Below are 57671 nucleotides of genomic sequence, written 5' to 3'. Positions count from 1 at the left end.
CCAGTACCATCATCATGTGCGCCTTCACCCAGATCCCAGGAGTCCAGGTGCCCCCCTACGACGATAATGTCTTCTGGTCTCTCTGTGCCTTTGATCTCTCCGATCACGTTATAGGAAAGCACGTCTGGTAAGGTCTCGCTCGTCATGCGCATGTAAAACTTCAGGTTCGGGTCATCCTTCAGTAAGCTGCTTAACTTCTCCGCCGCATTCGTACTGATCGCCGCCGCCGGTATCTTGGTTACACCTTCCTCGTAGCGGGTACTGCCAGTATGCGGTACATCCTGGTAATCGTTTGTCATGGAGCGCACCAGCACGCCAACAGCGCCTAACTTAGCAGCCGCTACCGGGCCGCCACCACGCTGGTCAACGGCGCCACTGTAGGCCGACATGGTTTGCACGTGCGTATTATCAAAAGGACGGTTGAAGAAAACGATCTTTCCTTTCACGTTTTTCTTGCCCAGTTTTTCCAGCTCTTCAAAGCTTTTCACCTCTACTACTTCGGCACTCAACCCTTTGTCACCCGTACCCACAGAGCCACCCAAAGCGGCAATAGGAGCATCTATCGCACCTACTAGTTTAGAGTTGATGATACGGCCTACCTCTTTATCGCCCCGCACCCAATGTGGCACCATTACTTCCTGTAGGTATACCGTATCCAGGTCCAGCTCTTCCATCACCTGGCGTCCCCACTCGACAGCTGCAGCCGCCTGAGGCGACCCACTCAGACGGGCACCGATCTGCTTGGTCAGGTAACGCAGGTTTTCATAGCTATCGAAGCTCGTGAGGGCGTTGTTATAGATGTTTTTAATAGTCGTAGAATCGGCTTTGTAGTTCTGCTGTGCCATAGCCGGCATAGCCACTACTGCCGCTGCCGCAACGAGGGCGGTACGCAAGTACTTTTTGCTTAGCATTAGTTTTAGTGAATAGTGTAGTTTGGTTTAGGGCCTTTAAGTTAAGAAAATTTGAGATAGCACATGTAGTGAGGATGGATACGTCCTAAGCATACATTTAGCACCCGCTAGAAATACACAGAAAACAACCTCACTACAAACTGAAAACTGATGCTCCTTGCTAGCTTTTCGACTAGCCGGATGGGCCTAAATATCTACCGGATAAGAGTCCCCCCCACCTTCGGCACCCCTCCTTGAAAAAAGGAGGAGAGCACAAAGAATCAAGCTCTCCAACAACTAAACGCTATAGCTTATTCTTTCCTAATCGAAGATATAAACTTACCTAGTTTTTCTGTGATGCGCCGGGATTGGGGTCCTCTATTCGTGGCTATTGCGGTGCCCCTAAGGGCAGCCCGCAGCGGAGCTTATAAGGGATCCTGCCCAGATGTGGAGCACTAAGTTATACACTACGAAAAAGGGCTTTCGTAATTCTTATAGGATAAGCAGTCACTACGCCAGTTTAAGCAAAACATGAATCCCTAACAACTTTCTGAACTAACTAAAGGACATCACTTAATGAAGTAAAAACGCAAAATAAAAAGGTAGAAGACTTAACTTCTACCTTTTCCTTCATCCAGTAGGATACTTACTTCAAGCGCATCAGCTTTTCCATGTTCTGCTTGCTTACATCCAGCAAACCAACTTCGGGGAGGCGGCTGGTTAGTTCGCGCCAGTTTTCGTCTTTTTTGTACACCTCCCGGAGCAGTTTGGCTGCTTCATCCACCTGCCCACTGTTAGCCAGGCCGATGGCATGCCAGTACTTCATCTCCAGGTTGTTCGGAAACATGGCCTCGGCTTTGCCATACTCCTGCATGGCTTGCTGCATCTGTCCTTTCTCTACAGCCAGGTCGCCTTTGTTCATGTGCTCGTAGGCGCGGTATACTTTTAACAAGCGCTCCAGTTCTTCCAGCGGTTGCTCATTGTCATCTACCCGTAAGTCAATGGTCTTAGCCTCCCAGGGCGCAGCTGTCTGCCCGGGCACGACCACTAGCGCTGCCGACTGCCTGCCCCGGATATCACCACCTGCCTGTTCTCCGGCCTGCAAAGCGAGTAATACCCGCTCCGCCAGTGGCTGCCCCTCGCTCTTTTCGAAGGCTCGCGCCATGGCAGGCCATACCTTGTCTGTCAGCATCATGTTTGCCTGCACCGAGAAGTTCTTGCCTGTAATGTCGCCGGCATAGCGGATACACTGCTTCCCCGTATGAGCCGCCACTCTGCCCTGCGCATCAATGATAGCCACCTGGCGTACCTCGCGCCCCTCGTCGTCGGCTAAAAGTATTGCCAGGGCCTCTTCCGGCGTCTTGCCTTCCTTCAGCAATGCGAGCCCTCGAGGGCCAAATGATTTGTTAGTAAAAGACTGAGTAGCTACAGCGCCAACCCCAGCTTCGGCCCATGGCACGGCAGTACCTACCGAAAACCAGTGGCTTTGCACGCCTACGGCCATCTCTCCAGTCTTTGGATCACGGGCCACGATGGAATAGGTATGCGCTAAAGGCTCCTCGGCTTTAAACGCCTGTGCTTTTGCCCCAACCGAGGCTAATAATGATACTCCCATAGCTAGTAGAGTAGTTTTTAATTTCTTCATCTTCATTCGTTGTATTTACCGTTTCTGTTTCCCCCTCACCAACAGCACTGCCCAGACGCGCACCTTTTCAAAGCCTTTTAAAGGGGCTTAAACAAATATAAGCGTTTATCCTATGCCCCAGGAATTCCTTCTGCTACAACCTATAGTAAAAATAGCAGTATAACTATGTAATCTTAGCAGTACCTTTAGAAGATGCCGTTTGGCATCCTGCAAGTACCCCTTATACATGAAAAACACAACAGGAGATAAAAAGCTGAGCCGCATGGCCATGCTAATCGACGGAGACAACGCCCAGCCTAGTTTAATAGTAAAGCTATTAGCCGAGGCAGGCAAATACGGAGCTCCCACCATCCGGCGTATTTATGGCGACTGGACGACCCCCCAAATGAACGGCTGGAAGGAGTGCCTGAACAACCACGCGATACAGCCCATACAACAGTTCCGTTACACAGTGGGCAAAAACGCCACAGACAGCGCCCTCATCATTGACGCGATGGACCTACTTCACTCCGAGCTAGTGGATGGCTTCTGCATCGTCTCCTCTGACAGCGACTATACGCGCCTGGCGACCCGCATCCGGGAAGAAGGCATATTTGTGATGGGCATCGGGCAGCGCAAAACTCCCAAGCCTTTCGTGAACGCCTGTAACATATTCATTTTCACAGAGAACCTTGTCGACAACATAGACGAGCGGAAGATAGAGCAGACAGAGAAAGGGACTGAAAGCGGTAATACAAACCAGCGCCCGAACCCAGTGCCGCTGTTGAAAGAGGCGTTCACTATGTCGGCGGATGAAGACGGCTGGGCGCACCTGGGTATGATGGGAAGCAATCTCCGCCAACTGGATCCTAGCTTCGACCCGCGTACCTTTGGTTATGGGCAGCTGCTACAGCTGATCAAGGCGCATAAAGATCTTTTTACCATCAGGAAGGAAGAAGACAAAGGACGCTCAGCGGTATATATAAAGCGCAAAGACAAACGGCGCACCAGTAGCAGAACCCGCAAAAAACCACAAGCCGAGCCTCAAAAGAATGCGTAGTCTGTTCAATTAAACGTGCAGTATCATATACCAAAAGCCCACACTGAGTAGCCTTTGCGGAGGAGGCCCATGAAACGGATGTAAAATTTACCATAGAGCGCCTTTAGAAGGTCGCTACCAAAAATGCCTGGCCTACAAAGAGGCCAGGCATTTTATTTGAGTATGCTTAATCAAAGTAACAGCATTTTTATCTCCTAAACCTTTTCCACCACCAGCACCGCTTTTTTTACTTCTCCCTCCTGCTCCATGCCCGGGAACGGCCTCACCTCTTTTAAGGTAAAAGTATACTTGGTTTGGCCAACGGCAGCCGTAACACTATACGTGCTGCGGATTGGCTCTGTTCCACATGCCCCAATGCAAAGTTCTATGTGCTCACTCTTTCCCTGACTGTTAGAAGCCGAAAGCACCACTGTCGCATTCCCGTACTGCATACACATAGCGTTAGCTGGACACCGGGAATCGTTCAAGTACTTCACATAGAGGTTTAACCGACGAGGCACCTGGTTTCCGTACACGGTTGTCTCCTCATAGTAAGCCAGTGAGAACTCCTGCCCAAACTTTACACCGTCGGTTACAACAACCTGCTCTTCTCTGCTTTGGAAAACCCGGGGATTGCCTTCCTGCTGGCACTGCGCAAACAGCAATAACAGGAACACAGTATAGGCGTACTTCTTCATAGTTTTTTTAAAGTTAATGGGTATCATACCAGGAAGAGCCTTTTACAGGGCAAAGGGTTGCATGCGGCCTGTCTGGAGTCCCTTGTAGATTTACTGGCACTTTCCTTACAGCAAGGCAGGCCGGTCCCCAAACCTGATAAACAAAAAGAGGCAGGCAAGCTCTTCGCTTACCCGCCTCTTTCTAAATAACAAGCGCTTATCCTCCTACAAGAGCCTGCTTTTTATTTGGTTGAAACAGTAGAGATAGCCTCTCCTTTTTCCCCTAATACATACTTCACGCCTCCCAAAAGATGCTGCACGAAGAGAGGCTCTGTATAGCTCTCTGAAGTATGACCTCCGGCAGTGTAAAAAGCCCTGCCCCCATCAAACTCATGGAACCAGATGATCGGGTGGTTGTCACCGTTCTTGCCGCCTTTGTAAGTAGTCTCGTCCAGCTTGGCCAGTACGTTCACTTCCGGATTGATGTCCTTGAAGTTATACCATTCATCAAAACGCTCCCACGCCTCAGGCAGGTGGCTTGTGGAAGGATGGCTTTTATCCTGTACCCGCACAATGGCTTTCTGCTGCTCCGGGTGACTTTCAAAATAGGCGCCTACCAAGCGGTTATACCAGGGCCACTCATACTCGGTATCGGTAGCGGCATGAATCCCCATAAATCCACCGCCATTTTTTATGTACTGCTCAAAGCCTACCTGCTGGGCTGAATCCAACACATCTCCGGTGGTACTCAAGAACACCACTGCATCATATTGTTTCAGCGAATCTTGCACAAAGACAGTAGCATTCTTGGTTGTGTCAACTGTAAAGCCATTCTCTTGCCCCAGTTTCTGGAAAGCGGCAATGCCATCCGGAATAGACTCATGGTAAAAGCCGCTGGTCTTGGAGAAAACAAGTACTTTCGGATTCTCCATGGGTTCGGTTACAACACTAGCCTCTGTCCCTACATTGGCATCTGAGGATGAACAGGAAGCCATCGAGCCTGTCAGCAACAGCAGGGCAGCCTTATACAGCAAATTGTTTTTCATGTTTCTTGTTATGAGTTTGATTAAGGTACGAAACCAAAAAATACTGATTTCGCTCCATTAATCCTAGTGATTATAGGCCTATGGCTTTGAACCCACTTCAGAAGAAGGTGGACCACCTATAGAGGATGGGGTAATCGATTAGCTCAAGAGGAAACTAGAGCAAATAGCCTGCACTTCATGAGTTCTCATCAAATCTAAAGGTTAAGAAAAGCTCCTTTACTTGTCTGTTAACATCTAACAGCGCAATCTATAGATATAAGACAAAACAAAATGAGGCACAAACCAGACTTTCTATATCACACCTTTACCAGCAACATCCCGCCAGAATTAGACCTAACCCTTAACAGCAAGAACTGATAAAGCTTTGCTTTCTTATCCTCCCACTTGTAGGCATCCTTCGATTAATAGGCATTCTCATTTCCCTTTATCGCTTGCCATACTGTTAAAAATATAATCTTCATATCCAAAAACAAGCTCCAGTTCTCTAAGTACCAAAGGTCAGCTTCTACCCGCTTAGACATGGCTATTGTTTCCTTGGTTTCTCCCCTATATCCATTTACCTGAGCCCAACCGGTTATGCCAGGTGTAAGAAAGTGACGCACCATGAAGTTGTGAATAAGTATAGAGTAATCTTCGGTATGCTTTAGCATGTGAGGTCGTGGCCCTACAACAGACATATCCCCCAGCCAAACGTTGATGAATTGCGGCAATTCATCAAGGCTAGTTTTTCGGAGAATCGCCCCAACCCGGGTAATGCGACTGTCCCCTTTACAAGCCTGCTTACTGTCAGACTCTGCGTTAACACTCATGCTCCGAAATTTAAGACAGTAAAAAGGTTTATTTCCTTTACCTGAACGAAGCTGCCTGAAAAGCACCGGCCCTTTTGAGTCTAGCTTTATAATAACGGCCAGTAAAGGGAAGAGCCAGCTTAGTAAAAGAATAATTACCAATGAGGAGAACAAAAGATCAAACAATCGTTTAGCCATCTCGTTTGCTTTGTTCTCTAGTGGTTCGTATCGGGGTGTCAGCACGGGTATACTACCATGCAGTTGAAAAATGTAACTTTTGCTAAAGAGTCCTTCTATATCTGGTACCAGTCTGAAGCGTATCATGTTTTTGTCTGCTTCCCTCATTAGCGCTTTTATTTTGTTTAACTCTTTGTTAGGAAGGGTACAATAGATTTCCTTAATACCATTCGTTACGGCGAAGTTTAAACATGTCGCTAAACTACCCTTCTCCACATCCTTCGCGGCACATTCTAGCTCTTGAGAAAATACATCATCAAATATACCTTCTACTTTATACCCTAACTGAGGATTACTACTTATATAGTTATACAAGTTAATACCAACAGAACCAGTACCTATAATTATTATTTTATCTGGATCAACTATATATGCACGATGAAACCTGCGCAAGAGCAAAAAGCTAAGCTTACCACACATAACCAAAGAAGAAAACAACAAGAAAAAGTATAAAACCCGCCCGCTAAACAAATTAAAGTGAGGGAACGACAATTTAAGAATCAGTAGTGCAATTAAGTACAAAACAAGACAAGCCGAGGTGGCTTCTATGGTGGGGACTGCATTCCGCCTTAGTGGATGCGAATACAAGCTAACCAAACTGGAACAATAAAACCAAAATATATTTAGCAGTAGAATGTTTAGCCTATAAAACTCCGGCAGGTTTTCACCAACATGACCAAACTTAATTGTAGAGTAGATAAAACATATTGCCAGGTTCAACAAGAAATAATCAAGAACCATGTTACCCCATTTGATATAAGTTATGTGTTTGCATTCCATAGTTTCAACAAAGTAATATTACTTATATCTGCTACTTTACCTATTCAAATCATATTCTAAGTTAAATATTATACACGATTATTTATATTTTAGATATCTTTATGAGCTAAAAAGAAGTGTTAATACTTGCGGAGATAGGCTTTTTGTTAGTCTACAGACAACTATAAATAGTATAAATACAACAATCCAAAGAAAGGCAAACAAGCTGTAATTAAAACATTAACTAATTTAAACGCATATGGACTTACAGCTGATCAGCGCAAGACAGCATAAACAAGATTAATATCATAAGTTAAGACAGTAAACTTTAAGCGTTGGTAGCCTTTATGCGCTCTTCCACAATGTATTTAATCCTAAAACACTTTACAAAGCTAGTTTACAGCAACTTCCTTAATCTAGAGTCTCATATCACTAGTCTACAAGCTTTATAGATTAAAATAAACGGTTCACAGTTAATGGAATAATTAAAGTACAACAACAATAAAATTTAAATCACAAGAGAAAGCAACATACTAATTAATATTTCTACTATACAATATACCACTTACTCAAAAGCAGCCAACATAAAGTTGACTATTTAATTATATAGCTATACTGCTTCACAACAAACCTTGTCAAATCGATACTCAAATCACTTCAAAACATAATTTAAATCAAAGCTCATCTATTGCATTTATATTATTTTTAATTTAACTTTACTGACTACATATAAAATAATAATCTTATAACATCATATCCGATAGAAATTATTATTGTTTAATCCCTCTAATTACATGTAGCATGAAATCAAAAGTGTTGCCTTACCTAATTCCAGATGCAGAAATCCAAGACATGGGATGGTACCTGGAATGCCCCATTCCGCAGCCTTCTGAAGGTTTAAAAGCGAATGCTTACTATTTTAGCCACCCAGAGTGGGCTGAAGAATATCTCACCTACTGCCATAGGAGTGAAGCTTTTAAAAGTAGATGGCAGGCAGCTGTTGGAGACTGGAATGACAAGATAGTAGTTGACATTGGCTGTGGTCCAGGCAATATCTTCGCTACGCTCCAGGGAAAGCCAAAACTGCTGATTGGTATAGATGTTGCCCCAGGCTCCCTGGAGCTGGCCAAAAAGCAGGGATATGACGTTCCAATCCTTGCTGATGCCACCAAACTGCCCTTCGTCTCGAACTTTGCAGATATAGTTACCCTAAATGCGGCCTTACATCATTGCGATGATATGGAAGCTATATTGAAGGAAGCAGCTCGGTTAGTGAAACCGGGTGGAATAATTGTGACGGACCATGACCCACAAATTAGCGCATGGGATTATAAAGGGCTAGCAAAACTGCTTTGGAATGGGCGTTTGTTAATATACAAAATCACAGGACACGGCTTCCATAAGACAGACAGCCAGCAATCTTGGGGATTAGCGTGTGAAATACACCACAAGCCTGGGCATGGTGTTAGTAAAGAATTTTTCATGAATAATTTAAAACCTTTAGGCTTTGAGGTTAACGTTTTTCCTCACAACCATGAACTTGGGGCAGAAGTTTTACGGGGAGAAAAAGGTAAAGCTGAGTTTAAATACAGGCTCGGGAACATTTTATCAGGGAGAAACCCAAACGCTGCCCATAGCGCCTTGACTTTGATGTGTGTAGCAAAGAAAAGTAGCGTTGCGGCATAAACGCCAACATAATTAGGCTAAGAATAAGCTACTTGTACACTATCAGGACTTAAATTTAAGTCAATCATTAAAAATTAAAAAGGCGAATACTACCTCAGTACTTCCTAAAAGCAACAACAGGTAAAAACATACAAGAGCCAAGATAGGCTACATGTATTATGTAACTGCTTTACCATCCCTTATATTGGACAATAATTCTAAAACCACCACAATCCGGACAGCAAGGTATTTATAGATTAGAATTGTATTAAGAACCCCATCATAAAGAAACAAAAAGGGTGAAAGATCAACTGGCTTAACTTAACTTACCTTTATCAGGATAGCCCCTCTAACACTTTAAGTCTTGTACAGTACACCTCAAGCATGCCCTGGATAAGGAAAGCCAGGGCATGCTGAAAATTACACCTGCCTTACATTTTCGCTGTTTCAATCCGTACAGCTGAAAGTATTATACTCATTACACATGCTTATTTTCTTTATTGTAGAGGTTGTAGTTCCTAGAGAGTCTCCTGACTGAACTTTACATTGAACGTATGAAAATGATAAACACTCAAGGTTTGCACTAGCACATATGCCCGTTATCTTGCAAGTTCGTAACACACAAACTTCCTTTTCGTCAGATAAAGTTTTAACCTTTACACTTCATCCAAAATAGAATCCAAAGCTCTGCTTAAAAGAGAACAAACTTATTTGTTAGTACCTCATCTTACTTTAGAATAGCTATGCAACTAAATGTACAAAGAGAACCAACTCTTGCAACTACACCTTACCTAAAGCATCCTGTTACTCTACAAGTTGGGACATTACATACAGAAAACGGCATAGAAGCAAGTTAAACTTACAACCCGACATAAGAAAACAAGAGCAAAAGACACACATCGTCTTAAACTAAACAGCAGTTAAAAGGCCCGGGTTAGACAGTCTAACCCGGGCCTTTTAACTCTCTTTTCTCTGTCCTTAGTTATCCCTACTGACAAAAAGCTATCTTTCCAGCACGAGCTTCGCGGTTTTGACGCCTGCTTTTGTCTGCAGCCGCACCAGGTACAGCCCCTTAGACAGCCCGCTGCCATCCACCGCCACAGAACGGCGTTCGCCAGCCTGCGCACGCCCCTGCTTCAGCAGCCCCACCAGCGCCCCACGCGCATCGTAAAGCCCTACCTCAAACTCGCCCTCCTGCTCGAGCACGAAACTCACCGTCGCCTCCCCTGAGAAGGGGTTGGGGTAAACCGACAGCACCTCTCCCTCCCGATGCTCCTGCTCCTGCAGCCCTAACAACGAGGCTACCGAGGTACTGGCAACAGCGGCCTCAGTGGTGAAGACCACGTCCACCCAATAGTTGCTGGACTGGAAGCTGCTGGAGGGGAAGGCCGGCGAGGAGGTGTAGCGGTAAACCCCGTTGCCCCCGTCCGTGCCGTTGGCCAGCCCCGTCAGCGGGCCGTTGGTGACCGCCTGCCCGAAACCGCCGTCGTTAACCGAGTAGTAGCCGGCGCTGCTGTGGTAGGAGATCACGTAGGTGGTGTTGGCCGAGACGGCAACAGGGGTGGCGAAAGAGGCCTGCTGCCAGCCCGAGGCCGTCTCGCCCGAGAACGCCACCGAGGCAAGCAGCACGCCCGTACTGCTGTAGAGCTGGCCGGTGTGCGTGCCCGTGTTGCCCGACTGCTTGTAGAAGCGCACCCCCGTCACGTAGCCACTCACAGAGGAGCGGAACTTCATCCCCAGCTGCAGGGCAGAGCCGTCGTTGGAGACGCTGCCGGAGGGAGTGTCCGTGGGCTTGAAGACCGTGCAGGGGCAGGTCACCGGCCCCTCATTCACCGTCACGTTTACCACGGAAGAGGTTGCCGCCCCGCCCGCGTTGTCGGTGGCCCGGGCCGTTAACTGGTAACTGCCCGCAGGAACGCTCGCCCAGCTGTACTCGTAGGGGCTTGTCAAGTCCTCGCCCAGTTTCGTTGTGCCCTGGAAGAACTCCACCCTGCTGACCGTGCCGTCCGTGTCCGAAGCATTGGCTGCTATGTTTATGGTGGCCGGGGCCGTAAAAGTGGCGTTGTTGGCTGGGGAAGTGAGACTAACCGCAGGAGCTACGTTGCCAGACCCCGCCTCAGTGGCGAAGACCACGTCCACCCAATAGTTGCTGGACTGGAAGCTGCTGGAGGGGAAGGCCGGCGAGGAGGTATAGCGGTAGACCCCGTTGCCCCCGTCCGTGCCGTTGGCCAGCCCCGTCAGCGGGCCGTTGGTGACCGCCTGCCCGAAGCCGCCGTCGTTAACCGAGTAGTAGCCGGCGCTGCTGTGGTAGGAGATCACGTAGGTGGTGTTGGCCGAGACGGCAACAGGGGTGGCGAAAGAGGCCTGCTGCCAGCCCGAGGCCGTCTCGCCCGAGAACGCCACCGAGGCAAGCAGCACGCCCGTACTGCTGTAGAGCTGGCCGGTGTGCGTGCCCGTGTTGCCCGACTGCTTGTAGAAGCGCACCCCCGTCACGTAGCCACTCACAGAGGAGCGGAACTTCATCCCCAGCTGCAGGGCAGAGCCGTCGTTGGAGACGCTGCCGGAGGGAGTGTCCGTGGGCTTGAAGACCGTGCAGGGGCAGGTCACCGGCCCCTCATTCACCGTCACGTTTACCACGGAAGAGGTTGCCGCCCCGCCCGCGTTGTCGGTGGCCCGGGCCGTTAACTGGTAACTGCCCGCAGGAACGCTCGCCCAGCTGTACTCGTAGGGGCTTGTCAAGTCCTCGCCCAGTTTCGTTGTGCCCTGGAAGAACTCCACCCTGCTGACCGTGCCGTCCGTGTCCGAAGCATTGGCTGCTATGTTTATGGTGGCCGGGGCCGTAAAAGTGGCGTTGTTGGCTGGGGAAGTGAGACTAACCGTAGGAGTCTTGTTGGGAAGTGCATTTATATCATATGTTGCTACATAATTACCTGTTGCACACCGGAAGAAAGCATATTCTACGCCTTTTATAGTCTCAGTTCTAAATGCTACCGGTGCTCCGTTTATAGTTAAGTTCACTAATAAACCTGTCTTTTCAGTGATAGGTAGCATTCCCTCCAGGTTACGGGCTCCACTCGCCACGCTTACTGTAAAACTAAGTGTACTGCCACTCCAGCTCATGCCACTGAAAGATGAACCGTTACGCCCATCCAACCAGGTGAGCATTTGTTTTGACGATATTACTGGGACATTGCGGGATTTTGCAGAAGCTATGATCTTATCAGATCCATCTGATGTTGCACCATCTGTATGCATATTAGCACAGAACACACCGTAATATCCCTCAGCTCCTAATGCTTTGTCCAATAATTGATCAACAGTGTAGGGGAAGGTCTGATCAGATTCGTCGGTCATTTGTGTTGTAAGCTGATAGCAATCAATAATTCCTCCTTCTAGATCAGCAAAACGCATAGGGATTGCTGATCCTGTAAACATACCTGGCCGGTCCAGGACCCACTTACTAGGCCAGTAATAATAGTTTGCGTCGAGCCTGATTCCTTTTGAGGATTCGACTTTCGGCTGTGAATGCCAATCACTCCACGCTAAACAGTGTGTGCGGTTAGTTGTGGGTGCAGCAACACTCGGGTACCGTGTTTTAAAATCCGCTAGCTGTGCAGTGAGATCTCGATCCAAAGAAGCTAGAGTGAAGTCTGTGCAGTTTGTGGTTGGGTGCAGAGCAATTTCAAAACCTTGCTGCTGAAATGACGCTGCTTGCGCGTCTGTCATAGCTGTTTGGGGATATATATAAGAGGTTCCTCGTATCGCTCTCCAATCAGCTACCGCTTCCGCACTGTTGTCTGCACTAAGTTGAAGATACTGGTTGAAACGTCCCACTGTCCCTCCCCCGCCATGGTCATCTCCTGTCATCACCACTGCCGCCTTCAGTCCTCTTGGTAAGTACCAGAAACGCGGTACCGGTTTGCGGGAGTTTAATGTAATAATATTTGCTAAAAGGCGTTGCTGCTCGTCAGCCTGCGGAATTGCCACTTTATTTAAGTCGGTCCAATCTGGGTAAAACTGGTCGTCCGACCGTATAGGCCCCTCCTCTCCATCTCTTTTTTGACCTGCCCATTGAGGGTTTCCCTGTCGCATGTATACTATCGAGCGTGCCAGATCATAAGTGAAGGCCACTGCTGTTCCACCGCTCTCACCTACGCTATGTGCGGTTATCGCAGGATAGGATGTAGCCGTATTAGCACCGGAGTATATAGTTGCAAGCCTTGTTGCTCCATTTAATGTATAAAGATCCGCGGTGCCTTGGTATTGAATAGTCTGGTTTACAATGCCTTTCCCTGGCCCAGATGCTGTATTTACCAGTAGGTATTTGTTTGCTAAAGTACCACCAGCTGCGACTAAGCCTAATAACGGGGCTAGTTTGGCATCAGGCCTTAAAGCAATTAAAGCCCCACCTGCCATAGTCCAATTACTAAGCATAGTTACCTGCGGTTCTGTTAGGGGAATATTCCCAACAATTACCACATCGTAACTGTTCAGCATTTCAGCGGTAACTGTTGCGACATCTGCGGAGGTGAATCCATTTAAGCCTTCTGCCCGCAAGATTTCAGCAGGATATTGACTAAACTTATTCGAGGTAGCACTGATTAAGAGAATAGAACCACCAGATTCGGCGAAATACCCCAAAGCAGAGGTGGAAGCAAACGGCGCCATGGCATGTAAAGCCCTTGCAAGATTTACAGTCTTGTCACCGGCAGAGTTTATGTCCGCTTTTCTGCCCACTACTGTGCGATTGAAATCGCTCTTGTATTTAGTGTCGCTAGCTAATCTATTCTCCTTAAATAGTTTAAAGTCTGACACAAGTTCTATAACTGATGCAGGAGTAAAATGGTGCACTAGCAACTGTGCAGAAGCAACATAGATGGAAGAGAAGACTATCAAAGGCAAAAATAGTTGCTTCCACGAAGTAGTAATTGTAGACTTCATACTCATAATCGCACTCTTTTAGTTTAGTAAAACGTGTAATACCCCAGAGGAAGCTTATTCAGAGACAACATGGCTTTGCAGTTGCAAGACTTTTACTCTTTGTAAATACACCTATTGGGTAAGTACAGGAATAGTTATATGTCGCATTGCAAAAGGCACCTATCTCATATTATTAATAACCTTAATTGTGTTAATAATATATTCAGCCTGTAACATAATGCCTTTTATACCAGCTTTTATGTAAGACTGAGGAAACATTGATTGCCCCAAAAGGACAGTAACTATCATTCTCTTTTACAGCCAGACAACAAGTAACTTTTACGGTTATATTTTTTATTGTTTTCATTCAATTTATTTGATTTTTACAAAAATTTGTAGCTAGGTGGTTAAGGAGTTGTTAAAGATTGTAAAGGAATAAAATGCTTTAGTAAACAAATATTACTAAAGCAACAGTTTAGCTTCTTATTATGGCCTTATAAAGACTGTTAATAAATTTATATGTACTAGCCCTCGGATTATAAGGCCAGTACTTTCTGCAAGTATGCCTATAGTTTCTTGATTGCTATGTAGCAATGGTGTCATCTTTGACGCATTGCTAACTAACCTTATAGAAAGAAGAGAGGACGACGCGACATTATTCCTGATAAACCGCCTACAGTTCAACAGAAGGCTTGAAGCGCCTATAAAAATGGATAGATAATTATAACTAGTTATTTAAATAGGGTAATATTAATTGACAGCTGTACTGACTCTAGCTTAAACTCTTTGAGTACAGCATCTCGTTTTATACCTATATGATTATAATCATGAATGAATCTAGCGATTAAACCTATCTTAGCTGAAAACCTATACTCAAGTCCAGCAAGTGCACCAACACTATGCTCTTCAACATCCTTGGCAGCATCCACAAAGCCTGCATTCGTCCGTTCTTTTGCCTATACCATTTAATCAAAACAAGAACCTGCCACAAGAGAAACCGGGGTGTAAGTTCATACTTTATGAGAAGAGGCAGTGAAAAGTATCTGAGCCAATAGGAAGCTCCTTCTCCTTTCTCTTCATCCCTTATATCGGTATATAAGTACTCTTACTGCATGTACTACTTCTTGTATAAAGGGATTTCTAGTAAGAGACCACCTGCAAAACCAGGCTTCCATGCTGACTCAATTGGAACAGAGGGCCTGGGTAACCCTTGTTAAAGTTTGTTTGATAACCCAGCACCTATTTTGAAGCCAAAGCTCACTTTTTGTGGACAATCTGGAGCACCTTGACTGGCATTAGCTACTGCGGCAAGTTCCAATATAGTCGTAGCTGCCCCCGTTTTTACAGGTGCATCTAATGTTAGTAACACTTTGCTTTGAAGCTACTATAGGAAAATATAACAGACAAGCAAGATTGTTAACAGAGCGTAGGGCTTGTTGAGTCCATATAATTTTGAAGATATACAAAGAAACCTACTTAAGAGCAGCATAGAGTTCATGTTAAACTTGTAGTTAAGTGAGGCTCTTGCTTTGGGCCAAGCAAGTTCTCTTTCTCCACGCAATTTTTAAGAACTAGCTTCTCATACGCCTCCATAATCTTTTCTATTGACAAATGTTCTTCGGCATAGGCACGGGCATTCTTTCTTATATTATCATGGTTATCCGTTACAGCTCTCCATATTGCTTCGTTGAGTGCCTGCTGATTTTCAGGCTCAATCAAGAGCCCTATGTTATGCTGGCTTACAGACGAGTGCAGGCTAGTTCCCTTGTGTGCGGTTATCAGTGCTAACCCGCCAACACCTAGAACAGTTGTAAGCTTTGAAGGCATCACCAGATCACTGGCATTTGCCTTTTGAATTACAAGGTGAACATCTGCTATATTTAGGAAAAGGTTAAATTTTTCGACAGGTTGGATAGGAAAGAACACAAGGTTATTTAACCCTAAGTCCTTAGCAATAAGGCATAATTTTTGTTTATAAGGGCCTGATCCACATATCAAAAACTTTAGTTCTTTGTGATTTTCTAGCGCCTTAGCCGCGAATAAAATAGCTTCCAAGCCTTGCTTTTCACCTATTGCCCCCGAATAAAGAACAATCTTGTCTGCTGGACTTAAACCGAACTCTTCTCTAAGCTTTGCCTGGTCTCTAATAGGATAAAAAAGCTTACAGTCTGTCCAGTTCGCAAACAAGTAAACATCCTTTTTCGCTTTGATTCTGATTTTGCGTACCATTCCTTCAGAAATGCTACTAATCGCATCAGACTGACTAAAGATGTACCTTTCTAATTTGAATAAGGTGGTTAAAACTATTTTTGACTTGATCATCTCCAAGTCCCTGGCAGCTTCAATTTGTAAGTCCTGTACATGATAGAGTAACATGGCCTTTCGGATTTTTTTATAAAACACACCTAAGAGGCCAAACTGAAAACAAGGCACCACGGTAACCACATAGTCGAACTTCTTCTGAAAAAGTAGTTGTAACAACTTTATAAACGAAGAGATAAGGAACGATACATCAAGCAACATACGCTTAAAACCAGTAGGCACAGAAGGAATATACATTGGACATCTGTTTACCTTCACGCTCCCTCCCTCAAAACGTTGGCACTCTACGCTATACCAGTTCTTCTTGTGGGAGTATGCTTCAGCAACTCTCCAGTGTGGGTAATATGGATAAGAAGTAATAACTTCACAGTCATATCCCTTTCGTGCCAACCAAGCAACCATTTCTCCACTGTATTTTCCTATCCCTGTGGGTTCTGGATAATAATTGTACCCAATGAACAGTATTCTCCGCCTCATATTAAAAGAGCTTAATTATTGTGCTACAATTAAGTACAGGATTATACAAATGAGCCGAGCCTCAGATACGGCCTAATAACGTTGCTTTATTTAGATGTGCTTTATAAATAAACTAATACGATAAGGCGCAGCAGTTAGTTGAATTATTCTTAATTATTATTGAATCATACACATAAAAATTCAGACCTATAGCAAAACAAATTTTACTATGTCATCAAGCAGATTAATTATCGCTAAAAAAGGGAGCATAGGAGATGCGTAAAAGAGAAAGAAAAAAAGGGAAGCCTTCTTAAGGCGACGATAAGAAAAACTCAGATACCCCACCTGGGATAAGGTATAAGCTAAGGAGCTATAAATAACAAGGTCTCAACATTCTATAAAAAGCTTTTACCTCAGTTAACCTGTTTATCTAACTTCTTTCGTAAAGGGGAACAGTATGTTAAAAGGGGAAAAGCACTCCTAAATAAACAGAACTGAACAAGGATATGCATTACATGATTTCTCTCTCTGAAAAGACCTGCTTGAGTGTTTAAGTAAATATTGTTTAATATTGAGCACTTACAGCAACAAGATCAGATCGTTCAGAAATTCCAGGTTGTTTAACAACTGTAGGCATAAATAAATACCTTAGTACGCTATCCAATAAGGCAGGAGGATATACACTTTTACAAAGCCAATAAGCCGTTTTACTTTAACCACTTACTGCATTCAATTAAGTAATCTTGGCATTAATCTGTAAGAGTGCACCTATCCTAACCTATCATATTACGGGCCCGAACGTACGTTGCAGGATTACCTGAATATACCCCCCCAGCCTCAAGGGTTTTACTCGTTACCGAATTAACAGTAAGAATTGCATGTGACTCACATACTACTCCAGGGCAAACAACTGATTTAGCTCCAATCCAAACACCATCCTCCAGTACTATACTACCAAAACGATATGGAAAGCTTTCAACCTTATAGTCGTGGTTACCTGTAAGTAACATTGCTCCTTGAGACACGCATACATTATTTCCTATTTCAACATCTACAAAGTTTTCAATCCATACCGACTCACCTAACCAGCTATTCTCGCCAATAGATAATTTCCAAGGATACTTAATTCTAACATGAGGCTTAACTACTATGCCTTTGCCTACTTTAGCACCAAAAAGTATAAGAAGGTTGCGTTTAAAATTGGAAGGATAAGCTAGCCCACTATCAAAGAACAAATAGCTTACGAGGTACCATAATGCTATTTTCCACAATGGCCCTGCGTTATAATCTCCTGTATTAAACTTAGACAGGTCAATCTGTGCTTGCTGAAGAAATATAGCATCCATAAGTTATATATATATGTCAATACGTACTTTCTGTCTCTTTTTAAACTACTATTGTTAAGGCAGGCGTCGTTTACTTTCAAATAACTACCGAACTGTTTCTGACATAACATTCAATATATTATCGGAATATTTTTGTTCTGTAAAGGCTGTGCGAGCATAGTTAAAGTTCTGCCTAGAGAAACGATTGACATTAGCTTCTAAACTAGCATTAATGTGCTCCAGGCAAGCTACAATAGCCTTAGAAGATTTCTTTTCTATCAAGAACCCATTTAAGTTCGAAACGGTGTCAGCTATACCTGCGTGCTCTGTACTAACAATAATATTCCCGGTGGCAACGGCTTCTAAAATCGAGATAGGTAAACCTTCCATAGCATAATAAGTAGGTAAAACAAAAACATTAGCGTTATTTAACAGCTTTAGCTTTGCTATACCTGTGACAATTCCAAAATAAGTAAGCTTTTCTTTTAATAAGTCAAACCTTGATTTCACCTCATCCTCCAGACCTGCTTCTATAGCACCAGCAACATATGCTTCAAAATCAACATGCTTCTTGTCAAGTTCTATAAGCGCATCAAGGAACTCTATAATTCCTTTTTCCCTCATTAAATTACTTAAGTAAAGAACTCTTAGTTTATCCACATTCTTCACCACTACTTCTTCATACAGCTCATCTTCTACAAAGTTTGTAACAACAAAAACTTTATTCCCGGACAGCAAACCTTTGAAGTTTTCTTTAAGAGAATCCGTTATCACAATACCAGCAGCAGCTCTTGACACTAGAAAATGGAATATTTTCTTCTTTAAGCCTGTAAGGAGAGAATATTGTGTTCCTAAGAAATTTCCGTGTACATGAATAATATAAGGCTTCTTTAGGTATAAACTGGCAAGTATAAAAGGCGCATATTTAGTAACACCGTAAAATGTTTGCCCTGGCGTGAAGTAGATCAAATCGTATGCTCCTAAGCTATATAAATTTTTATAGTTCTTAAAGAAGTAAAAAGCTTTTTTTAATGAAAATTTTCGACCTTGCTCATTTGTCAAAATGTTTGAGTTAGTATTGATAACATCACATTGCACATTCTTAGTTATCAGATTTTTATATAAAACCTTGTTCGCATTAGAGCAACCTTCAATGGGAGGAGGAACAGGACCAACTATTAGTACTTTCATATTTATCTAATAATTAAGAGTATCAAGCGTTTTCAAAAGGCCTCGCAAGTTTAGCGCATACTGTAGGACAAGAGGAGGTTAGTATGCTATGTACTAGCTTGGCATTGTACTCTGAAGATATAAGCTTTACTAAACTGGATGAACAAGAGCTAATTTTGTCCCTCTTCCCTTTGCTAAAAACAAGGGCCTCTAAGGCCCTTTTAAAATCTTCTACTTTCTCTGACTCACATATCAAGCCAAAGTCAGAAGAGGTAAGAAGTTCCAAAGCAGCGCCAACCTTGTTACTACAAACAACGGGAACATTGGCAGCAATTGCTTCATTGATGACCACTGCCCACCCATCGTATCTGCTAGCAAAGGCAAATATATCTGCTAAAGCAAAGAAAGGGGGAAGCTCTTCCGGATGTTTAAATCCAGCCAGGAATATCCTGTTATCACCATTACATAAAGCCTCTAAATTCTCCCGCTCGGGCCCTTCACCTATTATTATTAGCCTAAGGTCTGGGTGAGCAATACCTTTTACAGCCTTAATTAAAACATCCATCCCTTTTCTGTAAGTAAGAGAACCTGATGATAAGATTATTATTTCATTTTGGCTCTTGTACTGTTTCTTATATTCCAGCAGCTTTTCATTATCTAAACTTTTAAATAGAGTATGATCTATGTTATAAGGAACAACATACTTTGGTAATTTGATATTATACTTGTTAAAGCTTTCAGCTGCTTTCTTTCCTATACAAAACACATAATCGCAACCAACACTTACTATCCGTAACAGTAACCACTTACATACGTGTTTGAGTTTGGAACTGGCTTCGAACAAGGGTTCAGAGTAATAAACAACTCTTTTGGCTCTCAGCTTACTTATAAGAATAGCAAGCATTCCGTTGGCCCCCCAATAAGAGCCTCCTACTATTATGTTCTCACTCTCATCGTTTAGAACAACAGAAAATATTTTCCAACTAAAATGATAATCAATTACCCAATTTTGAAAGATTTTAGCAATAAAGTTGTCTTTTAAAACAACTACTTCAAATTCCTCATCTTCCATGGAAAAGTTCCAGGAGCGGTTGTTCTCCGTAATAGAGTAAAAGATGACCTTAAGATAAAAGTGTTTCGCTAACTCCCTAAAAAAAGATATTTGATAGGGAGTTGGTATGTTCGTATAAAAAGACAAAGTTGGCCTCTGAAGCATAATGTACAAGTCAAGAGTTTATCCTTAAAGCATAGATGATATCTGTACCTCATTCATTTATAGCAACCCTGAAAGCTCCTTGGAAAACCTTTCTAAGCAAAATTGTTTAACGGTTGGTATACAGTTCGCCGACATAAACTGTAGGAACGAAGGGTTTTGTAGTATTTCAAGAACAGATTCAGCTAGGGACTCAGTAGAGCAACTTGCCATCTCTATACCGTTAATCTGGTGTTCAACAACTTTACCGCAATTTGTACTGGCAATTACAGGAAGTTGCCAAGCCATTGCTTCCAGTTGAGTCAAACCAAAACCATCAGAAAAAGTCGGGAAAAGAAATATATCTGCTAACTGGTAATGCAAGTCCGTTTCAGCTCTAGTGGATACTCCTTTGTAAGTCACGTTGCTTAGTTCCAGGGATGCCCCAAAAAGCTCGCTTTGACCAACAAGAACAAACTCTACAGGATAGGTTTTAAGGTATTCTGCAACATTTAGCACTAAATGGATACCCTTTCTTACAGAAAGGGTCCCTAAGAACAAACAACGTAAAGGTCTACTTTCACTAAAAAACTTGGGGAATTCTTTTTTAAAATTTAAGTGTTTGTCTTCAAGCTTAAAGGGTAGAGGTATTACGCAGATTTTAGAAGGGCTTATCCCCTGTTCAGTTAACTTGTTTTTACTCCATACAGAATTAACCATAATACAATCTGCTAAGCCGCACTCCTCTCTCCAACTATGCCAATAGGAGTCAGGCGCTGGTTCCCACTTTGTCGGGCAATTGTATGTATTCTGCTCTACTAACTGTGATACTATTTCCTCTTCTCTATATCCGGGATCTATCTGAAACAATACAGTTCTTTGTCCTCTTTTTTTCGCCGCTTTAAATACTTCAAGCGACGTGTAACTGGTACCAAAGACAGTGCTTTCATTCGGAAACTTTCGTAGTTCATTCACAGTTTTTTGCTGAAACACCCTGTTTCTAAACAAAATACGGCTCCACTCCTGTTGATATGCTATTCTTAAATAAAGCTCAAAGAATATAAACGACAAGCTGTACGAGCTTACATGCTTACTAATGATCTTATCACAGTACCTGTTTGATAAAGATCTTACCTGACGCAAAGGAACCTTTATCAAGAATGTCCTACATATAGCAGATGATATCCAAGTATCTGTAATAAGTCCGGCTAACTTACCTCCTTGTTCCATAGCTGTAGGAATAAGGTAATGTGACCTTGCCCCAAGGTGAAAACAGATAAACTTCTTATTCATACAACACCTTTTGTTATTAAGTACTTATTATAGTATCTGATAAAGAGCAGAAAGGGCCAGTAACTCATTAGTGCAATAGCAAAATCACCTGGCAAATCACCACTCCTAAATATGGGAATCATTGATGCAAGTAAAATCCCCACTAAAATAGCCCGAATCTCAGAGTTAAAACGTTGCGTCAGCCTGTAAGCATAAGTAAGCATGATAGCCCATAAAACACTGAAAAAAAAGATGCCTGTTACCCCCATTTCACTATAAAAAACGCCATATAAGGTTGGGGAAAAGCCCGCATTCCAGAATCCTTTCATACCATGTTTTGCATAATAACTCTGCAGCCAACTTGCTAATGGTTTGTTTGGCCATACTTCTCTTGGAACAGGTCTTAAAAATATTCCAATATGGTCCATCCCATATGTATGATCTAACTTTTTAGGAAAAACCTGATGCAGCATCATGAAACCATCAATGAAGTTAACATCTTCCGCTATTTTCATTCTATAGAAGCTGTAATCATATAATTCGCTGAATGTTAAAGCTTCCATTTTCTTGTACCGTAGTACACCAGCGGCAGAAAAGACGAGTAATACTAAATATAAACCTACAAAAAGTAAAAGTACTTTTGGGAGGGGTTTAATTGTTCGAACAATAAAATAACCAACTGGAACCATCCAACTTAAGAACTGAAAACGAATATTTGGGTTATAGGTGATATAAGCTAAGCATATAAATACTACAAGAAACATTAGTTTAGTAGTGTTACTCTTATTTTCATTAAATACAAATAACAAAAAGAATAATATAACAAATGAACTAATCCCAAGTTTAGCAAACTTACCGTAGTTCTGACTAATCAAACCTGATACTACTACTTCAAATACTGTAAATGCAGCCAACCCTACTATAATCAGTTTACTGTTTGATCGGATGAAATCGCCTAAATCCTTATTAGAATCACCTCGCACTCTGGACGGGCTTCTATAAAAAAGGATAAAGCTATAAATCAGTACAGATGTTCCCAGTAGGATAAGTTCGCTTACCTTGTATGCGTACTCCAGGTTAAACACGAAGTAAATACCATAATCAATTTTAACCCAGTCAGAATATCCTAATTCAAGTGAAATAGTTCTATACTCAACAAGCAGGTTGAACAATGCTAAGAAAAAAGGTATTTCGCACTTCCTTTTCATAAAGAAGATAACAGAAACCACCATGTTCATAGCAATAACTATGTATACTACCTCCCTCTCCACTTTCTTTGTAACATTATTCAAACAAGAATTGCAGGTATACAAGCAATTCAATCACTGTTAGATACTACTAACACTAGAATGAGTGCCATGTAAGCTTTCTTAAAGAGATAAATCATCTCTAGAAATGAAAGTGTATTCTAAGCCAGCCTCCATATAACTATATAAATAATAATTTAAACTAAAAAAATAACAATCAAAGCTATAATCAACTAAGGCCAACACTGTTTCAACAGAAATAGACAAAAGTTTAAAACGAAAACTGCAACGTTGCATTTCTACTTCTTACAGACTCTTTAATGTTGCTAAGGATGGAAACCTAAAAATACTTCCAATAAAAGCTGAAGCACTTTCATCTAGGATTTTCTTATTTATTTTGAAAGTGTAATACATCATTACCACATCACCAACTAACAAACCGACTGCCGCAGCACTTAAACCAAAGTACTTCAAAAAGAAGTAAGTAAACATGCTACTGACAACACAGGAGAGTAAAAATAACACTGACTGTTTTGCATGTTGATTTATAGAATACGACAAGAAAGAGCTAGTAGACCATAGTGAACTGGTAATAAGGCTTAATAACAACGTAAAGAACAACAATTGATTTGGCTGCACTTCTCCATGAGTCCAAAACTGTAGTATTAGTTTTCCAAACACCAAAAGAAGAGCAGATAAAAATACAGACAGGACAAAAGCAAGGTTACATGATTTATGATGAATTAATTTTACGAGCTTCATATTTCCACTCCCATAGGCTAAAGCATACTCAGGTGTTATTGCTTTATTTACAACTCCTATAATTTGAGTGCCAACATTTGTGATTGTTCTAGTTGTTGAGAAAACAACGATTGCCGCAGGACTCAAAATTGTACCTATTAGAAAAATGGGAAACTGAGTTCGAGTTGCAAATCCGATAGGCAACAGCAGAAAGGCAAAAGCAGGCTTAAGCATCTCCTTGGCTGCCTGTTGAGAGGAATGTCCCAGGGTAGAGCTAATCCCAAGCTCTAACCATCTATACTTATATTTTATAAGTATAGCCAAGTGTGAAATTTTAACTAACTGAACTGCAACATAACAAGCAGAAACAGCAACAGGCCCAAAACCCAGCAACAACAACGTCACAATAATTAAAAACTCAAAGAAGCGATATACTGCAACTAGAGACATTGATAATGCAAACCTACCAGATGAAGATAGAATGCCACGCAGTAACTCTGCTTGTTGGAATAAGGAAACATATACTGTCAAGAGGAGAAGTATTTTAAAAACCTCTCTGTTGCTAATAATATTCAGATTCAACCAGCGGTTTACGGATTCTAGCCCCAACATGCACAGAATTATGGTTGTTATAGTTATCCCTCCTAAAGCTATCAGTAGGACAAAAGTTGTATGATAATACTGATTAGCTTTAATGTAGTTTTTCTCAGCGACACTTATCGTCATAGAGTTAACTGCAGCTTTTGTAAACCCTAAATCACTTACTGCTATATAAGAGGGGAAAGTATAAAGCAGTATCCACTCCCCATATAGATCTACTCCCCAACAATACAAGTAAAGAGGAACAGAAACTAGCTGAATCACAACATTGCATACCTGCTCTGCCCCGGCAGCGGCGGCTCCTTTTACAAGACGATCTAAAATTGGGTTACTGAAGTTCATTTCGCTCATCCAATTTTATGATACTTACTTTTCAACTTTCGGTACCGTACAAAGCTTTTTACTGAAACAGGCTTTCGCTCAACTTGTGAAAGCCTTATACCATCAAGGATACCATAAATCACCCCACGGGTCTTTTGATATGGCCTCTTTAATTTAAACCCATATAGGATACAGTTTATAGCGCTGGCAGCAATTTGAAAAGGCAAGAAGATAACTGGAACATTGAATACGGCAAACAAGATTAAGTTTCTGCTCCCATAAAAATCCATGCGTTCCCAACTTCTTTTAGTAGACTCATGATGGTGGATCGCATGACCTTTGCCTAGAAGTACTGGAAACCCAAATTGTAAGAGCCTAATACAGAAATCTTCTTCTTCACCTTGATGGCAAAAGGATTCTCTGAAGCCATTTAACCTCAGAAAGATGATCCTGTCCACAATAAATGCACAGCCTTTAAAAGTACAACCTTGCCATAAGCCTTCAGAAGGTGAAACACTTTGAACACAGTTGGAAACTTTTACATCTATATAAGGCCATGCAACTGCTGCACATCTTGTCTCCCGACAGAACTCAGCCATTTCGCTTATAATTCCTGGATGTTCTAAAGTACAATCATCGTCTATTGATAAAACATAAGGGGTGGTGGCTAGCCTTACAGCCTCATTTCTCCTGACAATGTATCCTCGTGACTCCTGATGAGAGTAGAGTGTAACTTCTGGGAAAAGACGCGCAACGTTTTCACTGGTTCCATCATCTGAATTATCATCCATTACTATCACCTTGTGCTTCAGGTCCTGCTTCCGTAAACTCAGCAGGGCCTTCTCCAAGTCTTGCCATCTATTTTTAGTAGAAATCATGACGGTGATCATTTCCTCCGAAAACAGGCTGTTAGACTCTTCTGAACTTTGTGTTTGCATGACTATTAGAATTGATAGCGCCTATATTAGACTTCAAAAAATGTGACACAGCAACTAAGAGGAACTTTTAGCTAAAAGAGTTTTGACTCACTTTTTCACATACCCGTAGCCATACCCATACTTATTACTATTAAACTTTTTAGCTCCGTTCAAGACTATCATAGGTTGCTTAAACTTGTTATTGTAGAGTATGTCATTGATGTTTTCAATTTCATGTTTGGGAGTATAATTGTACCTAACCAAGCAGACTGTTAAGTCAACATATTTAGATAAGCTGAAAGCATCAGACACTTGTCCAACGGGAGCTGTATCAATCAGAATATAGTCGAATTTCTTCTGCAACTCCTCGAACAGCTGTTCGACTCTATTACTCATCATTAATTCAGCGGGGTTAACTGGAATAGCTCCTGAGCCGACTATAAATAAGTTAGGCACTTGGTCTGACTGATTAAGCATCTCTTCAACAGTCACCGTATTGAAGCTAAGGTAGTCGGTGATTCCAAACTCACACGCCAGACCTAAATCTGCTAAAATGCTTTGCTTACGAAGATCAAAATCCAGCACTACAACATTTTTCCCAGTCAATGCTAAACTGGCCCCTAGATTTAAGCTAAAAAAAGTCTTCCCTTCGCCACTTACGCTAGAGGTAACTAATATTACTTTTCTTTCTCCTCCTTGTACTACAAACTGCAGGTTTGTCCTAATGAGCCGGAAGAGTTCAGCTATCGCTGTTTTGCTGGATTCTGAAACAACTATCACATCCTTTGTATCATTATAAGAAACTTCGCCCAGTACCGGAGCTGTAGTTGCCCTCTCAACATCAGCTCTCTGCTGTACTTTTCTGTTAAAAGCGTTCTTAATGAAAATACTAGCTAAAGGCACGCCTAATCCAGCTATAAAAGCCAGTAAAAAAACAGTTTGTTTCTTTGGCTCAACTGGAACACCTTCTATGATGGCTGGCCTAAGGACCAAAGAGTTTGGAGCAGAAGTAGCTAAAGCCAAGGATGATTCCTCTCGCTTTTCAAGTAAATACTTATACAATTGCTGCTTAATTCCTCTTTGCCTGTCAATTTCCTGTAACTCCCGCTCAACTAACGGAACACTATTAATCTTCGCGTCATACAGGTTAGTCCTGTCCTTCAGGTTTCTGCGTGTTAAGACAAGTCCGCCTTTTATATTATGTATGTTCTCTAAAATGTTGACCCGTAAACTCTGTAACTGTTGGTCGATACTTAATATAATAGGATTTATTTTCTCAGTTGTTCTGAGCAATCGTTCCCGCTCAAGTTGTAGTTCATTAAACCTGGATATCAGTTCCTGTAAGGTAGGATCTTCAATGCTAAGCGTACTTGGAACTAACCTATAGCTATTTTCCTTGCTGTTACTGATATACGTCTCAATTGTCTCAAGGACATCAATTTGTACTGACCATTCTGCTAATTGCTTTTGATATGTATTAGATTCTTCTACATATACCTTAGACTGGCTAGCAACATCCGCTAACTTGTTCTGACGCTTGTATTGTTCAACATCCTTTTCAATTTCAATAAGTTCTGCTGATAAGCCGTTCAAGCGATCATCTATAAGCTTAATGGTTGAAGCGGCAATAAGGTTTTTCCCCTCTAACTCTTCTTCCCTGTAATCCTGCATCAACTTATTGATAACGTCTCTTCCTCTTTCAGGCACAGGGTCTGTAATACTAATGTTTAGAACGCTTGCCTTTGCATTAATTGGCTCCACCTTAAGCCAATCGCTGTAATACTTGGCCAAGGTGTTTATGTTTTCAAAGACTACGATAATCTTTTTCTGCTTAGGAGACTTTTGAGGAAAGGCATCTGATGTTAATATTGTAAATGTTCCGTATGGCCTTCTTACCACCTCACCAAATTCAAATTTGAACGTCTTACCACCTTCCTCCAAGTTATAGCTCTTGCCACCATTAAAAGATACCGTGACTTCCCTGCCATAGGCAGTGGAATCTAAACTGTGTGCAACAACTTTAATTGGCAATTCACTACCGTACAGCTCTCTTTCTTTAAGTGATTCTTCAACATAATAGCTAATATTTACTGGAAGCTTACTTAAAACCCTCCGCATCAAACGGTATGATTTCAGAACTTCAATTTCATTATCAAAATTTTTACTAGTCTTAAAAGTGTTTAAGTCGCTGAACGCCGCACTCTCTGATAACTGTCCCTCGTTCCCACTTGTTTTAATTAGCAAGGTTCCACTAATTAAGTACAGAGGGGTTGCATGTTGTATGTACACATAGGCAGTACCCACTGTAATCAGCAGACCTAACAAGAACAAATACCAGTAGCGTACATACTTGAAGAAACTATCGATAAAGCTTTCCTGCTCGTTCTGCCTGTTTCCCATCTTTTGCGCCTCTTTATCTATCATTACCATGTCTTTTTAGGATATTAAAGGAATTACAGAAATAAAGAAACCATAAAAGCACCTAAAGACGCCAATGAAAGCCAGACAGGCAAATTGTATGTTCTAGGGCTTGATTGCAAGGCCTTTGCTTTGTTTGGCTCTACATAAACGATATCGTTCTGTTGCAAATAATAGTAGGGCGAGTTCAGTAAGCTTTTGCTGTTTAAGTTTACTCTAACAGTGCTTCGGACACCATTTGTGTCCCTAATTATCAAAACGCTTTCCCTTTTGCCAAACGGGGTCATATCACCAGCATAACCTAATGCTTCTAAGATATTTACCTTTGCAGCAGGAACTGTCACTACAGATGGGCGGTTAACCTCTCCTATAACTGTTACCTTAAAATTCGTTATTCTAATGTTCACGATAGGCTCCTTCGCATACTTACTTAGAACGGACGCAACTTTTTCAGTTGCTTCTTCCTGGGATAACCCTCCTAATTGAATCTTGCCTATATAAGGGAAACTTATGTTTCCGTTATCATCCACTTGATAGCCCTCATTTAAACTACTACTTGCATTTATACTTTTAGTGTTACTACTCGTCAACATAACACCGCTATTAAATAAGGCGTTTGACTCAGGGCTTTGGCTGCTCATAGTAATACCCAACAGGTCTCCTGGCTGAATTACAGGTTCCTTACTACTAGCTAAATCAGCTTCAAAAACGGCTGTATCTTCTAAATCACTCAGATAAGCGATATTACTTGTTGAACAGGAAGCAAAAAGTAATAGACTGCAAAGGGAAAAAGCTACAACTCTCATAAGGGGGGAAGTTTTGTTAAGGCATATTAACTGTACGCATATTAGCAATAAAAATAAACAAAAAAAATTATTTTATTCACATTTAACCACCCTTTAAGTTTCTATATATAGTTATATTATGCAAAAACCAACTACTTGGCAAAGGCAAGTAAACCCGTATACTTTTACTTGGTGACAGGATTAATACTGTAGTTGCAAAACTTGATTCAATCAACAAAATAAAAGAAAGCTATAGTATCAAACGCTGCTCTCCTCTGGTTTCCAAGTATGCTGTAGTTTGTTCTTTGGCTTAGTAAGTTCTGTTGGGGCATACTCTTACTATACCTCCAATACCCGTTTATGGCTCCAGTGACTTTATGTGCTTACGACAAGACGAGCAAAGCTTTAAAGCTTTGGAAATAAACGCTCTATGTCTGATATTGTTCTTAGAACTGCTACACTCACAAATTGCCCTATCTGGTCATAGAACATAGCAGGTATACATGCTAATAAAGCAACTACACCAAAAGTATCGAGGCTTTAAATGTATATTACTTTACTATTTATATAGTTAAGTAAGGTTCACACACTTATGGCTACACTTCCTGTCTTGTCTGCTTCTTGCTCCATATAAGAATACTTACAAAGTAAAGCGCCAGGCGAATAGTCTTCTTATTAAGTTTCCCAAGGCTACGCTATCATTTATTTATCCTATAACAACGAATTATTCAAGTATAGACTTATAAATATTTAGCATATTTAATTTAAACAGAAATAAAAATGATATAAATCATAAATTTTACAATTATATAACAACTAATAAATTTACAAAGAGTATAATACCTACAGCACTCAATCATACAACTATAAACAATAATATTACTATAATTACAGCTAAACAATTGTGATATAGCTATCCGCCCCGCTTTTGGCACTCAGAATACAGATCTGTTTTACATGAACCTACAGTAGATAAGAAAAAGACTAGTTTCTAATACATGGGGAAAATGTAAGATTATTAAAATGGTGCTGTTACAATATGACTCCTTAAAAACTTAACTCAATTAACTATTAAAATGATGAAAGACTTGTTTAGAAATTCATTCCTTATCGCAGGGCTACTTTTGCTTGTTAATGGCGAAGATCTTGCAGCGCAGGGTAGAAGCAATGAACGGCCTGGTAGAAGCAGTGAAGCAAAAGGCCGGAACAAGACAGTACCTGGGGTTCCAATTGATGGTGGTATTGGAGTTCTTCTTGCTGCTGGAGCAGCATATGGACTAAAAAAGCTCAATGACCACAGGCAAGGTAAACAACCCTGAGTAACATGTGCTAGGCATATATCACATATTACAAGGAAAGCAGTCTCCACGTCCTCTAGTTAAAGGGACTAATGTCTCAAGAGTTCTCTCTATGATTCATCAAAGCAGTTGTATACTACCCGTCCTAATTCAGACCAGCACTTAAGCTTTTAAGTAACAGGGCAGATTGGATTATTTAGTCTAGGAACAGGTAAGGAGGAGGGGGTGATAAGGCTAGCTTAATCTACACTACCCATATCAAGCTCTTCTCCTGCTCTGAAGGCTGCAGAGGGCAAATATTAAATCCACTAACCTATTATCTATTACATACAGGCAATATGTGGTGTCTTCACGATCCTTAAAGAACCTTTCTGATAAGTTTAGTTCAGGTCTTCTAAGAGTACTTAAAAACTTCTCAACTATGTTACAGACTATACAAGCAAGAATGATACTACAGTAGTAATCTCTAGGATGCTTCTAAGCCTTAGCAAAATTAAAAAACTCTAACGTCTTACTATGAGAGCCCAAAAAAGACTACTTCGATTCCTACTGTATACAACCGGCCTTTACTTATCCTGGTTTTTTATACGGGAGTTTTGGCTTAGTAGTATTGATCTTTGGTTAACATATCGAATAGCTGATGCAAGTGCTTGGCTGTTGAGCGTCTTCGGGTATCACACATACACATACCACGTAGGCCATTCTGTCGAAACGATGGGGTCCATGATACAGATTAATGGATTAGATGTTGTTTCGATAGGCCCACCTTGCAATGGTATGACACTAATGGCTTTATTTACTGGGTTTGTTGTTGCTTTCCCTGGCCCAGTTTTAAAGAAGCTCATTTTTATACCCTTAGGGCTACTTGCTATAAATCTGTTAAACATGGTACGTGTGACGGCCCTCGCATTAAACTCACTCTACTATTATCAGACTCTTGATTTTAACCACAAATACACTTTTACTGTTATAGTTTATGCAGCTGTTTTTGCTTTGTGGATGCTGTGGGTAAAGAAGTTTTCAAACCTGAATAACTATGTCTCTCCCTCAACTGTTTAATCTACACCTCAGGTTACTTATTATAGGCAAGTGGCTTTTACTCATTACGTTGATAGTAGCTTTACTTTTGTATAGCTATCATGAAGCTCTTATTTACAAACAACTCTCCGAGTCCTTAAAGAGATTAACTACAGTAGATAGCTTTACAGGTATATTGCCTGATACATACAGCCAGACTTTGAAAGAGCTTATGAAAGGAGGTAGAAGACTTATTATGTTGGGCTACAGACTATTCTTTTGTGTGTTAAGTCTACTTATAGTTCATGTTTACTTCCTAAATTATACCAAGACTAAAGTTGCAACAGTACTATACTCATGTGCTATGCTACTATATCTGTTGCTGTACGGCGTAGCAAAGGGATTTAACTCTGAACCGTTACTATTAGTAGCTATACAAATTGATAGTTTTATATTATCACCAGCCCTAATTATGCTTATTATCCCGGCATTTCATTTAGCAGCTCCCAAAAAGGAGGCTATTTAAGCTTCTTTCTCTTTTCTAACTTTCAGCTTTACTGTTTCACACAATCCTTTATCAGGTCTTCACCAAGTCTTTTCTTTACTGTAGGCTTCTTCAGCATAAACTATTAGAAGCTATCTCATATGGGCTTTAGCAGAATCATCATGCAAGCCAGTAAAACGAAGCTTTGTAGTTCTCGGCTTTATATTTCATCAAGTAACACACCTTCTATAGTTAAATAGCCAAACAAAGAACCTTTTGACCTTCCATCTTCTTTTATAGCACCTCAATTTCCTAGCATCTTATGTCTTTTCCTATGCCTCTATACAGAGCAATCATTTCAATACCTTGCTGACTTAGGACCTGACCCAAAGGATGCGAATTATAAGCTTTATCGTCTATAAGCTTTTCAGGCAGTTGCGCTATAAATCTTTCTCCCAATACACTTTCCACTAGTTTTACTTTGTAGAGAGATGCTGATTGGGCTGAGACAAATAGAACAGTGCCACCAGCGTCTATGACTGCCATATCTTGTCCCTTTGCCTCCATAAAGTTTTGCCAACAGCAGATTCCTTTCTTGACCATGCAGACAGAAAGAGCCATCCGTAAAACATTCGTTCAGGTCCACACCGTCTCTTTCTTGAAGATCCATTGCCAGCGCTTCCACCATTTGCTGCATAACCCCTTGCTCTTGCCACTGATAAAACCTTCTGTAGCAAGTCTGGCAAGAAGCGTAAAAGGCTGGCAAATGGCTCGATTGCGCTCCGATTTCAATGTCGACAGATTCCTTCTAAAACTTTACGCTTATCTCGCGAAGGTATGCCTTTTACCTCAGCCTTCTAGCACTATCAGGAATTAAACCATTTATCTTCTCCCACTGCTTATCTGTCAAATTTATGATAAAATCAACTTGCTATTGAACAGAATCCCTATTATATGAGATAGCTTCTAGGTTTTAAAGTACTAGTAGGGGATGATTTGATAGGTATAGAAAATATGTTTCTGGCCTAAACCTCACAAACAAAGAGTTCTACTTAACAACACCTGTAGTCGATGATAAATACGCGAATTATTTAGCCGTCTTAAGGAGCATTGTTCTCATCTGGCAAGTTTTCCTTGAATAAATGAAATAGCATAAAAAAGGATCACGCTTAATGAGCAGAATTTGCTACAGCACTGCCACCAAAATAGTTAAACCTACTCTTTCCATCATATTTAGAAATAGGGTGCTCTCCGTACTTTTCTATTAAAACTTTCTCATTACGAACAAGAGTAAACTTTTGGCGCCCTACTCCAAAAGGCATGGATACATGATTTACACCAGCTTGGAGATAAAATGTTCTCTTCTTGTGACCGCTACTAATAATCAGCTGCGCAGGTTTTGTCAGAAACAGTGTAACAAATACATGATCAAGTAGTGCTTCTGCACCGCCAGGATGTGCCTTCCCAAACGCTTCATCCCTGGCATTTACCGTAACAGGTAATTGCTTTGGGTGCAACCGATAAAAGTAATAGAGTTTATCTTCTTGTATGGCTGGAGGCGTCCCTTTTTTAAACCAATCGATGTAATAGCGGCTGGCATCCAAATAAGCTACATGTGACAGCATCATTGTTCCAAAATGCCCATCCCACAACTCAGTATCTTTAGCTAATCCAAAAGGGGCCAAATAGGAAGACTCATTCCAGTCATTCCAGGTGACTAACTCAACCCAAGGAACATCATCTCGGATAGCCCCTTCCCACTCTTTTGCCATAGCCTCAAAACCCCTTGTCTCAAAAAGACGGAAGTTGCCTCCGTTACCTCTATAATAGGGTGTAATACTAGCCATATAAAGTTTGCCGGCTCCAAGAAACGCTTTTGCAAGTACAGAATTAGAATGGCTAATTTGGTCACCATTGCCCGCTGCTCCATAGTAAAAGAACCCATCAACATCCGGAAAACTTCTAAGCAACTGCTCAGCATGTAGTTTCTGCGGATGCTCTGTAATATTTGGTTGTGGATAAAAGTAAGGAACAAAGATGCCACCTAGTTGATGCACTTGTTCTGTTAAAGCCCTGCCAAATAAATTATTTTCTCCTTCGCCACCAAAGGTAGACAGCACAGGTTTCCCTTTAAACCGAAACTGGTTAGGATGCTCTTTTAACGAGTTCAAGATATCTTCAACTTCATGCAGTGCTGCTCCATCTGCAGAGATAAATAACTCAAATCCCGTACCCAATTGTAGAGCTGCTTCATAAATTAAAAAGGCGCGCTCTTTATAATGTGGTTCTGTTTTCTGCCACCCCCCACAGTTAAGTGCAAACCCATCAATACCCCTCCTCTGCGCCTCTATTATTTCATTCTTATAATCATCAACAGAAGAGGCGCCGCCTTTTGTAGGACAACAAACCATGTAATGAGCAAAAACTTTTTTTCCTGTTAAGGCAGAGGTTGAAACTTTTAACTGCTCCTCAAGAGCACTAAAATTATCACTATTATCCGCTTGACATGAACTATGAGAAGCTTGCACTAATAGTAGCAGGAGAACTATTTGTAAGTTGACCAAGCAAGTAAAGGAATTTATTTTCATACTGAGAAGTCAAAGCGGATTAGCGTAAAGAACTGCATGGCCAGTTATAAGAACTATCTCCTAGACAAGATGTTAATACTTTATATTTCTTTCTCCACCATAAGACGCTGTTTCTAACAACCTCTTACCCGGCGTATATATAAGTTCTTAGCCCTAGCTTTTAAACCCTAAATTCAGAAGGGAAAAATAACCCAAAGCTATTCAACGGGAAAATATGTTCGTAACCGTTTACCTTCCTTTACTCTTTTATAGATGGTACAATCATAAGAGCTGCGTACAGTTACGCGAAAAAAAGAACTAACTTTATCTATCAGAGGGAAATTATTGTCACTCAATTGAGTAAATTCAGCTATTTTGACAAGATCCGAGTTTCTTTGGTATAGTTGTAGTAACTCTGGCCTATCCCTATTAAGGTCATGAGACATAACAATAAAGTCATAACCATAAATTTTTCGTTGATAGTGTTCCCGCGAAATATCATCTTTATACAAATGAATGTATTGAAAATCTGAGTTAGCAGAAGATACTGCGTAGTAATAAATTTCGTCTCCTATTACTTTACTATTAGGCGGGATATAACTTTTAATAAAGGCATCGATGTACTTTGGATCTCTTGAGTCCAGAGTATTATATATTGTAAAGAATTTAATCGTAAAAAACAGAAGGTTAAAAAGAACTATAGTTAATATCGGAGCAGCTACTAATAACCTACTGTAGCTTTTCAATGACCGTTGTTTAAGCAACAAAGCCACGCTACTTCCAATTATAGTATAACACGCTGGCAGAATAAGCAGAGAATATGTTCCTGTATCATGAACCAAAGAATAATATAGTATCGCCGAAACCATTGAAAATACTATTAGCTCAGGCATTCTTCTTTTATAACTTACAAGTCCCCACGCTATACCTGAAACAGTTGTAATAAAAATTAGTGGTATTTGCTGCTTTGGAAATGAAAAACCACCTCCTATATAACCGTGAAAGTCTAAATAATAGTTAACAAGATTATGCAGGCTCCCAAAGGCTACAAAAATCCAACACACATAAACTAATACAACGGATCCACTAAATACTACCAACTGCAGAGCTCTTGCGTTACTTGGCTTCTTTAAAAGATAGTACACTTGTGTTATTCCTAACCCTAAAAGTAAAACTCCTACTCTTGGAGTAGTTAACAAAGCCAAAGAAAATAATAAACCTGCTAAAGCATATAATAAAATACTTCTCGAGTTCCTATATGAACTCGACATAGCTTTTAGGACAACAAATATTGAAGTAAGAGCGAAAAATAATGTTACAGGCTCCATTCGCCCATAGTGCATGTGCGAATTAAAGAGGGGATCTAGTGCTAACGCAGCTACAACCATAAGCGCTGTTTCTTTAGAGAAACTTATTCTCACAACCTTATAATACACTAGCAAACACAGCGTACCAAACACTAAACCCGGTAACCTAAACGAAAAGATATCAAACCCTAGAGTTTTTGTAAAGAAAGATGTAATCCAAAAGAACACTGGACCATATAGTAAGATTTCGCCATTGTAAGCAAACGGGGCAATATTTAAGTTTAATTTCTGTGTAGAATTAAAACTAGCCGTTATGCTCGCAAAAAAAGTTTCATCAAACCAGGGTATAGGCGAGACCTTGATAGTAGCTAAGTGGTATAGAAAAAACAGTAAGATAAAAGCAAACAAAAAATACTTATTAGCTTTAGTTATCCTAGAGAAGATCAACCCTATGTTCTTAATCTCTGCCATACCACTATTATAATTACTTGTTTCCTAGATAACCTTGAGGACATGTATCAGGAAATGTTAAACTAAGAGTCAAGTAGTGGTAAAGGTAGGCACCACTATGCTTAGAAAAGTGTTGATCACAGAACTGATTTCTTTTTCTTCCATTGGAACAAAAAGAGGTAATATAACAGAGTTATCCTGCAGGTCCTCAGAAACAGGGAGGACTAAATTAGAGTATAACTTTTTATAGGCGCTCTCCCTGTGAGAGTTCATAATGCCTCTTCTACTGGCTATACCTTTATCTAATAGCTCCTGCATAATGATATTTCTATCTAAAGGACAGGACTCCTTTAGATAGATACTATAGGACTGAAAATTACTTAGATACTCTTCCTCTTCTGCTGGCAATTGAATGAAGTCGATGCCTTTAAACGCTTCGTTATAGGCATAGGCAATTTTTCGTCGCTCTGCTACAATCCAGTCGAGTTTCTCTAACTGCTTGATACCTACAGCTGCCTGTATATCTGTCAAACGGTAGTTATAACCTATCTCCACATGATCTTCGAAGATTACTTTGTTTGCCTCGTGTCGGACCCGATCATTAACAGACATACCGTGCTGGCGTAATAGCTTAAGGCGCTGATAATAGTCTTCCCGACTCGTTGTAATCATTCCGCCATCACCTGTTGAGATGACTTTCCGAGGATGAAACGAAAAACAAACAAGCTCCGAATGGCTTCCAATCTTACTACCCTTATAGCTTGATCCAACTGCACATGCAGCATCCTCTATTAGTTTGAGGTTATACTTCTCGCACAACTCATGAAAGGCATCAATATCAGCGGGCATACCTATCTGGTGTACGATAAGGATAGCTTTTGTCTTATCCGTAATTCTTTTCTCCGCATCATCCGGATCTAGGTTGTAAGTATTTGGTTGTACTTCGGCAAAAACTGGCGTCGCTCCAACATACTTTATAGCGTTCGCTGTGGCAATATAACTCATGGAGGGGCAGATGACTTCATCCCCCTCGCCAATACCGGCAACAATCATAGCCAGGTGCAGTGCCGTGGTGCAGTTAGATACTGCTACGGCATACTTTGCGCCCGTGTAGGTCGCAAACTTCTCCTCGAACTCCTGCACTTTTGGTCCTTGCGTAATCCAGCCTGTCAGGATGGTGTCGTATGCCGCTTGTGCTTCATCCTGTGTTAAGTATGGTTTTGCTATTGGAATCATTGTCTCTTAGGCTATAATTTTCTTCTTTTCAAAATACCACTCGCTTAGTTCTTTTAGTCCTTGTTTCAGGCTAACAGTAGGGACAAAGTTCAGGAGTTCTTGCGCTTTGCTGTTAGCTGCCAACCTTCTGCTCACAGGGTTAACCGTGTTTTCCTCTCTGTACTCCGGTTCTAGGGTTGAGTTATTTGCTTCTAGTAGGGATTCTAAAAGCTGCTTTAGGCTTGTTTCTTTACAGTTACCAACATTAAAAGCTTGGTCAGACACATCGGCTAGCAAAGCTGCAACATTAGCCTTTGCCACATCTTTTACATAAACGAAGTCCATAGAGGTGCTGCCGTCACCGTAGATTAACGGTGCTTTTCCCTCACTTATGCAGTCCAGCCACCGAATCATCACTTCTGTGTACTTGCCGTCCGTATCCATCCGGGGCCCAAACACATTAAAGTATCGTAACGCAATGTAATCCAGACCATACATAAACTTATAACTTCTAAAGAGTTGCTCGCCCCATAGTTTTGCCCCTCCGTAAAAGGTCTGGTTATCGTATGGGTTATCTGTTTCAGGGGTGGGAAAATGTTGTGCCAGTCCATATATAGATGCACTAGAACTGTAAATTACCTTTTTCACCTGATGCTTCACACAGAGCTCCGCTACATCAAAAGTTGATTTTAGCATTACATCAAAACCAACTCTTGGATTGGCAGCACAGGCATTAATGCGAAGTGCAGCCATATGAAAAACATAATCTACGCCAGCTATACATTGCTCGAGCAATGCTGTGTCTCTTACGTCACCTTCGATAAACTCTATAACAGGATTATCGATAAATGCTTGCATGTTTTCAAAGCTTCCCCGGATCAAATTATCCAGAATAATTATTTTTGCTGGTTCGTGTCTCAGCAGCTCCTCTACTACATAGGAACCAATAAATCCAGCACCTCCCGTGATTAGTATGCTGCTTTTGTAAATCTTGTTATGCATGTGCTTGATTGTTTAGACTAAGAACTATAATTCCGATGATGATGAGTGTAAAGCCGACAAACGAGAGTATAGATAGCTTATCCTGAAAAAGGTAGTACCCGACACCGATAGTTAAGATAAAATTTATACCTGTAGCGATCGGTATGATTAATGAAAAACTATTTGTTGACAGCGCTTTGAAAAAGGCTAGTGCTGAAAAGACTATCAACACAAAGGCCATTACAAAGGGTAGGTTTAACATCAGCTTCAACCATTCCGTTAAAGTTTCTAGGCTTTTGCCTTTCAGTTGCCATTTAATTAAGGCAGCTCCTGTAACGTTGAAAGCAGCGTAAAGCAGAACATATATAATCGTTTTCCCCATTAGTCAACCTTATAAAGCACTTCACTCTTTTTATACAACTCTACTACCTCATCTATTACATACACTGGTCGCTTTCTGCTCGCATCAAGAGTCCGCCACAGGTATTCCGCAATAATGCCCAAAGAGATATTGGTAATACCAAAGCCAACCATCAGGATAGAAACCAGTGCAGGCCAGCCGCTAGCAAAGTCGTCAAACATTAACTTTCGGATGATGGTGTATCCTGTCCAAAATATACCCAGGACAAAGAAGATGATCCCTATTATAGACACCAGCCGGATTGGAGCAAAGGAAAAGGCGACAAATGAATCTATCAGCAGCTTTACTTTCTTAGCAAGTGTCCATTTACTGGCACCAGTTTTACGTTCCCGCTTCTTGTATGAGATGCTTGCCTGCCGAAAGCCCAACCCCAGTATCTGCAAGAAAACGGAAGAGTTTGCCTCAACATTGCAATTAATCTCTAGAGCTACTTTTTTATTGAACATCACAATATCAAACCCCTTATCAGGAAAGTTTTTGAACGCGAACTTCTGCATTAAATAAGCATATCCTCCTGAAAAAGCCTTTTCTGCTAGCGAGACAGTCGTGCTCTCCCTGTGCGCCCAAATAATGTCTCTCCCCTCCTCCATTTTCTCCTTCATCTCAATAATGAGCTCCAGGGGGTCCTGTAGATCAGCATAGTTAAAGCAAATAAAATCTCCTGAGGCATGCGCTATTCCTGCACGCAAAGCCGCATGAGAGCCGAAGTTCCTTGATAGATTGATCACCTTAGCCAAATAGGTTTCATGCTCCATCTCAGCCAATCGCTCATCAGATTTATCCTTGGAACCATCATTCACAAAAATTACCTCTGCCCTTAAGTGGCTGTGACGGGCAAAAAACTCATTAAGGCTTTTTACAAGAAAAGGGATTCCCTCATATTCGTTGAATACAGGGATAATAACCGTTATTAGTCGTTTGTCAGGCTTAAGCATAGGCAACATGTTTAAAACGGACCCTTATACTTTTGATGAATTCTGTCGGAGGCATTTTTATACCTTCATGCTCGATTTCCTGCACTTCCAATAAGCCGTCTTTACAAGCAGCTAAAATGCTACTGGTATCTTTCTGAAGTGCCACAACATGCCCTGGCATAACCAAGAACTTGTCTTCTGTTATATATGGCTTGGCCTTCCAGATAATTATTTTTTCTCCATTCAAAAAGCTAAAAGCTCCATGATAAGGATGTGCAGAAGCCCTTATCAGTCTGTACACTTCCTCTACGCTTTGGTGCCAGTCTATCTGGCTATCCTCAGGTAATCTGGGATAACATCTCAAGCCTCGCACGCTCCCCTTTACCTCACAGGCAGCAGGGTTCTCCAATACCTTTCTCACAGCATCTTCATATAAGGATGGAGCTGCTTGTTCTGCCCGTTTTATAATGTCAGTAATGTATGTATCTGGCTCAATAGGTATTGCCTCTCTCGACACAACATCACCCGCATCCAATTCAGGGTCCATCTTATGGATGTTGCCATTGATATGCTTCTCACCATTGATAATGCTCCAGTTAACTGTGGCGTTACCTTTATAGTCAGGAAGGTTGCCTAAATGGAAGTTCAGGATGCCACATTCAAACAAGTCCAGAAATCCTTTTGGAACAACATACTTCCAGTTCGCACTGATGGCCACTCGCACGTTGTTATCTTTGATCAGCTTCACCAACTCATCGCTGTACAACGACTTGGTCATAAAAAACCGAGCACCAATTCTGCTGGCGAGTTCCTGAAAGTCGTGATGCTTCACGTCGTACTCCTCGTAAGCCTCTTCTGTAACGATGGCTTTAAAGGTATACCCCTGGGAAGCAAGATGCTTAATGCTATCGTAAAGGTACCTGGACCGCCCGATGGCTAGTAAGTTTCTATCTGCTCGCATGCTAACTCTAGTATTGGAATCTTATTAAAAGTATAGTTGCCACTGTGCAGTACCTCTCCCACCTTTAGCCCGCCGGCTTGCAAACGAATGATGGGATCATATCCAACAGCTGAAGGAAGCACTCCCATATGGCCGCAAGGAACCTGCGCCGGGTAGTATCGGATGCCTGCTAAATCCAGTGCCTCCGTATCCACATGACCAGCATAGCGAAGTAGAAGAGGGTCTCGTAGCCCTTCTTTTATACTCGCTAAAGAAACTGCCGTATCAATACCAACCCATGTGGCGTCGAAGGGGTAAGCGGTAAAGATTACGGCCTCCGCATCTTTAAACGTAGCCGGTATCCTCACTTCCGGAAAGTCGCTTAACCATTCGAGGTTCTCTATCTGATATTTAAATCTGTTCTCAGGTTTGTCTATGACTCCTAGCTTCTCGCACATTTTCGCTACCACCTTCGCAATGTAAGGACCAAAGTCATTGTTACAGAGGAGTATGAACTTGTTCTTGTACAAGCACAAACCTGCATCCATAATTTGCTTCACCGCCATATCGCCGAGGTAATTAAACACGTCCACCTCAGGATGTCGTTCGTTCGTTGCACCCAACTTAAACCCTCTCTCTTTAATATAGTCTATGTCCATATCTGCCTCACGCCACTCCCAGGCTTCGTACATCATCGGAATCACAACCGTATCTTTCGCATGCTGCAGCATCTCCTTGTTCAGCGGACGAAGATGACCTGAGTTAGTTATGATATCCGCCTTAGCGATCGTTTCCGGGGTAAGCGTATCCATAAACGTAATATCAAGGGATGTGTCTTGGTAATTCTGATACACGCTTCTGGTCTGCTCGAAAACTTCCGTCGTAGTCCCGTATCGGGTCTCACGGGAAAAGGCATATACTTTAGCTCCAGCCAGCGCAGCAATAATAGGTGTTACCACATAAGGCCCTGTTGCCGCCTCAGTCAATACCACTTTCCCTCTCAAGTCTAAGTTAAGTGCCTCGACTCTTCTCTTTAATTTATCTAGCAGCATACCTAATAGCGGTTCAGGGTCTCAATCACATACGCAACATCTTCGTCTTTCAACTCCGCATACATGGGTAGCGACAGACAGTGATTGGCCAAGTATTCTGCATTCGGACAGTCACCTTCTTTATACCCTAGATGCGCATAGGCCTTCTGTAGGTGGCAAGGCACCGGATAGTGAAGACCAGGGAAAATACTTTTCTCGTTGAGGTATTTCAACAGTCCATCTCTATCTGCAGTAGTTACTACAAAAAGATGGTAGACAGATTCAACCCAATCCGGCTGCACCTGTAGCTGAATTTTAGGGCTAGTGATTTGCTGCTGATACTGCTTAGCAATAGCTCTTCTGCGGTTGTTCCAGGCGGTTATGTACTTTAGTTTCACATTCAACGAAGCACTTTCCAAACCTCCCATTCGCATATTATACCCTACTTCATTATGATAGTAACGCACCACAGAGCCATGGTTCCTTAAGCTCAGCAGGTGCTTGTAGTATGCTTCGTTATTGGTTGTAACGCCACCTGCTTCTCCGCAAGCACCAAGGTTCTTACCCGGATAGAAGCTGAAACAAGCCATCTCGCCGAAGCCTCCAACAGGTATTCCTTTATACCTTGCTCCTTGGGCTTGTGCTCCATCCTCCAGCATGAAAAGCTTATACTTTTTACAGACAGCCGCTACAGCCTCAATATTAAAAGGCTGCCCATACAAGTGCACGCCCACAATGGCTTTCGTGTTCGAAGTAATTTTATCTTCTATCTTAGTAGTATCCAGTTGCCAGGTATCGGAAGTACAGTCTACAAACACAGGTGTGGCTCCAGTGTAAGACACTCCCCAGGCGGTAGCGATAAACGTGTTGGCAGGCACAATAACCTCGTCGCCCGGCCCGATGCCTAATGCAAGCATGGCCAAGTGCAACGCAGATGTACCATTGTTTACTCCTACGGCATATTTCGTCCCACAGAAAGCGGCAAAGCCCTGCTCAAACTCCTCCACAAACGGACCACCCGAGAAAGCCGTGTTTTCATACACTTTCTCAAAGGCCTCAAACACTTCACGTTTTATTTGCTGGTGTTGACCTTTCAGGTCAAGGCAAGGGATTCTCTCCTGTACAGCTATCATTTCCATATCACACAAGTACTTGGGCAGTGTATTTAATAACTTTAGCAGGATTGCCTGCCACCACAGCATTTTCAGGCACGTTTTTGGTTACCACAGAACCAGCGCCAACAATAGCTCTTTTCCCAATCCGCACACCACATAGTATAGTAGCGCTGGAACCGATGGAGGCGCCTTCCTCTACGTAGGTTTGGACGCAGTTCCAATCTGTCTCTGTTTGCAGCGAACCATCCTCATTAGTTGCTCTCGGGAACTTGTCGTTGATAAAAGTGACGTTGTGCCCTACAAACACATTGTCAGCGATATGCACACCCTCACATATAAACGTGTGGCTGGATATTTTACAGTTTTTACCAATGGTAGCACCTTTCTGTATTTCCACGAAGGTGCCCACTTTCGATCCATCGTCTATGCTGCATCCGTAGGCATTCACAAAATTATAGATCTTCACATCCTTACCTAGCCTTACATTATGTAGGCTTTGTTTACTGCTATCTATTGTAATTGTATCCATCTTCTTAGATTAAAACTTCATGCCCATTATGTATAGCGGGTACTGTAGCATCCTCCAGCACAATTTCACGGCCGCAACTTTTTATTGATTTATTAGATGCTTCCAAAATCCGGACTACGTCCAGCCCTAAATGGCAAGAGGACTTTGGTTGTTTCTTATCCTGTATGCAAGAGACAAAATCATTGGCCATCCCCAGAAGCGCCTCGGTAGTAGCAATTTTGGGTACATGTATATCTCCTGTCCTATAATCCACTAGCACCCGGTTTTTCTCCTCATCATTCGAATAACTATACCCTGTGTCGTACACCTTGATTTTCTCAGTTGGTTCCAAGTCGTTGTATAGAATCATTTTCTGATCTCCCCCTATTAGCATCATCCTTACCTTAACAGGACTTGTCCAGGAGCAATTAAAATGAGCAATGAACCCTGAGGCGTAGTTAACCGTCAAGTAAGCGATGTTCTCAATGCTGTTGTTTGTATGCGTAATACCTGTTGCGTTTACGCTGTAAGGACGCTCATCAACAACGTAGTTTAAAATGGAAATATCATGGGGTGCAAGGTCCCAGAGTACGTTAATGTCAGACTGGAAAAGGCCTAAGTTGATTCGGGTTGAGTCCAAGTATTTTATATTTCCTAACTCCTGGCTATCCACCAGTTGACGCATCTTCTGCACGGCACCAGTATAGAGGAAAGTATGATCCACCATGAGCAACACTCCCTTTTGCTCAGCTAGATTGATCAGAATCTCTGCCTCCACCACCGACGAAGTCATAGGCTTTTCGAGCAGTACATGCTTGCCTTCCGCCAAGGCCATTCTTGCTAGTGTAAAATGAGTGGAAACAGGTGTGGCAATAACTACAGCATCAATGTTCTTATTATAAATAACATCATTTGCGTCTCTTACACCTTCAATAGACGGAAAAACCTTTTCCAATTGTTGTAACCGTTCAGGTCGCGCATCTGCTACAGTCCTTACACAGCAATCTTTCGCAGCATAAAAATTCCTTACAAGGTTAGGTCCCCAGTACCCATAGCCTATGATTCCTACATTTACCATATTTTTACCTTATATTGATTAATAGCTTTATTTTGCTTTGCCAATTCTCAAAGTGCTAACTCGCACTTTTATTTTCACGAGCATAGAGCCTGTAGGGGCCATATGGTTGTCTTAAAATTCTGTACACAATGTGTACTCTATCAATGTTCGTTGTCTTACTATGGTCTTTCACATAGTCTTTTTCGTAAGGCTCCTTATAGAAAAGATAAGCACCTGCTAGATACATACCTTCATCCTTTAGTAGATCCTCAAATTCTTTTGTCAAATGCTCTTGTGGTATGATTGCGTAATCTGCGTGAGACAGAGAGCGTTGCATCATCTCTAAAGAGATATCTGCAAAGGCTGGTTTGTAAGGAGCATACATTTTCCAACCGAGGGAACGTCCCGCGTAGTAAAATTCGAATGAGTTGAATAATGCAACAGAGTGGTTTCCAGGCCCTATCATTGATCGTGCTGTTCGACTTATCAACTCTCTGTTGCGTTCTTCGGATTTATGTAGAGCTACAATAGTCCGAGCAATGATGGTAAGTCCAACAGACCAAAAAAGAACTAGAACAAGGGCACTGGTATTGATTAAACTAGCTTTATGGCCTACAGTTTTAAAGCTAAAAAGAGTAGCCGCCGAAAGAACTAAGTAAGGCAAGAGATACTGAACTCTACTTATATACACCACAGTACTCATCATTAATAAAACTGCAACCAGTCCGCCAATTAAAACTTCTGGTTGTCTCTTCCGGACAACACCTAGCAAGGCCATTAGAAGTAAAGCTGGCGTAAACTTCAAGACTCTAAGTATTTCAATGAAGGATGCTGTTATACTTAACCCGCCTCCTCCTTGATCACTAGCCTCTCCCCCATGGCGCAAATTGACTTTTAAGGCTTCGATCATACTGCCCAATAAATCATATAACTGTGGAACAATAGGGACTAGAAGCAACAGACTCGTTACTAAGCATCCAGTTATAAAAGATGCAGCTGGCACAACTGCATCCTGCCAACTGCCAGACAGAGATACTTTCTTTTTCAATAGAAACAGAAACTCTATAAGTATAAGCGGAATTAAAAAACCCGCAGAAGGCCAGGTGAACAGGGCTAGTACTGCAAGAGTACTACTAAGGAAAACATAGCGATTAATACTATGCCCCTGAAGTTGATAAAGCGCTACATACCTTAGAACGCCACAACTAGACAGGCACAATGCCATAGCCCACCCATCTACTCGCCCTGTAGTATAAGCTTGTACAAATAAAGGATCCAAGATAAAGGCAATACCTAAAGCCAAAGCCGCAATTTTTGCAGTCCCTCTAGCAAGCAACCAACCGACCAATGCAGTTGCAGCCGCAACTGCACCAATCAGAGCCGAAACTCTTGGGCCTAATTCCCCTGCAACTTGGTAAGACAGCTCCTGTAGAACAGGGCCAAGATATGTCAAAAGATAGACCGGCTTGTTTTCTTCGGTCATCCAAGCTACTGACCAGCTAGTTTTTGGATTAAGAATAGTTCTACCAAGATCCACATTCATTAGCTCATCCATGAACAAAAAAGGAGCAAACTCAAGGGTTGCCAATATCACGAAAACTACTATCGCAATAGCAACTAACCATACCCACCAAAAGCGAGAAACAATTCTTTTCTGTATCTGCATCTCTCTTGAAGAGACGGAGGAAGTAGTATATGCTTGCATCTATCTGACCTGAGGTAGTGACTTCAATGAATTTGGAAGTTGAAAAAGTATTTTTCCTTATATAAATATTTAAAAATACTAAAACGAAGTTTACATTGTGCAGCTAAGGCAATTAGTTGTCTTCCTGTCAGGTTTCCCTTTAAGTGTGCTATATAAGTGTGCTATAACCGCCTTAACTCCACTGCTTCTGTCTTCAGAATATAGAGCCTAGTACATTAAGTTTCTTGCTCTTAAATCTTTTAAATAAATTGAATTTTTAAAGCACTTTCTTTACTTATATCAATATTACAGAAAAGAACATAAGCAACAAAGCATTTGTGAACTTTTTTTATATTAAATTACACACATATATATACAAATACAAAAATAAACAGTCAAACTATATCCAATCAAATTGTAGCAAATCAGGCTTATCCATATTTAAAGGTTCAACTGCTATGCTGGCAATACTATTAATAAACAAACAAGCACTGCGTCCAACTTAGTATTAATAAAAGGACGCAGCACCTACTATTAGCCACACATTTACAATTAATACTTAATAAACTATTCTTTTAAAACTTTGATTACCTTTCTATAAGAACCCCTCACCGCCTCCACTGAAATCAGGTATACCTCTTTCCTCAGTATATTACTATTTGTAAAGTCTATCGCAAGGGCTCCGGCCCCAGGCGACTCAATCTTAAAGTAGTTTTTATACAGCACTCTGCCTGCCAAATCATATACTTTTACAAGGTACCCTTGTGGTTCACCTGACTGGACCCGAACATTCACAACCTTATCAAACGGGTTGGGATAGACAGTCACAAGAACATCTTCTACAAGACTTACATCCTCGGAGGCAACAGCAGCCTTTGTACTGCTAAGGCTCATGGTAGAGGTTATCGGTACGATCTCGATGGCCGACACCTTCGGGTTCTCGGTCACCTGCTGGAAAGCCAGATTCAGCGTCCCGTCCGTCACCGACACCTCAAACTCCTTGACCAGCGCTTTCAGCGCCCCACCGGCCTGGGCGAAGACGTCGAAGTTGGTTAAAAGCGCCTGCCCCTCGCCCGTCACGTTGAAGACCCGCTTGCCGGCGCCCCCCGGTATGCCCCCCACCCCGAAGTAGATTTCGGCGAAGTGCAGCCGCACCAGGTAAGTGCCCGAGGCCAAGGGAACGTTGTAGCTGAAGGTGCCGTAGCGCTCTGTCCTGTAAAGCGCATCGTCGGTAGTGCCGGCCACGTCTGTGGTACTGGCAATGGCATAGGTGTAGCCCCCGCTGCTGTGCTGGTCGGCCGAGAAGACCGTGCCGCTGCCGGCCGTGAACTGGGCGCCCCCGGCGTTGATCCTGACAGCTGTCGTTCCGCCGCCCGTGCTGCCGCCCGTCTTCACCGTCAGGTCAAAGGCGTCGCTGGCCGTGCCCCCCTTGCCGTCGGAGGCCTTGACCAGTATGGTCAGCAGGCCGACATTCGTCTCGGAGGGCGTGCCGCTGAAGGTGCGGGTAGAGGCGTTGAAGCTCAGCCAGGAAGGTAAGGCACTGCCGTTGGACAGGCTGGCCGAGTAGCTCAGTGGGTCGCCGTCAGCGTCAGAGAAAGCGTTGGCGGCAAAGGTGAAGCTCAAAGCACTACCTGCCGTGCCGCTCTGGTCCGGGATGGGGTAAGCTACCACAGGAGCCGAGTTAGTGGGAGTGCTCTGCCCCTTCGACACGACCTCGATGGCCGACACTTTCGGGTTCTCGGTCACCTGCTGGAAAGCCAGGTTCAGCGTCCCGTCCGTCACCGACACCTCAAACTCCTTGACCAGCGCTTTCAGCGCCCCACCGGCCTGGGCGAAGACGTCGAAGTTGGTTAAAAGCGCCTGCCCCTCGCCCGTCACGTTGAAGACCCGCTTGCCGGCGCCCCCCGGTATGCCCCCCACCCCGAAGTAGATCTCGGCGAAGTGCAGCCGCACCAGGTAAGTGCCCGAGGCCAAGGGAACGTTGTAGCTGAAGGTGCCATACAACTCCGTCTGGTATAGGGCATCTGCCGTTGTGTTATCGATGGCTAAAGAAGTATTTGCATAGGTATAGCCACCACTGTTGTACTGGTTCTGCGACCATTGCACGCCATCCACTTCCACGGCAGGGCCTCCGGCATTGATGCGGAACAGGGCATCCTCCAGTTTAAAGCTTGCGGTAATGGAGCTTAGCGCTACCCCTGATTCATTTTTTATATTCTTTACTGTGAGCTCATGTGTTCCCGGAGAAGGAATCGTGGATGTAGTTAAGCTTACAGTTTTTCGGTCTGCCTGCAGGACTGCAGCAGAAACGGTTATGCCATTGTTAATAGAATAGTTAGCGACCTGCTGTGCAGACGTCTTATCAAGCGGCTCACTGAATAACACGTTAAGCTGTGTTTTGGACGCTACCTGTACTGCACTAACAATAGGAGGCGTGTTATCTATGGAGATGCCAGGGCCTTTAAACTCAATGTAGTTTAAGTCGAACAGGTTGACATCACCCGTGTTTTTCTTAAACACAAGGTAAAGGTCATGCTTTCCCCCAGGGTTTGTAAGCGGGGCCTCTATATTTACCCAGTTGCTCAAGCTACCCGTAGATGGCACATTTACACTATTAATAAGCGTACCTCCCGGCGCATCGGCCCGCAGTTCTATAACACCTCCCAGCGTAGCGGCCACCCGATACGAAACAGCGTTGATGTTCTGTAAATTTCTTCCCTCCAGCATGATGTATGCGCCATGAGACAAAGCCCTCACCGCATGGGATCCTCCGCCTAACTTATCGGTGTTCGCAACCAAGCTTGTACTGGATTGCAGGTCGTAAAACTCGGCCTCCATTACCTTAGGATGCACGGTAACCTGATCAAAGGAAGTTAAGCCATCCGTATCTGTGTAATTAACTTTAAATACATAGTAAATATCATCCTCCCCCTGTGTATTATGTCCCATGGGATTCAGGTTGAAGGTGCCTTTACACTGGTTAATGGTCATGCCATCGTGGGAATGGGTGAGATGCCCAAAAGAAGGGACCAGGTTAAGCTTACTACAACTAATGGTACCGTTGGCGGTAGAACCGTCCTCCTGATCGTTCACCACAATATCATAGCTTAAGTCATCCCCCCAGTTGATCATACCGCCGTCAAGGGGCGATACAAACTTAAAAGTGGCAGCATGATTACCGGCATAAATCTTAATAGACTTGGAACTGGACGCCCCTTTAGAGTCACTTACGCGTAACAAAGCGTTAAACACTCCTTTTTGAGTATAGGTGTAAGCCGGGTTCTTTAAATTTGAATCTATAACGCCGTCTCCCTGAAAATCCCAGGCATAAGTCATGGCGTCCCCGTTAGGATCTGTGGTGCCTTCGCTGGAGAAGTTAACGGTTAAGGGTAGAGCACCTGACGTTACATCAGCCTGTATACTTATATCAGGAGCTTTGTTGCTGTCACTACCTGTGTAATCAACGCGTACCAGCTTGCCGCTACCCACGTTGCCCGGACAACACCCTGCCCCGTATTCCAATATGTATAACTGCCCGTCCGGACCAATTTTTAAATCTATAAACCCTGCCCCTTTGATACTTTCTGTGAGCTGTTGCGTGGATACAGGGTTACCATTCGCGTCCATCTTTACCACCCAGATATTGCTTGTGTTGAAATCGTAGTAAAAAAAGGCCTCGTGAAAATCGGAGGGCAATTTCTTGGGGTTGTTAATAGAGGAGCTATAGTAATACCGGGGACCCGCCAGGTAGCATTTGTGAAAGAACTCTAACCAGGAGGACTTGGCTGGCGGCAGATTTTTCGTACCGGTGTTCCACTTAGACATGTTCACCGGGCTATTAGGGTCATAAAAGAAGTTAGGGTTTGCGTAGGTGTTGAGATAGGGCTCATTCTTACCCGCAAAATAAGGCCAGCCATGGTTCGCCGCGCCTTTCGTTAAGTTGATTTCGTCCATCCCCATAGGCCCCAGGTTACTTTTCGAGTTCGCATCTGGCCCTACGTCGCTCCAGAAAAGCCAATCTGTAGTTGCTTTATCTACAAATATTTTAAAGGGATTTCGGGCTCCCATCACATAAATTTCAGGACGCCCCCCTGTCCCATTCGGAAAGAGATTGCCTTCCGGTATACTGTAGGTACCATTTGATTGCGGCTTTATTCTAAGAATTTTGCCCCGCAAGTCGTTGGTATTAGAAGAAGTTCGCTCTGCGCTTAAGTTAGGGTCCGTTTCATCAAGGGTGGAGTAGGCCGAGTGGTTTGTGTTATCCCCTGTGGCAATGTACAGATTGCCCTTGGAGTCAAAGTCCATGTCCCCAGCCGAATGGAAGTACCCGTTCCGGTCGCTCTGCCACTCCAGCAGCACCACCTCGCTTGAGAGGTTTAGCTTGTCCCCCTCCATCTTAAAGCGGGATACCCTGTTCTTGGGCAGGGAGGGATGAGAGTAGTGCAGGTATACAAACCCGTTTGTTGTAAACTGTGGATCAAATGCAATGGCTAAGAGACCATCTTCCATATCGCGGAAGACACTGATGGTGCCTGCTGAGACGGTAGTTTGCGTATTTGGCTTATATACTAGTAATTCTCCATAACGATCTACAATAAACACCCGCCCGTCGGGAGCAAACTCAAAATTAACAGCGTTGGTGAGCCCGGTTAGCAACTCAACTTTTTGAAACGAGGTGGGCAGTTGCCCAAGTGCAGTAAATGGTAAAAGCGCCATCGCAAAAAGAAAGTATTGTGAAAGCTTCACAAAAGGCAAACGGTAAGCTTTTACAGCTATGGTAAGAAGTGTTTTCATAAAGTACTTTTAGATTTAATGTCCTTGGGCGCTGACATCAAGGCATTGGTATAAGCAAACGATAAGGCAGAACAAGGTGGACTGTTACTCTATAGTAGGAAGCAAAACACCAACTAAGTAACCGACTATGACCAACCAGCTTTGTGCCGCCTAGCATTCGACCTTCGAGGAAAAGCAAACATAGCCTTCGCAACCGGTCAGCACACCCTATGTTAGGTAAGTTCACATTCCGCCTTCCCACCTTGCAAAGGGATGAGGGAAATTACACACCCAAACAGGTTAATGAAAAGGAGCAAAGCGCGGTAGCCCTGCTCAAACAACCGAAATAAATGCTAACCGTTTGTCTACGAGGAAACTAAACTCCTAAACCGGGACAGACATCTGGGGCAACCACGAAGGCTTACTTTCCATGACTGGATTAAGCCCGGGAGGTATGACACGTAGCCTGTTATTGGAAGGTGCCAACAGACCAGCATAATAAGGGGGAGTACAAATTGTAACCATAACATTAATAATTTAAAATGTTTGTTTTCGGTAGCAAAACGACAGTTAGCCAGTCCTTTTAGCTTAAGTGATGTTCGTGCTCATCTAGCCCCTACTATACTTGTAGCATTTTACTTGGAGGTAAAGCCTTACTTTCAGTTAAGCCTGCTGGCTCGGCTTCAAAAGTTACCGTTTTACTTTCTATTGGAAAGACGAAGCGCTTTTCGTCACTACCATGCCTTCCCTTGTACAGCCGAACAGCAACCTTAAAAAAGATATCTAAGAGGTAAGTTGCATTTCCCCTACACTCTTACAACAATAATAGTTATAAAAATTATTTGATTATAAACAAAACATAGAAAAGTTGTAAACACATTAAAACATAAAGCGAACATTGGCTTTCTGTGTTTAAGAAGCATTATAATACCTTTCAGGAAGTGATTTTAACGGGTTAGCCATAATCTGCTGCTTCTAAGCTAAAGAGTAGGGAAGAGAACCCCTTTGCCCATGAGTTTTTAAATAACACCAGCTCTCCAACGGCTATCATATGTAAAGGAGCTAATCATAAAGGCTTTCCCTACCTGTTCAGTTGCCTGCTTCTGTTCGCCTGTTTTTCAGGGGCAGCCTGTCACTCATCAGGCCCCGGGGGCCCTGTAATCTTTCTGCAAGAACAGCCAATCACACTAAAGCACTCTACCTCCTTACTTTAAAACGAAGGACTTGCATGGGTGTACAGCAATATTGTCGCATTGTGCTTTCCGGATGTGGGTTACGTCAGACAAAAGCGGGTAATCCACATGATAAAGTGACATATTGACAGAAAAGCGGACCTGTTTCCCCCTTGGCATAAGGGTTGTAATAAGACAGGAAACAGAAATGAATTTGAATCGAAATAATTATAATAAAACTATAGAATGGGAAAGATAATAGGTATTGACTTAGGTACAACCAACTCTTGCGTTGCCGTAATGGAAGGTAACGAGCCAGTGGTTATTCCTAACAGCGAAGGCCGTAGAACCACTCCGTCTATCGTTGCTTTCTTAGACAACGGAAATGGCGAGCGTAAAGTAGGTGACCCGGCTAAACGTCAGGCGATCACAAACCCACAAAACACCATTGCTTCTATCAAGCGCTTTATGGGCCATAGCTACAATGAAGTAAGCGAAGAGGCAAAGCAGGTGTCTTATAAGGTGGTACAGGGCGGTAACAACACGGTGCGTGTTGAGATCGGCGACAGACAGTATACGCCACAGGAGATTTCTGCCATGGTGCTTCAGAAAATGAAGGCAACTGCTGAAGACTACCTCGGCACTTCTGTAACAGAAGCCGTCATTACCGTACCAGCTTACTTCAACGACGCACAGCGCCAGGCTACAAAAGAAGCCGGTCAGATTGCAGGTCTTGAAGTGAAGCGTATCATCAACGAGCCGACAGCAGCTGCGCTTGCTTACGGACTGGACAAGAAAAGCGTAGACCAGAAAATCGCCGTGTTTGACTTAGGTGGTGGTACATTTGATATCTCGATCCTGGAGTTAGGTGACGGTGTATTTGAGGTACTTTCTACCAACGGTGACACACACCTGGGTGGTGATGACTTTGACCAGGTGATCATCAACTGGCTGGCTGACGAGTTTAAGAAAGACGAAGGCCTTGACCTGCGCAAAGACCCAATGGCACTGCAGCGTCTGAAAGAGGCTGCAGAGAAAGCGAAGATTGAGCTTTCATCTTCTAACGAAACAGAGATCAACCTGCCATACATCATGCCGGTTGACGGCGTACCAAAGCACCTGGTGCGCAAACTGACGCGTGCGAAATTTGAGCAGTTGTCTGATGACCTGATCCGTCGCTCTATGGAGCCATGCCGTCAGGCCCTGAAAGACGCTGGCCTGTCTACTTCTGATATCGACGAGGTGATTTTGGTAGGTGGTTCTACCCGTATCCCGAGAGTGCAGGAAGAAGTAGAGAAGTTCTTCGGCAAGAAGCCTTCAAAAGGTGTAAACCCGGATGAGGTTGTGGCCATCGGTGCTGCGATCCAGGGCGGTGTATTAACTGGTGAAGTAAAAGACGTACTCCTGCTGGACGTAACGCCGCTTTCACTGGGTATCGAGACAATGGGTGGTGTGATGACCAAACTGATCGAGGCCAACACAACGATCCCAACGAAGAAGTCAGAGACTTTCTCTACTGCTTCCGATAACCAGCCGTCTGTGGAGATTCACGTACTGCAGGGTGAGCGCCCTATGGCAAAAGACAACCGTACGATCGGTCGCTTCCACCTGTCAGACATTCCACCAGCGCCACGTGGTGTTCCGCAGATCGAAGTAACGTTCGATATCGACGCCAACGGTATCCTGCATGTAACGGCGAAAGACAAAGCCACGGGTAAAGAGCAGAAGATCCGTATTGAGGCTTCTTCTGGTCTGAGCGAGCAGGAAATCGAGAAAATGCGCCAAGAAGCCGAAGCCAACGCCGAAGCAGATAAGCGTGCGAAGGAAGAGATTGAGAAGCTGAACACCGCCGACTCCATGATCTTCCAGACGGAAAAGCAGCTAAAGGAGTACGGCGACAAGCTATCTGCTGGTAACAAGTCGAACATCGAGAATGCCCTGGCTGAACTGAAGAAAGCCCACGAGTCGAAAGACGTGGCGGGCATCGACAAGGCCCTGGAGAACCTGAACAACGCATGGAGTGCAGCCTCGCAGGAGATGTACAACGCGACACAAGGACAAGGAGCCCCAGGTGCTGAAGGCGGTAATGGCCAGGCGGGTGGTCCACAGGGCGCAGCTGCCAATGATGGCGGTGTAACCGATGTAGACTACGAAGAAGTAGACGGCAACAAATAAACATCTAATTCCTCAAACGTATGAAATAGTCCCTGCTGGTATCGGCAGGGACTATTTTCTTTTTGCGCTTATGGAAGCAACATCGTATTCTTACTCCTCAGGCTAGCTGTCTATTGGCTGTTTTTGAACTGCTCAGTCCTAAGCGCCTGTCTCGCATGTTATCTACCTTTCGGAATCTGTCCTAGATGTCATACACTGACGAGCTCTTTCCAACTCAGATTGAAAAAACACCGTTTACCAGCAATAACGTACAGTTTATTCATGAAGAAGCACCCTCCGTACCTCATTCACCATGTTTACCTTGACAAGCAGGTGACACCGCCAGAACTCGACCTAACTGAAAACGGTCTCTACCTGGTGTTTTGGTGGAAGGATATTGCGCTAGGCCACCTGTTTCTGGAACCTGGCAATTCGCTTGCTGCTCACGATTACAACGAAAAGCTGCTACAAGCGATCCGGCCAGCCATAGAATTTTATGCAAGGGAACAGCAGCATATGCGCAACGACTGGCAAACGTGGCTTATAAACAAAGACTTAGATAAGTGGGCACACTGGATGCGAAGAGTGTTTAGTGCCAATTTACAGAAGGAAATACCGGGACGTGTGCCTGTTTCAGTTATCATCTGTACGCGCAACAGAACCCCTGCGCTTCTAAGATGCCTCCAGATGATTAGCTCTCTCACCTGCCAGCCGGCAGAGATAATTGTGGTAGATAACTGTCCTTCCGACGCCTCCACGCAAGAGGTAACAACACAATTCCCTAACGTATCCTATGTTAGAGAGCCCCGCCTTGGCCTTGATATTGCCCGTAACACAGGCATTGCTAATGCGGGTTCGCCAATAGTCGCCTTTGTGGATGACGACGTGGTGATACACCCACTGTGGGTTTATAGAGTGTGGGAAACATTCCAGGATCCCTTTGTTACGGCCATGACCGGATTAATAATCGCTTTGGAACTGAAGACGGAAGCACAGTATATCTTTGAAAAGTATTGGAGCTTTAACCGTGGCTACATAGACAAGACGTATGACAGTGGTTACTTCAACAGTATGTTGCCAAAGGGCCCTCCCGTTTGGAAAATAGGAGCAGGTGCTAACATGGCCTTTCGAAAAGACGTGTTCAGGGAGGTTGGGTACTTTGATGAGCTTTTGGATGCAGGCGCGGCAGGCTGCAATGGAGACTCCGAGATGTGGTATCGTATTCTGGCCAAGGGCCACACCATCAAATATAATCCACGGGCAATTGTGTATCACCAGCACCGAAAGGATCATAAAGGGTTCAGGAAGCAAATATTTTACTATATGAGAGGCTTTGTAACGGCTGCTTTGATACAGCAAAGGCAGAACCAGCAGGCGGGCTACAAACGATTCATAGTCAAGCTGCTGCCACTCCGCTTTTTGCGCTTCCTGGTCAGAGGCTTTCCGAACTACCCCCTACGCTACAGCACATTAGGCGCAGAGGTAAGAGGCACCCTCTCAGGCTTGATTTACTTTTTAAAAAACAGGAGGCCCCACTCAAAAACGGGCGTATAGGCATGAAAGCCTCGACACACTCAACTTACCTGATTTCGTTTTAATAATATGATCTCAGTGTCCACTGAGCAGAGGCACTCCTCATGTGCCATAATGCTAACGCTTGCTTAAGTGACCAAAATGAAAAAGGTTCTTCTGTTAACACAGCAGAAGCAGACGAGAAGAACAGCCTATGCAGTTTTCAGTATAAGGCTGTAGCGGCTAACTAGTATCTTAACCAACAAAGCTCAACCACCAAGTCCCTTATGATACGTGTTCCTTCTGCCCCTCCAACTGTTAAGCCAGTCCCAGCTGGCACTGAACGCCCCACGTGGTCTGTGATGATTCCCGTCTACAACTGTTCCCAGTTCTTGGTCGATACATTAGAAAGCGTACTGATGCAGGAGATACCGGAGCAGGAGATGCAAATAGAAGTGGTAGACGATGCCAGCACAGATACGGATGTGGAGGCACTCGTAAAGCAGATAGGAAAGGGAAGGGTAAGCTACTATAGGCAAGCGCAAAATGTAGGCAGCTTGCGCAACTTCGAAACCTGTATCAATCGTGCCCGCGGCAAGATCGTTCACTTGTTACACGGAGACGACAAGGTTAGGAAAGGCTATTACAGCGCCATGGAAAAGCTGCTGCATCAATATCCCGAAGCAGGGGCAGCCTTTTGCAGGTACCAGCCGATAGACGCAGAGGACAAAACATTACCTGGCATTAAAGCCCCGGAGAGGGATACTCCCGGACTTTTAAACAATTGGCTTCTCCGTATTAGTGAACGGCAGCGCATACAGTACGCAGCCATTGCGGTGCGAAGAGAGGTGTATGAGAAGTTAGGGGCCTTTTATGGGTTGTTTTATGCAGAAGACTGGGAGATGTGGGTTCGAATTGCACGCCATTACCCAGTTGCTTATACACCGGAAATTCTTGCAGAATACCGAAAGCATACGACTTCTATATCTGGGGTAAAGCACCAGACCGGCCAGTACCTAGTAGACATTGCACAGGCTATAGAACTCATCCAAACCCACTTGCCACCAGCTAAAAGAAAGTCTCAGCGTAAAAAAGCGCGTATGTATTATGCGCACTATGGCATTATTATGGCAAACAGGATTTGGAGAGCTACTCATAACAAAGAGGTTGTAAAAACAAACCTAAGAGAAGCCTTAAAGCTAAATCAGAATATCAAGATCTGGTATGCTGCTGTAAAAGTACACTTAAAGATGCTCTTGAACATTGGATAGCTTTTACTTTCCCTTCACAGATGGCTTTAGCGGGCAAGTACTTGATTGCTAGTAGTGCTCCTGTAAATAGCCAAAGACCTCCTGCTCTTTTTTTGCATGTAAGACTTTAGCTCCTGATAAAGCAGGGAATATAGTTTCGAACTCTTTAAAGATATGCTCGTGCCCTCGTTTAGAGTAAATGATATTCACGCCGCCAAAATAGCTGGCTAAGGCTGCTGTACCGCCATGTACCGATATGAAATGGCTGCAGTTTGCATATAGCAGCAATTGAAAATGATTGTAATTATTTGCAAGCCCTTTGTGCTTTCGGTACAGATCCTCCGCGAGTATAACGTGCGGGTGATTTTTCCTGATGTAATCTATCTCATTTAGCTCCAGAATCTCACTGTTGTCCATTGTAATGTGCCCATTGGAAGGCCTGTTATAAACAACCTGGTACTTCTCTCCATACTCTCTGATAATTCTGTCAAGCACCGGAATACTAAAATAATTGATGGGGCCGTTGCCCCACTCTGTGTTGTACTTGTTAGCAATTATCAACATGGGCTTTTCAAATACAAGCACCTGATTTTGATAACGCTCCTTCAGAGGTACCATGGCCCACTTGTCCTTTCTAAAGGTTCTGCAGTGAAACATGTTCGGGTAGTCAAATCTTTTTTTCGGGAGCCTTGCTAATCTTTTTTCATAGCGCTCCTCGTGGTTGGGGCTAAAAAAATAAAGCTCCTTTGTGTACTTGCAAGAGATGGTTTTCTCTAAGGTCCCATTCAGATAATGCCAATAAGCAAAAGGCAGTACAAACGTTAACTCCTGCTGAAATTCCAGCCGGTACTCAACGACCTTATACTTTCTTTTAAAGACATAATCTTTAAATAAATACTTGATTTGAAGCAGCCTACTGTAGTAATTGTCTCTTATGTGTACACTTGATGGTCCATACTTGTTTGCGGTGCTTATGATAACATATAGGTGTAAGATCTTTAATAGGATCCTTCGCATAAGGTTTTATACAGGAGTAAGCTGTCAGGATTAGATGTTTATTAACTATGAATTATTGCTATAGATAATTTTGCTTTTAACGGCAGAACAACAAAGTTAGTTTTATATAAACATAATTCAGCATTTTCTCTACATTTTATAATGTTATTACACTAAAAGGTAAGACAATATTGCACTAAACTTATGAAGGCCAGGTCCTTGAGAAGGAGCTATTTCTTTCGAAAAGTCGTCGGGTAGTAGTAACAAGGATACCCTGTGCGAAAACACAAAATGTCCGAGATCAGCATTTAACTATACAAACGTGAGTTCGGTATAAGCTAGATTAGGCATAGGAGGTTTTTGAACTGCGGCTCGATGTTTAGCTTGAGAGCCGGCTTCTTAGGCAGAAAAGAG

Annotated in this window: 39 protein-coding genes (1 of these 39 running past the window's edge); 8 read left to right on the top strand and 31 right to left on the bottom strand. The window is 42.9% G+C overall.

Going from position 1 to position 57671, the window contains the following annotated elements; all coding sequences use genetic code 11:
- A protein-coding gene (locus CHB92_RS21050) for a M20/M25/M40 family metallo-hydrolase (RefSeq protein WP_179223127.1) crosses the window boundary here: on the bottom strand, positions 1 to 911 show its 5' portion. The gene continues 490 nt to the left of window position 1, outside the view; the window shows 911 of its 1401 coding nt (coding positions 1–911); its start codon is at positions 909 to 911; its stop codon lies off the left edge, out of view.
- A gap of 625 nt (positions 912 to 1536) precedes the next feature.
- A complete protein-coding gene (locus CHB92_RS21045) occupies positions 1537 to 2505 on the bottom strand; it encodes a DUF1028 domain-containing protein (RefSeq protein WP_373422670.1) in 969 nt (322 codons plus the stop codon).
- A gap of 256 nt (positions 2506 to 2761) precedes the next feature.
- Between CHB92_RS21045 and CHB92_RS21040 the strand changes: the two genes are divergently transcribed.
- Positions 2762 to 3574 (top strand): NYN domain-containing protein, encoded by an 813-nt coding sequence (locus tag CHB92_RS21040; RefSeq protein ID WP_089321216.1) that lies wholly within the window; start codon positions 2762 to 2764, stop codon positions 3572 to 3574.
- 194 nt (positions 3575 to 3768) lie between these two features.
- Here the strand turns inward: CHB92_RS21040 and CHB92_RS21035 are convergent, their stop codons facing one another.
- The 3 genes from CHB92_RS21035 to CHB92_RS21025 form a co-directional block, all read right to left on the bottom strand.
- On the bottom strand, positions 3769 to 4251 hold the full coding sequence (locus CHB92_RS21035; protein WP_089321228.1) for a hypothetical protein: 483 nt from the start codon (positions 4249 to 4251) through the stop codon (positions 3769 to 3771).
- A 221-nt stretch (positions 4252 to 4472) separates the two neighbouring features.
- Positions 4473 to 5276 carry a ThuA domain-containing protein gene (locus CHB92_RS21030; protein WP_089321215.1) on the bottom strand — a complete coding sequence of 268 codons (804 nt, stop codon included), beginning with the start codon at positions 5274 to 5276 and terminating at the stop codon, positions 4473 to 4475.
- A 401-nt stretch (positions 5277 to 5677) separates the two neighbouring features.
- Positions 5678 to 7081 carry an undecaprenyl-phosphate glucose phosphotransferase gene (locus CHB92_RS21025; RefSeq protein ID WP_089321214.1) on the bottom strand — a complete coding sequence of 468 codons (1404 nt, stop codon included), beginning with the start codon at positions 7079 to 7081 and terminating at the stop codon, positions 5678 to 5680.
- A 780-nt stretch (positions 7082 to 7861) separates the two neighbouring features.
- Between CHB92_RS21025 and CHB92_RS21020 the strand changes: the two genes are divergently transcribed.
- Entirely contained in the window at positions 7862 to 8746 is an 885-nt protein-coding gene (locus CHB92_RS21020) for a class I SAM-dependent methyltransferase (RefSeq protein ID WP_089321213.1), read from the top strand.
- Between the two features lie 981 nt (positions 8747 to 9727).
- Here CHB92_RS21020 and CHB92_RS21015 read toward each other — a convergent pair.
- The 11 genes from CHB92_RS21015 to CHB92_RS20960 all read right to left on the bottom strand — a co-directional run bounded on the left by CHB92_RS21015 (position 9728) and on the right by CHB92_RS20960 (position 28432).
- Positions 9728 to 11890, bottom strand: coding sequence for a DUF4082 domain-containing protein (locus CHB92_RS21015; protein WP_089321212.1), 2163 nt, complete (start codon positions 11888 to 11890; stop codon positions 9728 to 9730).
- Positions 11891 to 15139: 3249 nt separating this feature from the next.
- On the bottom strand, positions 15140 to 16444 hold the full coding sequence (locus CHB92_RS21005; protein ID WP_089321210.1) for a WcaI family glycosyltransferase: 1305 nt from the start codon (positions 16442 to 16444) through the stop codon (positions 15140 to 15142).
- 752 nt (positions 16445 to 17196) lie between these two features.
- Positions 17197 to 17769, bottom strand: coding sequence for a WcaF family extracellular polysaccharide biosynthesis acetyltransferase (locus tag CHB92_RS21000; RefSeq protein ID WP_089321209.1), 573 nt, complete (start codon positions 17767 to 17769; stop codon positions 17197 to 17199).
- Between the two features lie 84 nt (positions 17770 to 17853).
- The gene (locus CHB92_RS20995) at positions 17854 to 18939 is read right to left on the bottom strand and encodes a glycosyltransferase family 4 protein (RefSeq protein WP_089321208.1); all 1086 of its coding nucleotides are present in this window, start codon (positions 18937 to 18939) and stop codon (positions 17854 to 17856) included.
- Positions 18940 to 18961: 22 nt separating this feature from the next.
- A complete protein-coding gene (locus tag CHB92_RS20990) occupies positions 18962 to 19990 on the bottom strand; it encodes a glycosyltransferase family 4 protein (RefSeq protein WP_179223126.1) in 1029 nt (342 codons plus the stop codon).
- Between the two features lie 201 nt (positions 19991 to 20191).
- A complete protein-coding gene (locus tag CHB92_RS20985) occupies positions 20192 to 21403 on the bottom strand; it encodes a glycosyltransferase family 4 protein (RefSeq protein ID WP_089321206.1) in 1212 nt (403 codons plus the stop codon).
- Complete coding sequence (locus CHB92_RS20980; protein WP_245842771.1) at positions 21400 to 22620, bottom strand: hypothetical protein; 1221 nt, start codon at positions 22618 to 22620, stop codon at positions 21400 to 21402. The genes CHB92_RS20985 and CHB92_RS20980 overlap by 4 nt, the downstream gene beginning before the upstream one ends.
- 315 nt (positions 22621 to 22935) lie before the next feature.
- A complete protein-coding gene (locus tag CHB92_RS20975) occupies positions 22936 to 24321 on the bottom strand; it encodes a lipopolysaccharide biosynthesis protein (RefSeq protein WP_089321205.1) in 1386 nt (461 codons plus the stop codon).
- A complete protein-coding gene (locus tag CHB92_RS20970; RefSeq protein ID WP_179223125.1) occupies positions 24318 to 25169 on the bottom strand; it encodes a glycosyltransferase family 2 protein in 852 nt (283 codons plus the stop codon). The genes CHB92_RS20975 and CHB92_RS20970 overlap by 4 nt, the downstream gene beginning before the upstream one ends.
- Positions 25170 to 25316: 147 nt before the next feature.
- A complete protein-coding gene (locus CHB92_RS20965; RefSeq protein ID WP_179223124.1) occupies positions 25317 to 27632 on the bottom strand; it encodes a GumC family protein in 2316 nt (771 codons plus the stop codon).
- Positions 27633 to 27661: 29 nt separating this feature from the next.
- On the bottom strand, positions 27662 to 28432 hold the full coding sequence (locus CHB92_RS20960) for a polysaccharide biosynthesis/export family protein (protein ID WP_089321202.1): 771 nt from the start codon (positions 28430 to 28432) through the stop codon (positions 27662 to 27664).
- A 1055-nt stretch (positions 28433 to 29487) separates the two neighbouring features.
- Here CHB92_RS20960 and CHB92_RS26505 point away from each other — a divergent pair.
- The 3 genes from CHB92_RS26505 to CHB92_RS26500 all read left to right on the top strand — a co-directional run bounded on the left by CHB92_RS26505 (position 29488) and on the right by CHB92_RS26500 (position 31252).
- Positions 29488 to 29730, top strand: coding sequence for a PID-CTERM protein-sorting domain-containing protein (locus tag CHB92_RS26505; RefSeq protein ID WP_106219201.1), 243 nt, complete (start codon positions 29488 to 29490; stop codon positions 29728 to 29730).
- Between the two features lie 495 nt (positions 29731 to 30225).
- Positions 30226 to 30768: an exosortase X gene (gene xrtX, locus CHB92_RS20955; RefSeq protein WP_089321201.1), complete on the top strand. Its 543-nt coding sequence runs from the start codon at positions 30226 to 30228 to the stop codon at positions 30766 to 30768.
- Positions 30746 to 31252, top strand: a complete 507-nt coding sequence (locus tag CHB92_RS26500) for an XrtX-associated membrane protein (protein ID WP_089321200.1) — start codon at positions 30746 to 30748, stop codon at positions 31250 to 31252. The genes xrtX and CHB92_RS26500 overlap by 23 nt, the downstream gene beginning before the upstream one ends.
- A 270-nt stretch (positions 31253 to 31522) precedes the next feature.
- Here CHB92_RS26500 and CHB92_RS25920 read toward each other — a convergent pair whose 3' ends face one another.
- The 14 genes from CHB92_RS25920 to CHB92_RS20880 all read right to left on the bottom strand — a co-directional run bounded on the left by CHB92_RS25920 (position 31523) and on the right by CHB92_RS20880 (position 50194).
- A complete protein-coding gene (locus CHB92_RS25920) occupies positions 31523 to 31756 on the bottom strand; it encodes a hypothetical protein (RefSeq protein ID WP_179223122.1) in 234 nt (77 codons plus the stop codon).
- A 623-nt stretch (positions 31757 to 32379) separates the two neighbouring features.
- Positions 32380 to 33798 carry an endo-1,3-alpha-glucanase family glycosylhydrolase gene (locus tag CHB92_RS20940; RefSeq protein WP_089321198.1) on the bottom strand — a complete coding sequence of 473 codons (1419 nt, stop codon included), beginning with the start codon at positions 33796 to 33798 and terminating at the stop codon, positions 32380 to 32382.
- Between the two features lie 197 nt (positions 33799 to 33995).
- Entirely contained in the window at positions 33996 to 35555 is a 1560-nt protein-coding gene (locus CHB92_RS20935; RefSeq protein ID WP_089321197.1) for an ArnT family glycosyltransferase, read from the bottom strand.
- 69 nt (positions 35556 to 35624) lie between these two features.
- Complete coding sequence (locus CHB92_RS20930; protein WP_089321196.1) at positions 35625 to 36770, bottom strand: DegT/DnrJ/EryC1/StrS family aminotransferase; 1146 nt, start codon at positions 36768 to 36770, stop codon at positions 35625 to 35627.
- A 6-nt stretch (positions 36771 to 36776) separates the two neighbouring features.
- Positions 36777 to 37751, bottom strand: a complete 975-nt coding sequence (locus CHB92_RS20925) for an NAD-dependent epimerase/dehydratase family protein (RefSeq protein WP_089321195.1) — start codon at positions 37749 to 37751, stop codon at positions 36777 to 36779.
- Positions 37744 to 38112 carry a DMT family transporter gene (locus CHB92_RS20920; protein WP_089321194.1) on the bottom strand — a complete coding sequence of 123 codons (369 nt, stop codon included), beginning with the start codon at positions 38110 to 38112 and terminating at the stop codon, positions 37744 to 37746. The genes CHB92_RS20925 and CHB92_RS20920 overlap by 8 nt, the downstream gene beginning before the upstream one ends.
- Positions 38112 to 39086, bottom strand: a complete 975-nt coding sequence (locus tag CHB92_RS20915; RefSeq protein WP_089321193.1) for a glycosyltransferase — start codon at positions 39084 to 39086, stop codon at positions 38112 to 38114. Before CHB92_RS20915 ends, CHB92_RS20920 begins: the two co-directional genes overlap by 1 nt.
- Positions 39079 to 40026 carry a methionyl-tRNA formyltransferase gene (locus CHB92_RS20910; protein WP_089321192.1) on the bottom strand — a complete coding sequence of 316 codons (948 nt, stop codon included), beginning with the start codon at positions 40024 to 40026 and terminating at the stop codon, positions 39079 to 39081. The genes CHB92_RS20915 and CHB92_RS20910 overlap by 8 nt, the downstream gene beginning before the upstream one ends.
- Positions 40002 to 41057 (bottom strand): hypothetical protein, encoded by a 1056-nt coding sequence (locus tag CHB92_RS20905; RefSeq protein ID WP_089321191.1) that lies wholly within the window; start codon positions 41055 to 41057, stop codon positions 40002 to 40004. Before CHB92_RS20905 ends, CHB92_RS20910 begins: the two co-directional genes overlap by 25 nt.
- Before the next feature lie 2 nt (positions 41058 to 41059).
- Positions 41060 to 42175, bottom strand: a complete 1116-nt coding sequence (locus CHB92_RS20900) for a DegT/DnrJ/EryC1/StrS family aminotransferase (RefSeq protein ID WP_089321190.1) — start codon at positions 42173 to 42175, stop codon at positions 41060 to 41062.
- A gap of 1 nt (position 42176) precedes the next feature.
- Entirely contained in the window at positions 42177 to 42617 is a 441-nt protein-coding gene (locus tag CHB92_RS26335; RefSeq protein WP_308701870.1) for an acyltransferase, read from the bottom strand.
- A 67-nt stretch (positions 42618 to 42684) separates the two neighbouring features.
- Entirely contained in the window at positions 42685 to 43737 is a 1053-nt protein-coding gene (locus CHB92_RS20890; protein ID WP_089321188.1) for a Gfo/Idh/MocA family protein, read from the bottom strand.
- Between the two features lie 55 nt (positions 43738 to 43792).
- Positions 43793 to 45382, bottom strand: a complete 1590-nt coding sequence (locus CHB92_RS20885; RefSeq protein WP_089321187.1) for a hypothetical protein — start codon at positions 45380 to 45382, stop codon at positions 43793 to 43795.
- Positions 45383 to 45967: 585 nt separating this feature from the next.
- The gene (locus tag CHB92_RS20880; protein ID WP_089321186.1) at positions 45968 to 50194 is read right to left on the bottom strand and encodes a malectin domain-containing carbohydrate-binding protein; all 4227 of its coding nucleotides are present in this window, start codon (positions 50192 to 50194) and stop codon (positions 45968 to 45970) included.
- A gap of 1397 nt (positions 50195 to 51591) precedes the next feature.
- Between CHB92_RS20880 and dnaK the strand changes: the two genes are divergently transcribed.
- The 3 genes from dnaK to CHB92_RS20865 all read left to right on the top strand — a co-directional run bounded on the left by dnaK (position 51592) and on the right by CHB92_RS20865 (position 56282).
- Positions 51592 to 53520 (top strand): molecular chaperone DnaK, encoded by a 1929-nt coding sequence (gene dnaK, locus CHB92_RS20875; protein ID WP_089321185.1) that lies wholly within the window; start codon positions 51592 to 51594, stop codon positions 53518 to 53520.
- Positions 53521 to 53781: 261 nt separating this feature from the next.
- Positions 53782 to 55053, top strand: a complete 1272-nt coding sequence (locus tag CHB92_RS20870) for a glycosyltransferase family 2 protein (RefSeq protein WP_089321184.1) — start codon at positions 53782 to 53784, stop codon at positions 55051 to 55053.
- 245 nt (positions 55054 to 55298) lie between these two features.
- The gene (locus tag CHB92_RS20865) at positions 55299 to 56282 is read left to right on the top strand and encodes a glycosyltransferase (protein ID WP_394341152.1); all 984 of its coding nucleotides are present in this window, start codon (positions 55299 to 55301) and stop codon (positions 56280 to 56282) included.
- A 48-nt stretch (positions 56283 to 56330) separates the two neighbouring features.
- Here CHB92_RS20865 and CHB92_RS26215 read toward each other — a convergent pair whose 3' ends face one another.
- On the bottom strand, positions 56331 to 56825 hold the full coding sequence (locus tag CHB92_RS26215; protein WP_245842768.1) for a hypothetical protein: 495 nt from the start codon (positions 56823 to 56825) through the stop codon (positions 56331 to 56333).
- Positions 56826 to 57671: the final 846 nt, after the last annotated feature.

The organism is Pontibacter ummariensis, assembly GCF_900188175.1.
Taxonomy (GTDB): Bacteria; Bacteroidota; Bacteroidia; order Cytophagales; family Hymenobacteraceae; genus Pontibacter; species Pontibacter ummariensis.
Note: the sequence above shows the minus strand (reverse complement) of the source record. Positions and strands in the feature narration are given on the sequence as shown.

What these genes read in the sequence shown, in the direction of transcription:
- CHB92_RS21045 (WP_373422670.1), bottom strand. Translation starts at nt 2,505, where the DNA reads ATGGGAGTATCATTATTAGCCTCGGTTGGGGCAAAAGCACAGGCGTTT.
- CHB92_RS21040 (WP_089321216.1), top strand. Translation starts at nt 2,762, where the DNA reads ATGAAAAACACAACAGGAGATAAAAAGCTGAGCCGCATGGCCATGCTA.
- CHB92_RS21035 (WP_089321228.1), bottom strand. Translation starts at nt 4,251, where the DNA reads ATGAAGAAGTACGCCTATACTGTGTTCCTGTTATTGCTGTTTGCGCAG.
- CHB92_RS21030 (WP_089321215.1), bottom strand. Translation starts at nt 5,276, where the DNA reads ATGAAAAACAATTTGCTGTATAAGGCTGCCCTGCTGTTGCTGACAGGC.
- CHB92_RS21025 (WP_089321214.1), bottom strand. Translation starts at nt 7,081, where the DNA reads ATGGAATGCAAACACATAACTTATATCAAATGGGGTAACATGGTTCTT.
- CHB92_RS21020 (WP_089321213.1), top strand. Translation starts at nt 7,862, where the DNA reads ATGAAATCAAAAGTGTTGCCTTACCTAATTCCAGATGCAGAAATCCAA.
- CHB92_RS21015 (WP_089321212.1), bottom strand. Translation starts at nt 11,890, where the DNA reads ATGCTCACCTGGTTGGATGGGCGTAACGGTTCATCTTTCAGTGGCATG.
- CHB92_RS21005 (WP_089321210.1), bottom strand. Translation starts at nt 16,444, where the DNA reads ATGAGGCGGAGAATACTGTTCATTGGGTACAATTATTATCCAGAACCC.
- CHB92_RS21000 (WP_089321209.1), bottom strand. Translation starts at nt 17,769, where the DNA reads ATGGATGCTATATTTCTTCAGCAAGCACAGATTGACCTGTCTAAGTTT.
- CHB92_RS20995 (WP_089321208.1), bottom strand. Translation starts at nt 18,939, where the DNA reads ATGAAAGTACTAATAGTTGGTCCTGTTCCTCCTCCCATTGAAGGTTGC.
- CHB92_RS20990 (WP_179223126.1), bottom strand. Translation starts at nt 19,990, where the DNA reads ATGGAAGATGAGGAATTTGAAGTAGTTGTTTTAAAAGACAACTTTATT.
- CHB92_RS20985 (WP_089321206.1), bottom strand. Translation starts at nt 21,403, where the DNA reads ATGAATAAGAAGTTTATCTGTTTTCACCTTGGGGCAAGGTCACATTAC.
- CHB92_RS20980 (WP_245842771.1), bottom strand. Translation starts at nt 22,620, where the DNA reads ATGAACATGGTGGTTTCTGTTATCTTCTTTATGAAAAGGAAGTGCGAA.
- CHB92_RS20975 (WP_089321205.1), bottom strand. Translation starts at nt 24,321, where the DNA reads ATGAGCGAAATGAACTTCAGTAACCCAATTTTAGATCGTCTTGTAAAA.
- CHB92_RS20970 (WP_179223125.1), bottom strand. Translation starts at nt 25,169, where the DNA reads ATGATTTCTACTAAAAATAGATGGCAAGACTTGGAGAAGGCCCTGCTG.
- CHB92_RS20965 (WP_179223124.1), bottom strand. Translation starts at nt 27,632, where the DNA reads ATGATAGATAAAGAGGCGCAAAAGATGGGAAACAGGCAGAACGAGCAG.
- CHB92_RS20960 (WP_089321202.1), bottom strand. Translation starts at nt 28,432, where the DNA reads ATGAGAGTTGTAGCTTTTTCCCTTTGCAGTCTATTACTTTTTGCTTCC.
- CHB92_RS26505 (WP_106219201.1), top strand. Translation starts at nt 29,488, where the DNA reads ATGATGAAAGACTTGTTTAGAAATTCATTCCTTATCGCAGGGCTACTT.
- xrtX (WP_089321201.1), top strand. Translation starts at nt 30,226, where the DNA reads ATGAGAGCCCAAAAAAGACTACTTCGATTCCTACTGTATACAACCGGC.
- CHB92_RS26500 (WP_089321200.1), top strand. Translation starts at nt 30,746, where the DNA reads ATGTCTCTCCCTCAACTGTTTAATCTACACCTCAGGTTACTTATTATA.
- CHB92_RS25920 (WP_179223122.1), bottom strand. Translation starts at nt 31,756, where the DNA reads ATGGCAGTCATAGACGCTGGTGGCACTGTTCTATTTGTCTCAGCCCAA.
- CHB92_RS20940 (WP_089321198.1), bottom strand. Translation starts at nt 33,798, where the DNA reads ATGAAAATAAATTCCTTTACTTGCTTGGTCAACTTACAAATAGTTCTC.
- CHB92_RS20935 (WP_089321197.1), bottom strand. Translation starts at nt 35,555, where the DNA reads ATGGCAGAGATTAAGAACATAGGGTTGATCTTCTCTAGGATAACTAAA.
- CHB92_RS20930 (WP_089321196.1), bottom strand. Translation starts at nt 36,770, where the DNA reads ATGATTCCAATAGCAAAACCATACTTAACACAGGATGAAGCACAAGCG.
- CHB92_RS20925 (WP_089321195.1), bottom strand. Translation starts at nt 37,751, where the DNA reads ATGCATAACAAGATTTACAAAAGCAGCATACTAATCACGGGAGGTGCT.
- CHB92_RS20920 (WP_089321194.1), bottom strand. Translation starts at nt 38,112, where the DNA reads ATGGGGAAAACGATTATATATGTTCTGCTTTACGCTGCTTTCAACGTT.
- CHB92_RS20915 (WP_089321193.1), bottom strand. Translation starts at nt 39,086, where the DNA reads ATGCTTAAGCCTGACAAACGACTAATAACGGTTATTATCCCTGTATTC.
- CHB92_RS20910 (WP_089321192.1), bottom strand. Translation starts at nt 40,026, where the DNA reads ATGCGAGCAGATAGAAACTTACTAGCCATCGGGCGGTCCAGGTACCTT.
- CHB92_RS20905 (WP_089321191.1), bottom strand. Translation starts at nt 41,057, where the DNA reads ATGCTGCTAGATAAATTAAAGAGAAGAGTCGAGGCACTTAACTTAGAC.
- CHB92_RS20900 (WP_089321190.1), bottom strand. Translation starts at nt 42,175, where the DNA reads ATGGAAATGATAGCTGTACAGGAGAGAATCCCTTGCCTTGACCTGAAA.
- CHB92_RS20890 (WP_089321188.1), bottom strand. Translation starts at nt 43,737, where the DNA reads ATGGTAAATGTAGGAATCATAGGCTATGGGTACTGGGGACCTAACCTT.
- CHB92_RS20885 (WP_089321187.1), bottom strand. Translation starts at nt 45,382, where the DNA reads ATGCAGATACAGAAAAGAATTGTTTCTCGCTTTTGGTGGGTATGGTTA.
- CHB92_RS20880 (WP_089321186.1), bottom strand. Translation starts at nt 50,194, where the DNA reads ATGAAAACACTTCTTACCATAGCTGTAAAAGCTTACCGTTTGCCTTTT.
- dnaK (WP_089321185.1), top strand. Translation starts at nt 51,592, where the DNA reads ATGGGAAAGATAATAGGTATTGACTTAGGTACAACCAACTCTTGCGTT.
- CHB92_RS20870 (WP_089321184.1), top strand. Translation starts at nt 53,782, where the DNA reads ATGAAGAAGCACCCTCCGTACCTCATTCACCATGTTTACCTTGACAAG.
- CHB92_RS20865 (WP_394341152.1), top strand. Translation starts at nt 55,299, where the DNA reads ATGATACGTGTTCCTTCTGCCCCTCCAACTGTTAAGCCAGTCCCAGCT.
- CHB92_RS26215 (WP_245842768.1), bottom strand. Translation starts at nt 56,825, where the DNA reads ATGTTGATAATTGCTAACAAGTACAACACAGAGTGGGGCAACGGCCCC.